This is a genomic window from Photobacterium satsumensis (assembly GCF_050336935.1).
In the GTDB taxonomy this organism is placed as follows: Bacteria; Pseudomonadota; Gammaproteobacteria; order Enterobacterales; family Vibrionaceae; genus Photobacterium; species Photobacterium satsumensis.
This window is the reverse complement of sequence record NZ_JAKJSK010000006.1, coordinates 2,593,631-2,644,907: the sequence shown is the minus strand read 5'-3', so window position 1 is coordinate 2,644,907 and position 51,277 is coordinate 2,593,631. Positions and strand designations below refer to the sequence as shown.

The following is a 51,277-nucleotide window of genomic DNA, read 5'->3' as shown; positions in this document are numbered from 1 at the left end:
GTGGTGGCTGGTTAGCCGGCCTAGGGGCGGAAAACCTTTCCATGTTCCAAACCTTTGCCCGTCACTCAACCGAGCCGCGTAAATGGTACACCTTGTGGGCTATCAACTTCGACGGCACCCCGCACACCATCGATTACCACCACGATGATTACTTCGTTCGAGAAGTACCGGCACAATTTGAATTTGTCGAAAAGGCCTTTGAGCAGTACCGTTGGACTGGTGATGACCGCTATATCAATGATCCAGACTTATGGCAATTCTATACCAAGGTACTAACCGACTACATCGCCCTGCATGATGACCAAGAGCCAAACGGTATTGCCGAGGGCTATGGTGGGATCTTCGAGGGGTCTGCAACCTACAATGAACGTGGTGAATTCCCGATCGAAGCCGGTGATGGTATCGGCTCGCAATACCAAGCGACCGTTGCTTACGCGGCCATGCTCAGCGCCCGGGGCGAAGACTCGCTGGCTGCTGAATGGGAAGAAAAAGCCACTGAACTCAAGCGTTTCTTCAATGAAGAGTGGAGCATAAAAGATCCTGCCAACCCACTGGATAATTACGTCAATATTATCCAAAAAGATGGCCTGCGCCTTAACGATTTCGGCAAAGAAAACAGTTGGTTCATGCCAATGAAGCTGATTACCGAGCCAGGGGAGCGTAACGATAACTACCTGAGCTTTATCTCTGAAAACCTCGGTGAGGGCATTGGTTCAACGCCGGAAGCGCCATACAACATTGAGGCTTATACCTATATTCCAGAAACCTACTTCCCGTATAACCAAAATGAAGAGGCCTGGAAATGGATGAATTACATCATCAACAAGAAAGATCTGCCTCATGAGCGCCCAACACAGGGAACTAACGGTGATTACCCTGAAATCTCCTTCACCTTTATTTCAAACACAATTGAAGGCCTGATGGGGATTGAGCCAAATGCGCCTGAGAACCGTGTCGTGACCGCCTCTCACCTACCACAAGATGTTGAATGGTTAGAAGTGGACTACTTACCTATGGGCGAGCATGAACTGGCTATCCGCCATGACGGGTTAACAGAGACAAGCTTAACTAATACCTCTGAAGAAACTCTCGTGTGGGAAGCTCGCTTCTACGGAGAGCATGACAGCATTACAGTCAACGGTACCGCTATGGAAGCCATGAAGAAAAAGGTTAACGGTGTCATCGTAAGCTATGTGCTGGTCGATGTACCAGCTAATGGAGAAGCAGTAGCAAGCGTGGCGACTCAGTAACTCTGAATCATCTTCGATAGTACCCTTTAGGTACTCAACAGTTCAAAACCAGCATACTTCTGTGTGCTGGTTTTATGACTTATGAGTGAGTGACCGAATACACTCAAATGACAATGCTAGCATCAGCATCCCAATCACCAACGAGAAACCAACACCGGCTATGTAGTCAAGTTGGTCAGGGTTAATATCCAAGAATGGCTCTTTAGTTTCTGTTTTAACATTAGCTTTAAATTCAAGTCTTACTTGAGCTACGTCTTCTGGGGTTAATATATTATTTTTCATAGTCTATTTGGGTTTACCCATGCAGGCGATACTTACGATTATAACAGCAGCATGAAAAGAGCGAGCATATCAGATACATTCAACCCTTCAATTATTGCATGCGATACTATGCTACACCCAAATCAAAAACAATGTTTTTTAAAAACAGTACCAGCGAAAGCCTAAAATATGGTCAGTGGTTTGAGACGGCTTTGCTTCTCCATCGGCCATTGTGGGCAATAACATACCGTCACGCGAAAAATCAGCTAAAAAACCAACACTTTATGTTTACATGGTATTATTTACATGTATAGTCAACGTCAATAGATTGACACTCAAAGCATGAAAAATGAATAATAAAGGCTTCACGCTAATTGAAATGGTCGTCGTCATTATCCTGCTAGGTATTCTTGCGATCACCGCAGCCCCCCGATTCTTAGGGCTTGCAACGGATGCAAGAATAGCCACATTAGATGGCTTTAGCGCTTCATTTGAGGTTGCAAATGAACTAATCCACAGCAAAACGATAATGAATGGTTTAGAGGATAGTAAAGAGACGGTAATACTTCCGGGGACTAACATTAGCGTTAATAATGGCTATATGCTACTAAAACAAGAGAGTATTGACGAGGCAATGGACCTCAGCGGCGTCAGTTTTACTTTTTACAGTGACGGTAAGGAAGCCTATTTCTATCTTGGTGAAGTAGCGAAGTATCCAGAACATATTCAAAAAGAGCAATGCTACGTTCATATCCAACGAACAATAGATCCAGCGACCTCCCAACTATTTCCGCCAGTCGTTATCAAAAATTATCAAGGCTGCTAATTCAGCTATACAAACGCCACCCAAATGGGTGGCGTTTGTTTTTTTAAAGCGACAGGAAATAGGAAAATCAGTTAAACGTCCTAATCACTTTACCCGTTCCTTTGTAGCTGTACTGACGGCTACTATATGGGATAAACGCAGATTCCCCAGCAATTAAGTTCATCACCAGCCCTTCGCTTTCAAGCGTTAACTTTCCTTGAAGACACATAATGATTTCGGCACTTCGAACAAATTCAGTCTGTGCGGTTTCAGTCAGGGTAATAACGTCAACTTTAAAATCGTCTACCGGCACGTTATAACCAATTTTGAGGCCTTTAACCTGCCCTTTCAGCCTTAAATACTGGGCTGGAATAGGTTCAAAACGGGTATTTTTCAGAAGCTCTTCAACATCCATGAACTTTGGTGTCAAGCCTGCTCGCAGCACGTTATCTGAGCTTGCCATCACTTCAATACCTGTACCTTCTAGGTAGGCATGCGGTGTTTCAGCATCAAGATACATGGCTTCGCCAGCTTCTAGTTCAATGACGTTTAGCATCAATGGCGCGAACAAACCCACATCGCTTGGGTACTCTTTGGCAAAGGCAGCAATCAATTCAAACACCGCTTTGGCATCGGTAGAAAGCCCCTTTGACTCAATATTTTCCATCAACTCAGCAATGGCTGCTTGCTTTTTCTCACCCGTTAATGAAATCACTTCACGGAAGAATGCCGCCAACTGAATCGGCGTCGGATTGGCTTTCAGTGATTGGACACCTTCCGCCAAGCTCTGACAGTTGGCTTGCTCGAATAGCTCGACCATCTCGTTAATGACGCGGAAACCGTTCATCGCCTTGTAATTGGTCAAGGCATACACCATTTCGGGTTTATGATTCGGATCTTTGTAGTTCCGCTCAGCCGCATCCAGTGGAATTCCGGCAAGGTTTTCGCGATGAAAACCTTCTTCGGCGGCTGATTTCTTTGGATGTACTTGAATAGACAGCGGCTTAGCTGCAGAGAGCACTTTCACCAAGTAAGGCAGCTCACCAAATCGATCAGATGTATAGCGACCCAATACTAATTCAGGTGATTGCTCTATCAAATCTGAAAGCAGCAGGCTCTCACCATTCGTCACGACACGTGAACAGCCGTTGGGGTGGGCCCCCATCCACAATTCCGCTTGGGGTTGATCGTCTGGGTTGCTGATGCCAAATAAGGCCGTCATCGCAGTTTTGCTACCCCACGCATAGTTTTGAATTACATTACCTAGCTTATACATATCATCGTTATCCGGATAAAAGCTGAATTAGAATCGCACTCGGAACGTTTTTGCCTGACAAGGACGCAGTTCGCCGAATTGACCGGCTTCGTAGCCTTGCTCTTCTAGTACCACTTCGTCCATACGGGTTTCTACCCACTCAGTGATAGGGCGGCTGAAGCGGATACCATCAGTAATGGTTTCTGTCTCAGATGGGTTGTAAACACGCACGATTAGCGCATTTTCATCTTCCGCTTTCTTCAGTACGCTCAACACTGCGCCTTGTGTGCCTTTCTCTAGTAGCGAGAAAGTCATTGGCTGGTTTTGCTCACCTACATTCAGCTTCATCGCATTGTATGGGATCTTGTTATAGCACTGGATAGGCGTCACATTGTCACGCGCCATTGCCATAACGTTAGCTTCAATATGATTGCCCACAAAGCCACTCAAAGTGAAGTTACATACGATCTTACCGCGTACCTGTGAATCTGGAGTTGGGATCTTGATACCAGATGGACGGCCTGGGCGAAGCAGAAGCTCTTCTTTACCCAGTACACCCACACCGCGAAGCAGCGTTAACGCAAAAGTATCTTTTTCTTCGTTGCCTTTAGAAGAAATAACTTCGAACTCACGTAGACCGTTGCTCATGATAGCCATACCTGCTTGATCACTCTCCAGCGCTGCAAAGTTCATCAGCTGGTAAACAGGTACTGGGGCTTCTTTCCAACCGTCTTTTTCCCAGTTCGCCATTTCTGGGTCGTTAACCGGACGGGTGATCAAGCCAAATTGGTTATCGGCAACCACAGTCTCAGACACGAACGGGGTTGGTACTAGCACACGCACACGGTGATCGTCAGCTTGGTTGTCCAGCTCCATGCGTACTTCAATACGGCGAGAGCCAGCTTTTAGTACCACTTGGCAATCAACATCCACGAAGCCATCTTGGTTAGTACACTCTTCACGAGCTTGCAGGTTGTCAGGCACATCCATACGTAGCTTGATGCTGGCAACTGACTGGAAACCTTCATGTTTGATGTTGGTTTCAACTTTGAACTCATCAGAATACAGCAACCACTCTTTACGAGATGGTGAGTAGTCGTACTCATCACCGTCATCAGAGCCGTCTTCTAGGCGAAGTACTTGATCGAAAGTCTGCTCTGTTTCCTTGTCGAAGATAGTTAGCGTACCGTTGTCATTGACGTTAATACGGTAGAACTCATTCTCCATCAGGTATTCTTTCTGCTCAGCAACTTTCACCTTGCCTTTGGCATTACCTTCGATGTGAAGCGTGGTGAAGCCCATTGCTGGTACGATGTGCTTGATTTGAATATCGTACTCTACGAACGGGTCGTAGTTTCCGTAGTGCACGATCTGGCGGTCAATCTTACCTGGGTCAATTACGCGCTGATCTTGGATGTAGTACTCAACTTCATGGCCGTGCTCATCGAAGATCTTGAACTCTTGCGCACGAATAGTGATGGTGATGTTTACCACTTCTTCACGATCGTAAGGCGATAGGTTGAACATCGCTAGCTTGTCACAACCTTCACGGGCAGGCATATGATCAACAATTTTACGCTTGTAGAAATTGATCAGATTAGTCGCCATATCATCAGCAAGGATGTAACGGTTGAGGATCTCGGCGTGAACTTTATCCGAGCAGCAACAGCCAATTGAGTCGTGGGCATGATTTTTCATGCTCTCTTTCCACATTTTCTCAATCAAGCCGTGGTGGTAATCGAAACCTAATGCCCAAGCAATTGATGCCAGTGGCTCTAGGATATTAACAATCTTGTTTTCTACTTCGGCGTGGATCAGCTTAATGTCCATACGAGTAGAAGAAATAGTGCGGTGAACACGCATGTATTTACCGTCGTTGAACTCACCTTTTATTGTATCAAGCTGGTCACGAACAGCTTCAATTCGCTCGAATGCTTCTTCAAAGCGGCTCATCTTAAATTCACGATCAGGGTAGATCTCGCGTAGCTTATCCATGACTTCGAAAATATCTTCCTGGATCGGCATCTGATCATGACCGTTAGGTAGAAGAATATCTTTTGTAACCGATGGCTTCTCGAGTACTGGGAAGTACTTATCTAGACGAGCTCGCAGGCCTTCTTCGTCTTGTGGCAGGTATTTACCAATCGCATAACCGAGCGGAAGTACTTGTGCAGTCACTTCACTGCCGTCGTTGCTCTGCCAAACAAATTCAGTTTTGTTGGTGCCGTGACGCTCAGAACAACCACGCCAGAACATTGCGCGGTCAATACCAAAGCCGTTGTAGATCATTGGCAGCTGTGAGCTCATTGAGAAAGAATCTGGCAGGTAACCTATTTTCATGGCTTCGCCAAAGTTCATGCAATCACGGATGCCGTACATCATGTTACGAACAATAGATTCACCCGCAACCTGCATGGTGTCAGTTTGTGAGTACCATGGACCGATAATTAATTTGCCCGCTTGTACTTGTTTACGTACACGCTCTTCGTTTTCAGGCATGATGGCGAAGTAGTCTTCCAGAACCGCGGTCTGGCCATCAAGTACATAGAATTTATATTCAGGATCTGACTCTAGGCGAGTCAGGATTTCTTCCATGTTGTTTACTAGCAGAATTCGCGATTCTTCAGTAGTGAAATACCATTCACGATCCCAATGCATGTGAGGAGTAATATGAACGCGAGAAGTAGCCATAATAATGTACCTGATAATTTTTCTTAAATGTCGGGTGCAGCTAGCCTGCACCCGATGATTTAGGGTGTTGTCGTTTCCGACATAGATAATGTGACGTGATTCTTTATTGTTTAGAAAAGCAGGATTAAGCGTCAGCGGTCACTTTAAATGTGCCCTTTTTTGTCGCATGGGCCCTCCAGCTCACTAGCATCACGGTTGAGATAGCAGCACCAATTAACGCAGCACCCAACCAGATACCAGCGGCCATGAAGCTACCGATACCCGCATCGTGAAGTAGGAACATTGAGAAGATACCTGCACCCGGGGTCGATAGACCGATACCCGCTGCACCAACGATGGCACCCGTTACCATTGAGCCCGCAAGGAATGAGCCGATAACACGGATTGGGTCTTCAATCGCCATTGGAATCGCACCTTCAGTGATACCCGCAAGGCCAAGTAGCCAAGTCGACTTACCGGTTTCGATTTCGAAGTCTTTGAATAGACGTGGTGCCATCATGGTAGAAGCCGTCACTGTAAAGGCTGATACCATCTTCACCGAACCGAAGATTGCGTATGGACCGTATACACCGTTAGCCATTGCACCTAGGCAGAATGCGTATGCCGCTTTGTTCACTGGGCCACCCAAGTCAAACGATACGAAGATACCGATGATTGCGCCAAGCAGCAGTGCGTTAGAGCCAGATAGGCCGTTTAGCCAATCGGTCAAACCTTGGTTTAGCATTGCCACCGGCTTACCGATAACAAACAACATCAAGCTACCAACAACCAGCGTACCGATGACAGGGTACAGGTAAAAAGTCAGGAAACCATTGAACGCTGGGCTTAGACGGATGTTCTCTTTCACCCAGCGCATAAAGTAACCGGCAATCAAACCACCGACCACACCACCGAGGAAACCAGAACCAATCATATTTGCAGCAAGACCTGCAGCAAAACCTGGCCCTAATGCTGGCTTATCAGCTAGGGAGTATGCGGTGTATGCCGCAAGAACAGGTACCATCAAGGTGCCTAGTAGACCACCACCCAATTTACGGTACATGTATAGCCATGAATTTTCTGTTGCGTACAGCTCTTGCAGGTCAAAAATTTGTGCAATCAAAACGGCGACCGCGAGAACAGTACCACCCGCAACAATAAGAGGAACAGCAAAAGAGATACCGCTTAGCAATGCTTGCTTAAGCTCAGTTTTGAAAGGAAGCTTCTTTGGTTTATCGCTAGTTGCTGCAACTCGCTGTTCACTTGTACCATTTTTCGCCGCTTCCATCGCATCGTTCAAGATACGCTCAGCGTGGCGAATAGGCTCGGCAACGGGCGTTTCTACACGAGGGATACCATTAAAGCGCTCGATTTCTTTAATCGCGACTTCTGCTGCAAAGACAACAGCATCAGCCTTGTTTAGCTGTTCAGCCGTCAAACGGCCTTCAATACCGTTAGCACCTTGCTTTTCAACATGGACATTGATGCCCATTTTCTTACCGGCCTTCTCAAGGTATTCCGCCGCCATATAAGTGTGGGCAATACCTGCAGGGCAAGCTGTAACACAAACAATCGTTGGGTTGTTCTCATTTGTATTAATGTTGTCTTGTTCTTCTTGCTCGCCAGCACCATCAAGCAAACTCATCAACTCTTCTGCACTTTGTGCATTGAGTACCGCTTCACGAACATCATCATCAACCAGCGTCGTGGTTAACTCCGTTAGCAAATGCATGTGGGTTGAACCGGCTTCAGCGTTTGGAATGGCAATCAGGAAGACAAGGTTTACATCTTCATCTTCGTCTTCATCAATGCCTTTCCACTTAAGATCTCGTTTTAGTGTCGCAACAGCAAAACCCGCTTCTTTAACCGCATCAGTCTTACCATGCGGGACTGCAAGTCCTTCACCTAAAGCTGTAGGGCCTTGTTCTTCACGGGCAAACACTGCATCAAGGTAAGCTTGCTTATCATGCAATTTGCCTTGTTGATCCAGCTTATCGGCCAGTGCGTAAATCGCTGCCTCACGACTATCAAATGTCGTTTGGATTGAAATCAGCGACTTATGGGTAAGGGTAGTCAGTTTCATCGTCGTCCTCTGTACCGTCATCCAGGTGGGCGTGTATCGCCCTTAGTTGTATTAATACAAATATAATACGTATTCTGACGATACGTTCTGTGATCACATTCACACAAACTTACAGATAGGTATTATTGTTGTATTAACTTTCAGTTAAGTTTGTATATGACAACTTTGAATGACGCGACAAATACAGGTAAAATACAGGCATTAGCTAACTATAAATGTATAGGGCAAGCTTGAAGCCCTAACTATAAGCGGTAATTAACAGATTTGCCTTCCAGAGGAGAACGATGTGGCACGCCTTCCTATGTATCGTCAGATCGCTGACGCAATAAAGGAGAAGATCCAATCCGGTGAATACAAGCCGGGTGAGGCCTTGCCGACTGAAGCACAACTACGAGAAGCCTTCTCCGTGAGCCGTGTAACGGTTCGCCAAGCCTTAAAACTACTCGTAGAGCAAAATGTGCTGGAAAGCATCCAAGGCAGTGGGACCTATGTAAAAGAGAACAAGGTCAACTACGACATGTACGAGTACTCAAGCTTCTATGAAAAGCTGAGCCACCTTGATGTCAAAACCCACAGTGAAATTCTCGCATTTGAAATTACCACGCCAGCTCCTGCCATCGCCGAGGCGCTGGAAATTGGTGAAAACGACAGGATTTTCTACGTCAAACGGGTACGATTTATTGACGATAGCCCTGTCACCTTAGAAGAAACCTGGATGCCGCTCTCGCTATTCCCTGATCTTACTTATGAAGTGATGCAAGGCTCGAAGTACGAGTTTATCGAAGGAACGAAAAAGATGGTGATTGACCGCAGTGAGCAGGAAATTATCCCGGTACTACCACCTCAAGAAGTAGTAAACCAACTTGGGATTCCTGCCGATCAACCTATTATCGAAAAGATCACCAAGGGATATTTAATCGACGGGACCGTATTCGAATACAGCCGTAACTACTTCAAGTCTTCTGATTACAAGTTCACTTTAGTCGCTAAGCGTAATCATCATTACTAAATCTCATTAAACAAAGTGGGCTAGCAAGCCCACTTCTTATGCTCCACAGACTGTTCGAGCAACACAGATACTCTGCTGATAATTCTCCTTATCACTTTGGCGTATAAAAACACCAAATACTTGCGATATTACGCCTATATTTAAGCTAGCACCTTGGCTTAGAGGGATCTTCAATGGCAACAGGTTTGTATCTTTTTCAAAACGATTTAAGACTACATGACAATTCTGCACTTGCTTTAGCGACACAAGAAACCGATCACCTCATCTGCGTGTACTGCTTACCGGTTGATAGTGCTAATCGCTACCCTTACCATATTAGTAAGCACGGCACCTACAGGAAGCAATTTCTCTTACAGTCACTCCATGATCTTGCAGAGCAACTCAGCCAACGCGGGCAGAGCTTGCATGTCATACTGGATCATCCGCTTAATGTTATCCCAGAATTAATCAGCCAATATAATGTCTCAATGATCTATACCAGCGAACAAGCCGGTGTTTACGAGCAACGGAATTGGCATACTCTCAAGGGAAGGTACCCGTATATCACGTTCAGGAGCATAGCGACACATACCCTCTTTGACAAAATTGAGTTACCTTTCAACGTGAATGAAGCGCTTCCAACCACCTTCAGCCAATTCCGTCAGCAAGTAGAAAGTCTAGACATTCGTTCACCGATAACCACCATCGCCAAACTGCCCTCACCGCCTGGCAGGCTCAAAGCGTTTGATGTCGTTAGTCCAATGATAAACCCAAAACTATTAGCTGACTTCGAGGGCGGTGAAACCGCAGCACTCAAGCACCTTGAGGGTTACTTTGCTTCGCGTGCGCCCTGTACCTACAAATTGACCCGTGATGAACTCGACGGATGGGAAAATTCGACCAAGTTTTCCCCCTGGCTTGCCTTAGGCTGCTTATCGGCGAATAAGTTAATCAAGCACTTGAGTCAATTTGAAAATAACATCGAGTGCAATGAATCCACGCAATGGATAAAGTCTGAACTCCTTTGGCGTGAATATTTCCAGTGGTATGCACATTTCCACGGTACAAGGCTCTATACATTTTCCGGAGTCAGCAAAAAAAGCCCTCATACCGCGTTCTATCCGGAGCGATTTCGCCGTTGGAGTGAAGGGAATACCCCCTATCCTATTGTGAATGCATTAATGAATCAGCTACGCCAAACCGGCTATATTTCCAACCGTGGAAGACAAATAGCCGCTAGCTGTTTAGTCAACGAACTAAGTCTAGACTGGCGCTATGGTGCGGCTTTTTTTGAGGAGCATCTGATTGACTACGATACCGCCTCAAATTGGGGAAACTGGCAATATATTGCAGGTGTAGGCGCTGCTGCCAACGAAAACCGCCACTTCTGTTTAACCAAGCAAACTGAACGCTATGACCCTGATGGCAAGTTTATCCGTAAGTGGGAGGGAAACAAGCATGATGGCAGCATAGATTCCGTTGATGCTGCTGATTGGCCCATTTATTAGTGCACAGTTACTACGAATTGAATACCCACATACCGCTGATCCGCAAGGATCAGCATCTCTGACGATTAAAACCTAATAATAGAATGGGTATTTATTTCCTTACTAAATAATATTTACATTAAAAACATATCCCAAAAGCACAATTTAACACGCATATAAAAACAGTATTTAAAATAAACCTTAGAAGCAATTATCACCCACTGCTAGAAATATTTACAAACAAGTAGAATATAAATGTTACATAGGACTCCCAATATAGGCATCTTCATGATTTCTTTTATAATACGCCCAACAAATCAGGCATAAGTTGGATCGCGATCACGTTTTGGGACTGAGATAGTGTATAGAATCTCGGCAAAACCACTCATCAAAAGGATCTTAACAATGAAGTGTTGCGAAAACCCTGCTACTTACCAAATCAAAAGAAATGCTCTGCAAAAGCTATTTTATAGTGCGGTTTATAAATGTAAAAACTGCAATAGCACTATTAAGCTATAATCTGCAGCGTTATTATACTTCGCTATCACTCCGGTTTAGATACATAAAAACAGCCCTATCAATAAAACACTGACAACGTTACTCAATAAAACAGATAAGTGAAGAGCTCAGGGTTTAGTTTTAAAAAATACATCATTTATTAAAATGACAAGATGCATTTTTCCGCTGCTTTTATTGTCGTACTTTCGTAGGACTATATCCAAAATGTTTTTTGAAAACTTTACAAAAATAACTCACGTCAGAGAAACTGACTTCATTAGCAATCTCGGTAAGGCTATAGACGGAATTTTGCAAGCGCCAATGGGCATGGGCCATCCTCATGGTAGCCCAGTACTCGCGAGGGCCCACCGCCAGTTCCGCTTTAAACAGCCTATCGAGCTGCCTCCGGCTTAAGCCTAATCTTTTCGCTAATTCCTCGATGTTCAACGGAGTAGACAGGTGCTGGCGCATTAAGGTAATCGTACGAGATACGTGACGATTATGTTGATGCGCTTTATTTACATCATAACCCAATGATTTCAAATAGTGGTCCCGGCTTCGGGTTTCATCAACCAGCATATCAGCCAACCCTTTCAATGCTCTCTCACGACCACACTGCCCAGCCAACAGCTCAATCGCTAATTCAATCACTGCTGTCCCTCCCGCGCAGCTGATCCTTTTACCATCAATACAGTAAAGTTGATCTGCTCTTGCCTTCAATGTCGGAAAATCTGTCTCGAACTCCTGAAGATGACGCCAGTGAACAGCAACATTACAACCATCGAACAACCCTAACTCCGCTAAGGTAAAACAAGCGTTATCGACAGTGACCAACGCAACCCCTCTTGCCACCGCTTTCTTGAAAAAGTTTTTATACAACGGGGCCAATGCTTTCATCTCGCTCGCACTTCTTCCCCCGAACACGACGACATAATCATATTGTGCTAAATCAACATGCTCAAAAGCCAGTTGAATAGAAAGGTGAACACCGCTGCTTGAAACCACACCTCCCTCTGACAAACCAGCTATATCCCACGCACAATACCTCTGCTCACTGAAATCCTCTTCATCAGCAGAAAAGCGCAATTTATCGAGAAAACTGCCAAAAGGCAGCATGTTAAAAGTGGGCAACGGAACCAACAAGAAACGCACATCTGGCGGTATGCTTAGCTGGTTACTGATACGTTTAGAGGTTTGAGATGACGGTAAATTGGAAGACATAAAGATAAAGGAAAAGCCCATGATGTCTAAATATTACCTTAAATAGTCCAAATAACACCAAGGTAATTGTGAGAGCCTCTCTTATACTGCCAACTAGCATCAATATTTGAAAAGGCACCTTCATGGCATTGGAAACTTGGCTGTTATATTTAGTGGCTGTCACTGGTCTCGCTTTCGCGCCCGGCCCTAATGGGTTGCTGGCGCTAAGCCACGGGGCATTGTACGGTCGAAGAAAAACCCTCCCAACCATTCTTGGCGGAGTCACTGGCTTTATTGGCGTTATCGCCATTTCTATGTTCGGCATCGGCTCGTTGATGATGGCGTCAGCACATGTGCTCTCACTCCTTAAGTGGATCGGGGGGGGTTACTTGGTTTATCTCGGGATTCAATTGTGGCGGGCCCCTGCAATCACTCTTGAAAAAACATCGGCTAATGATCTTGGCAATACCGCAAGATTCAGGCAGGGGCTCTTAGCGGCTATCGCTAACCCCAAAGTCATTTTATTTTTTGGCGCCTTTTTACCACAATTCATGACACCTGAAACTTCACTGCTGACGCAATTTTTGATTCTTGCAGCGACATTCGCTGTTGTTGAATTTAGTGTTGAGCTCTTTGTTGCCTGCATTGCTCATCAATTGCGCCCATGGTTACAAAGAAGCGGCCAACGTTTTAACAAAGGCTGCGCTACTGTCTTTGCCATATTAGGTGCAAGCCTTCCACTGAGCCAATAACTCTTCATTATTGACGGCACCCAATACTATTGATTGGGTGCCTACTCGCCTGACATTCTCAGCAGTTCGTATCAGATCCGATATACTTATAGCCATGCTATTTTTGTGACATAGGTAACACTTTATTCTTGTTTAAGTGTTCTGGTGTTCGTCATGTTGTTGGCGTTGGAGGTAGATGCGTGATGTTTTCGTTGATACAAAAACTCTTTCCACTCTCCCTGGTTATTCCTTTATTACTCAGTGGCTGTAGCTCTAGCCCTGACACCGTCAGGCGAAGCGGGGAATACAGTTTCTACGACTCAACCCAAAGCTTCATTGCGTTAACCGATACCCGGCGTAGCGGGGCGGTTGTCGATAAAGGCGTGTTCTACCCTAAAAATACATTCGCCTATACTTATCGCTACTGTTCTGAAAACCCAAAACAAGCTGCTATCGATATTGCTGAATATCAAGCGTTGGCCAAACGGGTTTGTGACATTAATGGTGGCCAACTTCTTAACCAAGGTAGCGGTGCATGGTGTGTTACCTCAGCCAACACCCCCAACGAGATGCCTCTATTCTCCGCTAAAATTACCAGTACCGCCCTTTGGGCCGATTTATGTTTGGATGGCCCGTTTGTCACCCTACGACTGAATGAAAATACCCAGGCCAACCAGAACCAATGGTATGAAAGCGCGCAAGTGCTTGGCTACGAGCCTTATTCTCCGCTGCGTCAATTAGCACCCGCTAGCGCGACCATGCATGCCATTAATCAGACGGCTTCACCAACAACAGCGCCATGGGGGGAAGAAAGCAAATACATCTATTCCAGTGTTGGGGCGACGGTATGCTTGTACGATCACCCACACCAAACCAATCTTGGCCATACCTATCGCGGAAAAGTTTTTAGTGTGAATAATGGGCTGGTTAAAGTATCGGTAAAAGACAAGTTCAAGGGGGATATTAGGACAGCTCCCGCATTAGAAAAAGTGAACTGGCACCGTTCCTCTTATATTACCGCTCCTGCCAACTCGTGGTTTGTTTGCTCATAAATATTGAAGGGAGAGGCTTCACTCTCCCACTTTTCTACACGACATATACCAATATAATCATCAAGGTTATTCAGCTTATCTGCAATTCATGAAATAACTCAAAGCAATAGTAAACGTAAAATATCACCACTGCGATCATAAAAAATTAACCTCTTTACAGACTTTCCCATCCTTCCCTCCTTTTGCGGTATATACTTCTATTGCTGAGCAGGAGGCTGAATATGTTTGAACGGGCACACTTTCTTACTTCAAATGAACACCCAGAGCTAGATTTAGAAAAGTGGCAGAAAACTGTCGATTTAATCTCGCAACTTTTCGGCTGTAGCTGCGGTGCCATCGTTCAGTTACGTGAAGATGAATTCTTTACTGTTCGTACTAGCCAAAACAAAGGTAATTTTCTTAAGCCCTGTAATGCCTGGCCTTATGAAATGAATAGTTTCTGCCGGCATGTCATTGAAAAAGGCGACTCCCTCTATGTCGCAGATCCTGCAAACCATCCCACATGGAGCCAAATCCCCTTTGTCAAAGAAGGGCCAATTCGTTCCTATTTTGGCATGCCGATATATTGGCCTGACAACACCGTGTTTGGCACTATCTGCGCCATTGACACCAAGCCAAGCGAATATAACGACACCCTATTTCAACTCCTCGAGCAACTTAAAGAACTCATTACCGCTGATCTCAAACTGATAGATGCCTATGAGCAAGTAAGAAAAATTGCCATAACTGATGAATTAACCGGGGTCTATAACCGACATGGCCTCTCAGTGTTTGCGCATAAAGTCATGCGTCAATCCAACACAGACAACGCCAAAGAAAACGCTGTGGGATTGCATGCAAAGACTGAATCCATTGCCATCGCCTATTTTGATTCAGATAACCTAAAACAGATCAACAACCAACTCGGTCATGACTGCGGCGATATCGCTATCCAAACGCTGGCAACGGAAATTAAAAAATTCACCCGCGCCAGCGATATTGTCGCGCGAGTCGGTGGCGATGAGTTTATTGTGCTGACACAAAACATCAACGAAGCAGATCTCAAAGCACGCTGCCAAAAAATTGAAGCCAACTATCAAACTACCCTAGCAAACCATGAAGCCTTTACAGACTACCCTAATCACTTCAGCGTCAGTTATGGTTGCATGAGCGTACAGGGCGCCGAGTACTTTGATCTTACCGAATTATATATTCAAGCCGATAAACGCATGTATGCCAATAAAATGAGTAAAAGAAATTGCTAGGTTTAATTGTATTTTATGTAAAGCATTTTACGCAGACTATCACAGCGACCTTTGTCTAAACGGTCACCTAAATAATCACCGTCCTCAGCAGATTTTTTCATAACCAATGCTTTCGCTCGGTCACTACTTGGTAACTTTTTATACTCATCGTAAGTATGAATCTTGAGTACTTTATATTTTGAATGCTGGCTAGAACTCGCCACATGATCATAACAATAAATCATTGCCCCCGCATTTGCCCCCACTTTGGCAGCATCAGAAACCGCATAAGCATTGCCTGTGATTAGCATTAAAGTACACGCAGCAGCAACAGCCTTCATTTTCTTCATTGTCTCTCCCGTAGAGTATTAATTTTCACCAAGCCTAATACATGGTTCGCAACCAGCGACTTAACGCCAAAATAGCAAACGCTAAACGGCAGTAATTACCATATGGCGACAGCGGAGATAAATTGGGAGGGCTTCTTCTGAATGCAGCGGAGCGTTCTGGGTATTAGAGGATTTACTTCGCCCTACGGGCCGTTGCTTTAAATCACCTTCGGTTAGCAACGTTGTCTCGCTTCGCTCGCTGAACCCTAGACTCCAGATGCAAAAAGGGCCAGCATTTCTGCTAGCCCTTCGAATGTGGCGGAGCGTTCTGGGTATGGTGGATTTGAACCCTAAGTCCCAGATACAAAAAAGCCGCTGATTTCTCAGCGGCTTTCTCAAAATGTGGCGGAGAGATAGGGATTTGAACCCTAGATACGCTACAAACGTATGCCGGTTTTCAAGACCGGTGCTTTCAACCACTCAGCCATCTCTCCGTAAGTGCGGCGTATAATAATGTAGGACTTTCTTGTTGTAAAGCGTCAGTTGTTCAACCGCTCAGAGTATGTACAGATCTACTTATTATTACTTAGTTTCTGATTATTTCGTTTCATAGTTCCCAAATAACCAGCTGACAAATCAAACAATAACCGTAGAGTTGCCTTACAAGGTAAACCATTCATACAAATTATCACTCCGTGAACCAAGCTCACAAAACCCTACTGGATCAAAGGATTAATTCCATTACCCTTAATTTAGTGCTCATATGCAACCAAGTCTATCTGGGCAAATGTAGCATTCTCCCAATATACAAAATTAACAATAAAACCGTTAAAGCCAGAAGAAACCACACATCTTTCTTTGATAAAGGAATTATCCATGAAGAAAAAGCTCAGTTATCTCGCCCTCGGGGCATGGGCAATCAGCTGTTCATCAGCCCTTGCCGCTCCACTCGCACTTGAGTTGGAACAACTCGCCAATAAAGCAAATCAAGCGTTGAACGATGTCTATGCTGCTTCTGAGAGTGCCGGTCTCACCGAGTTAGGTGACTGCTCTTACAGCTGTGGCGGACACCCTAATTGGGATATCACTGCCGGGTACTATTTCGTTGAGGTAAATGGCGTTAAAGTCTATGTCCGATACGGTGCGCCAGTTCGCTTTTCTACCAGTATCTACCGCAATGAAGGTGCTCAAACCGACTTCTTTAGCCAACTTGCTGGCATTGATATCGATAATTACCATACCGGTGTTATCTGGCAGGATAAATGGCCTGATTTTTTCGTCGATAAAAGCCTACCCTCGGATTTTACCCAACAAGCGCAAAATTCACATGCTGGTTGCTTCTTAGCGTACCAGCCCGTCAACAGCTATGCTCCCAAGGCCAGCTTTTATGCTGAAACGTCGGGTTGCCCCGACCCGGTAGATGCTGCGGTTGAATCAGGAAACGCGTTACTTATCCCTGATCGGAAATCTGTTTTACAAGCAATCCTGAACGTCATTGAAAGCAATCGCATGCAGTACCAAAACGCAAAAAATGCGATTTTTAATCTCACGGCAGAGGGCAATGCCAAAGAAGATGGGAGTAGCTTGACTGACCTTTCATGGGACCCAACCCATGACGCGAGTACGTTTGTCCCAACCTATGGCGTGAATGAAGCCATCCTGTACACCAATGATGTCTATGTATCAGGGAAAACGGTCTATGAAAAAGCCATCGGTGTGATCGGGGAAACCACTGATAGCCGCTACCTTGTTTTAGGCTCTAATCCAATGCGCACTTGGCAGCGTGGCTTTGAGACCAATGACCAAACACTCACCTTCCTTGAAAACAGTATTCAGTGGTTAACGGGCAAAACGCAAAGTGACATTCTCACCAACGGCTTGAACATCGTTATTGCACAGATGGAAAATGGCTATTATTTCCCCGATGAAAGTGCCACGCGAAACTGGCTGGATCACCGCTTCCCAAATAAGATCACTTACAACCCGGCTAGAAGCTGTAACGGTGATGCCTTAGCGAGCTGTATTACCCCGCAAACTGATTTACTGATCATCTCCCAATACCTTCGTAGTGGCGAGGACGCAGAGGCCATTGCAGAACAAGTGAGCGTTGCACAAGCGCAGGGTATTCCTGTTATGTACCTGCACCATGATGGCAACCAGACAGCGCTGGGCAAACAGTTATTCCAACACTTTAATGTCAGCTACGAATGGGATAATTATTGGAAAAAGTTAGGGCTTAAGAGTTATGACATCACATCTCGTCAGGGGTTATTGCCAACCGATGTCGAACAAGTCAAAACCATGGTCACGCATTTTCTGGATCAGAGCTTTAGTACCGACTTAAGCCAATGTAATTCAAGTTGTTCAAACATCGACAGCTTCAAGGTTGAATTTCAGCAGGCTGCCACTCATGTTCGAAATATGGCCAACAGCTTCGACAGCAACAAAGTCGATTTATTCAAACAAGAGGGATTGAAATACCAAAAACTGTTGGTTTTACTCGCCGACTATTTCCGCCAGTCCGTTTCGTTTCCAATGAATATGGCTTCGACAGATACCACGACCTTTATGGAGTCTTATTATGCCGATCACGTACAATATAATTACCGTGAAACGAACCCCGCACAGCCTGATTTAGGCAACTTTAGCCGAGGTAATTTCAGCCACATCACACCAAGCGAAAGGACAGTCACACTCACCAGTAAGGCACACTTCCAATCTGCTGGGGTTTACGCTTTGCCCGGGCAAACATTCGAGGTAACCAGGCTAGATAACAATGACGCGGCTAATACCACTGTCTTTATTAACTCCTTACGCTCATCGGCTTCCAAGCCATTTGCCACAAGTGGCTACAAACGTCCGAAATACCTGCAATCGGTTAAAATTGCTCTTCAGCCGGGCGAAACACTCAAGGTGACGTCCCCTTATGGTGGGCCGGTACAGATTGGCTTCAGTGGCGAATCTGGACTTCCCGTAACACTCGCTTTCAAGCAAATTGGCCGTCATCCTCATTGGCGTAGCAGCGATGACAACGACAGCTTTGCGCAGGCCATCGAGCAAGGTGACTTTGACTGGGCTGAAGTGGCTACCCCCTATTTTGAGGTACATTCAACCTTATCGAAAATGCACTCCACGTTATCCAATGCCAACTGGTCAACAGCCGAAGACTTAGCAAATGCAACCGATGCTTATATGCATGATTTTCCTCACCTTCTCGCTGGATTTAAAGGTGACGGTATTACTGAAATTCCAGAGGTTCATGATTTTGCTGCCCAGCAGGGTTGGACGATAGACAGCCATACGATTGTCAAGCATATGAATGCGGATCAACCCACCTGTGGTTATGGCTGCTCAGGCAACCCGTATGATGCTGGCTGGGCCTTTAGCCCAACAGGTCATGGCGATATCCATGAACTAGGACATGGCTTAGAAAAGGGGCGTTTCCGTTTTAGTGGCTGGGAAGGACATGCCAGTACTAACCCATATTCCTATTATTCGAAAACCCAATTTTTCAAGCAAACAGGTCAGGCACCAAGTTGTCAAAAACTGCCGTTTAAATCCATGTATGAAACACTCCAAACAGCGCAAAGTCAGCCTGATCCCTTTGCCTTTATGCAGCAAGCCAACTTAACCAAATGGAATCATGGCGTTGCGATTTATGTTCAGATGATGATGGCAGCTCAAGCCCAAGGCGTGCTGCAAGACGGCTGGCACCTGCTCGCGCGTCTGCACATATTGGAGCGTGAATTTAACCGAGCCAAAAAGAATGAATCGGAATGGTCACTTAATAGAAATAACCTAGGATTTGGCCAGTATTCTTATGATGAGATAAAGTCTATTAGCAATAACGACTGGCTCGCCGTGGCTATCTCCTATGTCACCCGCCTTGATTATGGTAACTACCTCAACATGTGGGGATTATCTGTCTCTGAGAAGGCACAACTTCAATTGGCTGCACACGACTTTACCGATGTTATTATTCAATACTATCAAGCTGACGGTAATGATTACTGCTATGGCCTGGATAAGCCAACGTTACCCGTCAATGGCACAATGCGCTGGTCGGGTATCGATCCCGGGGAAGGGACTGATGTTGCTTTCGGTAAGCCAGTCACGATCTCGAGTTATTATGATGAAAGTCGATTCCCGGCGAGCAACTTAGTGGACGGCAAGTCATCGACAATCGTCCATTCACAGCGCGGCAGTTCAGAGTGGATAGAAGTTGACCTAGAAAATAGCGCTCAAATCGATGCGCTTATCTTGACCAACCGAGCTGATTGCTGCCAGTCACGGACTGAAAATATCACGCTTGATCTACTCGATGACTCTAGAAACATCCTATGGTCTTCTGGCCCATTAGGCATTCAAGATGAGTGGTTATTCGATGCCCAGTCTGGGTTGCCTCGTTCGTTAACCCGCTATATACGGCTGGAGTCAAACAACCAATATATCAATATCAGTGGGCTCATGGCTTACAGCCAACAATAGTCGACAGAAACAAGCACTGATTTTTATATAAGCAACAGAAAAGCCGCCGTACTCTTATCGATTACGGCGGCTTTTTGCTACTTCATCACGCTAGTGCATCCCTGACTCTTCGGTACACGGTCACCACAAACAGCACCGCGGCCCCACTGAACAAGCCAATGGCGGCATTCACAAATGCTGGAAGCATCAAAGCGCCACCGGGAACAACTGAGGCTTGCTGAGTGAGATGATCGATCAATATGTGGGAATGAGGCATGCTGTGCACCACAATGCCACCGCCAACCAAGAACATAGCAATGGTGCCGACGACAGCAAGGAACTTCATCAAGTAGGGAGCCGCTGTTATCAAGCTCTCACCAAACCCTCGCTTCAATGTACCCGGATCACTGGTTCGGGCAAGGTACAAGCCTGCGTCATCCAGTTTTACGATACCCGCTACCAAACCATACACACCAATGGTCATCAACAAGGCAATGACACTGACCACCAGCACTTGAGTCAACATAGCGGCTTCTTGCACCGTTCCAAGCGCGATAACAATAATCTCAGCCGACAAGATAAAGTCGGTTCGAATCGCCCCCTGAATTTTCTGTTTCTCGAACTCGACAAGATCTTCAGCGGCATCCTTCAGCTCAAGTTCGTCGGTATCCTTGGGCCTAGCTGGATGAAACATCTTCTCTACGACTTTCTCGAATCCTTCAAAGCAAAGGAACAAACCGCCAATCAACAGCATCGGAGTGATTAACCAAGGGGCAAATGCGCTGATCAATAGGGCTGCCGGCACCAAAATCAGCTTATTGCGAAAAGAACCCTTGGCAACGGCCCAAACCACAGGGATTTCGCGCTCTGCACGAACACCAGACACCTGCTGGGCATTCAATGCCAAGTCATCCCCCAGAACCCCTGCGGTTTTTCGGGCAGCCACTTTGCTCATTACCGCAACATCGTCGAGTACTGTGGCAATATCATCCAACAGGGTTAACAAACTTGCTCCGGCCACTAAGCACCTCTTTCTCTTTTAATGTACTGAATGATATCCAAGCACCTTGAAGTTACTTGGCTATAACTGTAGTGAAGATTCATGGGTTCTAGCCACCGCAAAACAGCATTCAATAGACAGCATCTATTCAAGAATTTCATTGAAGATCTCGCGGCATCGAGGATCCCCCGCTAGAATGTAACAAGATATTACCATTAATCAGCCCCTTGGCGAGATAGATATTATTCAGCGGTAGCTAAACAAACCGTTACTTTGGGAATTCTTTTTCAGTCACATTTCATTATCACGGAAGCTAGCGTACCTATTGCGAGGTGACGAGCTCATGGCAATTGCCATTGTGTTGATAGTGATGGTTGTGGCATCCATTGCCTTTCATTTTCTTAGTCCATGGTGGCTAACCCCAGCGTCATCCAATTGGGGCGAAATAGATGGTGCCCTTAACCTGACCCTGGTGATCACTGGCGCGTTTTTCATTGTTATTAATTTGATGATCGCCTGGTTCGTGATCAAGTACCGCCACCGTAAAGGGCATAAGTCCACTTACCAACCAGATAACAAACGGCTTGAAGCCTGGTTAATTGGTTTAACGACGGTTGCGATTATCGGCCTGTTAGCGCCGGGGTTGGTGGTATACGGCAAGTTCGTTGCTGTACCCGATGATGCTAAAGAAGTCGAAGTGGTCGGCGAGCAGTGGAAATGGAGCTTTCGTTTTCCCGGTGAGGACAACCAGCTCGGTAGATCGAATGTCCGTTTTATTAGCCCGACCAACCCGTTAGGTCTGGACCCGGATGATCCGGCCTCTGATGACGATAAAATTATATTGAGCCCAGAGTTACATTTACCCCTCTACTCCCCCTATAAATTCTTGCTCAGATCCAAAGATGTCCTGCATGATTTCAACGTCCCGCAATTTCGCGCAAAGATGGATATGGTGCCCGGCACCGTCACCCATTTTTGGTTGACTCCAACCAGGCGGGGTACCTTCGATATCTTGTGCGCAGAGCTCTGCGGCGTTGGCCACTTCAATATGCGTGGCAGAGTCGTTGTTGAAGATGATGCCCAGTTTGGCCGCTGGCTTGCTAAACAGCCCACCTTTGCCCAAACCCAACAACCAGCATCAGAAACAGATCAGCCTATCACCGATCCTGTCGAGCATGGCAAAACACTCTCTGAAGTGAATGGTTGCATCGGGTGCCACAGTATCGATGGCAAACCCGGCGTGGGCCCAACTTGGCTCGGGCTATATGGTAAAACCGAAATTATGTCTGATGACACGGAAGTGCTCGTTGACGATGAATACCTCAAAGTCGCTATCCTCAACGCTAACGCTGAAATAGTAAAAGGCTATCCAGCCATCATGCCGGTTTATCAATTTAGCGATCAGGAAGTAGACGCCATTATCGCGTATATAAAAGCTGTTTCCGCCGGAGCCAATAACGAGGGAGCCGAATAATGTTCGAAACCAGCCCCTATGCTGTTAAGAAACCCCCGCAATCCTTCTGGACCAAATATGTCTGGAGCCAAGACCACAAGGTCATCGCCATCCAATATACACTCACAGCTATTGCGATGGGGATGATTGCCTTGGTGCTTTCTTGGATAATGCGGCTTCAACTTGGCTTTCCCGGTAAGTTCGACTTCATTGACGTCAACCTCTACTACCAGTCAATGACCTTGCACGGCATGATCATGGTAGTGTACCTGCTTACCGCCTTGTTCCTTGGCGGGTTTGGTAACTACCTTATCCCCTTGATGGTCGGGGCACGGGACATGGTCTTTCCCTACCTCAATATGCTCAGTTACTGGTTCTACCTACTGGCCTCATTGATCTTAATCGCGAGCTTTTTCGTGACCGGAGGACCGACCGGAGCTGGCTGGACCCTTTATCCCCCACAAGCCATCATGCCCGGCACCCCGGGAACTGACTGGGGCATCGTGCTGATGCTGCTATCACTGGCAGTGTTCATCGTCGCCGCGACCATGGGCGGGTTGAACTATGTCACCACGGTACTGCAGGCCCGCACAGAGGGCATGACCCTGCTCAGGATGCCGCTAACGGTGTGGGGGATCTTCACCGCTTCAGCTATGGCTCTGCTGGCCTTCCCTGCTTTATTGGTCAGCGCGATTATGATGCTGTTCGATAAACTGCTCGGTTCAAGTTTCTTCATGCCTGCGATTTATTCCATGGGGCAGCAAGCTGGCTATGATGGGGGTAGCCCGATCCTGTTCCAGCACTTGTTCTGGTTCTTTGGTCATCCCGAAGTGTATATCGTTGCCTTGCCCGCATTCGGGATTGTCTCGGATTTGATCAGCATCCATGCCCGCAAGAACATCTTCGGCTACAAGATGATGGTCTGGGCCATCTTGGGCATCGCTGCATTGAGCTTTATTGTTTGGGCCCACCACATGTATGTCAGTGGCATGAACCCCTACTTTGGTTTCTTCTTTGCCACCACCACCTTAGTGATTGCGGTGCCGACGGCAATCAAGGTCTACAACTGGCTATTTACCCTCTGGCGCGGCGATATCCACCTCACCCTACCAATGCTTTTCGCTATCGCCTTTATGAGCAGCTTCATCATAGGCGGGCTAACCGGTTTGTTCCTTGGCAATGTGATCGTCGACATCCCGCTTTCCGATACCTACTTTGTGGTTGCGCACTTCCACATGGTTATGGGGGTCTCACCTATCTTGGTTATTTTCGGCGGGATATATCATTGGTATCCGAAAGTCACAGGCAAAATGATGAACCAAACCATGGGCCATATCCATTTTTGGATCACCTTCCTTGGCACCTACGCGATTTATTTCCCTATGCATTACCTCGGGATCCTCGGTATGCCCAGACGCTATTACAACTGGGATGACTACAGCTTTATTCCCGAGTCAGCACAGTCCATGAATGCCTTCATCACCATTGCGGCCTTGGTGGTCGGGGCAGCCCAGATCATCTTCCTGATCAACCTGTTCTGGAGCTGGAAATTTGGCAAAGTCGCCGACAGCAACCCATGGCAAGCCACTTCGCTGGAGTGGTTCACCCCCGATACACCACCTAAGCACGGTAACTGGGGCGAAGCACTCCCTGTGGTTTATCGCTGGGCCTATGATTTCAGCGTACCCGGCCATGACAAAGACTTCATTCCGCAAACACAGCCTCCCGCATCGGTACAAGAGCCTGCGCCAGATTCACCAGGAGGGAGTGGCAGTGAATCGACAGCAAAGGCCAATAAGGAGCGCTCATGAACAAATCATTTCAAACGCTCACCCAAGATCCTGATGCTCGCTATGCCAGCCAACGCCAAGCACCAACATCCACAGCGGTATGGCTACTTATTGCGGTGATCACTATGTTTTTTTTCCTGTTTACCGTTGCATACCGGATCAGGATGGCATTGCCCGACTGGCAGGCGATCAACGAGCCCTGGCAACTTGCGGTCAGTACGGTGATGCTGGTGATGAGCTGTGTCACCATGCACCTGTGCTATCGTAAATCAGCACTGCTGCCGTCATTGCGTGCCAGCCATACCCTGCTCCTTTGGTCTGTCGCTTTTACCCTCGGGTTTGTCTTTAGCCAACTGTGGGCATGGCAAGCACTACTGGCTGCCAACGTGGGTGTCGGAGCGAATCCGGCAGCAAGCTTTTTCTATTTATTAACCGGGCTACACGGTCTTCACGTGCTCGGCGGACTCATTGCCCTGAGCTGGGTGGTGTTCCATGCGAGTAGCGGTCACCACAACCAGCTCTATCCCGCACTGCGGCTTTGTACCCGCTACTGGCATTTTTTGCTATTCGTCTGGCTGTTTTTACTCGGCCTTCTCCGATTGACGTAATGGGAGGTTATTCCTATGCCTCGCTCTATTTATACCGATGACCATCCGACCCACCACGCGTGGGCATCGATAGTTAATGACTACTCTGCCGACAAAGCGGTATTCAGTGTTTCATCCAACAAAACCATGATGTGGATATTCTTGCTCAGCGATATCTTCGTCTTTGGTTGTTTTCTGGTCGGCTACATGGCAGTCAGAATGACCACTACCGAGCCTTGGCCAATTCCCAGTGATGTTTTTGCCCTGACCATCGCGGGACAATCTATCCCTCTGGTGCTGATTGCAATCATGACATTTATCCTCATAACCAGCAGCGGCACCATGGCTATGGCGGTTAACTGCGGCTATCAACAAAAGCGCGGGGCTACCGCATTGTTAATGCTAATCACGGCTTTATTTGGCCTTAGCTTTGTCGGCATGCAGGCATTTGAGTGGACCAAGCTGATAGAAGATGGCTTTAGGCCTTGGGGGAATGAAGCCGGTGCTGCCCAGTTTGGAGCCTGCTTTTTCATGATCACCGGCTTCCATGGCTTACACGTTACCGTTGGCGTGATCTATCTACTCATTGTGGCATGGAAGGTTTGGCGGGGGGATTATGAACGCCGAGGGGGCAATCAATCACAGGGAAATTACGAGATCGTCGAAATTGCTGGCTTGTACTGGCACTTCGTCGACCTTGTTTGGGTCTTCATCTTTGCGTTTTTCTATCTCTGGTAGCTATCTCCTGTAGGAAGGCACGCATATGACTAGTTCAACGAAAAGTAAAACACAGCAAAAACACCCCATCAGCCTTTATTTAGGGATCTGGTTACTCCTGTTTGTCCTGAGTGCCTTGTCTTATATGGTGGATTACTTCCAGTTAGAAGGGCTATTACGCTGGAGTTTAATCTTGCTCTTTATGGCTTTAAAAGCGGGCCTAATCGCCAGTATTTTCATGCATATGCTGTGGGAGCGAATGGCATTGGTCTGCACCATCTTCCTCCCCCCGCTCGTACTCTTGGTACTTATTGCCTTAATGGCCAGCGAAGCGGGCTATATCTTTTCTCTCAGGGAAATATTCTTTAGTTAATTGTCGGTCGACACTTCATTTGCTTCGTTGCGGTAAAACTCAGGCAATGACGGTGGGACGGGTTGCCAAGCCTGTCCCTCCCACATCTTTTTATAACTGTAGTCAAATAGCTCTGTCATAAACTCTCCGCTGTAAGGTGAAAGCTCTTCCTGAGCCTGAAAGTCTTCATCAATATAGGCTAAGTTGAAATGTATACCCTGCTGGCGGGCGTTGTGGTAGATATGCTCAACATCGCCGATCCCCTGATTGAGCATTAGGGTACTGATCGCCCTTTCGCTAATGCGGCTCAACCGATAAGAGACCGGTTGAAACTCCGACTTCAGATTGCCGTTTCGAATTACGTAGAGGTTCTGTTCAACGTTCACGTCACGCAGATCAACCCACGGCGGGGCAAAGAAGACCTGGCGTACCACCCCACCGTCGACATGTAGCTCATCGAATTGTTGACCATTATGATTAAATTCAATTTTTCTTGCCGGAAAAGCGCCCGGGACGGAACTGCTGGCAATGATCAACTCTTGGATCAATGCGGTTGCTTGCGGAGTACCATACTCCGCTATCCTGCCTATATTCCATAAGGCAAGACGCTGATTGTCGATATTGGCCGTACCTATAATCAACTGCCGGCCATGTTTGCTCTGCTTAGCAATTTCAGCAACTAATTCATCGGTTACGACTTGCTGGACTTTTTGCTCAAACGGAGAAATATCAAGCAAAGACTGGTAACGAAAAAGAGTGAAAATATTTCTAAAATGAAAGAGATCGCTAAACTCGGTCTCCGTATACAGCTCAGTGAGCACATCGTCATAGTCACTGCCGAGAAACGCAAACACCGAAACAATTGCGCCAGTCGAAATACCGGTTACCACATCAAACTGCGGCCTATCGCCTTGTTCAGTCCACGCCGTTAAAATACCAGCAGAAAAGGCACCATTAAACCCGCCTCCAGATAAAGCCAAGTAGTTAAGGCTTTGCCTATCTTGGTGCTCCTCAATCCAGCTTTCAGTATTAGTTTGGATCATGGAATTTAACCCTTCTGGATTAAATTCATCCCACATTCGAATTTCTTCAAAAGACAAGGGCATCATGGTGTAGGTTACGGGGTCAGCACTACGCTCAGTGCTACTGCATGCCGATAGAAATACAACCAAAAGTAAACTTTTCCAGCTTCGCACCCTATACCCCCACAATCCCCATAACATAACATAACAGTGCATTGCCTAATAATGACGACTGTATTGTATGGGTAATAGCTGTCGGTTGGCTGAATATAGTGATGAGTATAGAAATCCTGTAAAGTCTCTGAAGAGAAAAACCCGCCAAAGTCATTACTTTGGCGAAGCTGTATTAACCAATCTAAATAGATTTAGAACCAAGCAACGACCTGATCCATCTCACGCCGTGTCTTGGCAAACGGAGGCTCATCTTCTCGGTAACCCAACGCGACCATCACCGCGGGTTGATAGACATTAGGATCAATACCAAAGTGCTCTTCCAAAACACCGACGGTTTTGTCCATCTCAAAGCCTTCAATAGGGCAAGAATCGATACCCAGCAATGCGGCAGATGTCATCACATTGCCTAGCGCAATATAAGCCTGACGCGCTGACCATTCAGTTATCTGCTGTTTACCTTCAATGTGGAAATCATGCTCTTGGAATTTCTGAAATGCACCGTTGATAAAACCAATCACTTCTTCGGGCAACTTCTTCACTTCACGCATGTGTTGCTGCTGGTACTCCGAATTGTGCTTCATGGTGGCATCCGTATGAGCAAGGAAGATCACAAAGTGGCTCGCTGTGCCCAACTGGCCTGCGGTGCCATTGAATGCGCCATTGGCACCCCAGCTAAATTCACGGAACAGTTCGCGTTTCTCAGGTGACTGCACGACGAGGAGCTGCCATGGCTCAAAGCCAAATGAGCTAGGTGACAAACGTGCCGCTTCCAAAATGGTATTGAATTCGTCATCGCTGATCTTTCGAGTAGGATCAAACACTTTTGTTGCATGACGAGAATTGAATGCTTCTAGGATCTGCGCCTGAACACCATTGGTTTGTTTGATATCTTTCATGTACTAGCCCTATTTCACTTCGTTATGGACAATATTTCTCACGCCAAACTATGCAGTAGCTACCAAGGTAGCCTGATGTTTGATGAAATGCAGTTTGATACTTTTATCGAAAGAGAAAAAGGGCACTTCAAACCAATAACTATGGACCGCTTAATCCATAATACTCCAGCCAATCCTCCCCTGTAATGCCCTGTAATACTCAATAATCACAGTGTGTTTAATAGTTAAGTTAACTATCAATTGCCCAATCATTTACTGGCAATTGGTTTTAAAGCCGGTTTAACTAATAGGGATATATCATGTGTACTCGTATTTTTAACAACCAGAATAATGACTATCTAACAACAGCAAGAAACATGGACTGGGCAACACAATTACCGACATCGCTCTACACATTCACAAATGGCCTAGATAAATCCGGCGAAAGCAACCTTAACCCAAATACACTCACATGGACTTCACTCTATGACAGCGTTGTTACTATTGTTGCTGGAGAAGAAAAGGTTGTTGGAGCTGAAAAGGTTGTCGGAGCAGAAAATGAAGCAGGCCATTTTGGCGCCTCAGACGGCATGAACTCTGTCGGGTTAGTCGCTAATGTATTGTACGACAGCAATGCACAGTATGAACGGCAAGAAACCCAAGGCCAGCCTTATAAAAGACTCGATGTGTTACGGTGGGTACAATATGTCTTGGATACCTGCTGCTCAGTAAAAAAAGTGGTCGAGAAATTCAACGAAAGCAGTGACATTGAGCTTGTGGGCTCTAAGGTTCCAGCCTCAGATAAACAAGCCTCACTGCATTTATCTGTGTCAGATATCATTGGCGACTCAGCCATTATTGAAGTTGTCGACGGTAAATTTCAGGTCCATCTGAGTCCGTCATTTCAAGTGATGACCAATGAGCCTAGCTACAGCGAGCAACTTCGAATCAATCAATATTGGCGCTGGCAATGGAGTGAAAATAACCCTTTCCCGAGCCATACAATCCCCGGGGGACCATTTCCTACCGACCGTTTTGAACGTGCTTACTTCAACATGCACCACTTAAAAATGCCCACCACGATGGCAGAATCTTTAGCACAATCTAAATCCGTGATTATGAACGCCTCAGTGCCAATTGGCTTTGATTTCGGTACAGACAGCCACCCTAATATCGCACCCACACTCTGGTCAACGTTATCCAGCCACAATGAGCTGAAATATTACTTCTGCAATGCACGCACAACAGGCGCTTGTTGGGTTGATTTAGCCAACTTGAATCACAATCACACAGTCGCCAAAATCGACTTAGTTAATTTCGCCAACGGTAAATTTAGCAATCATTCTTATGATGGTTTAATTAATGAAAAACTCGAAGCCACCACAGACCCGTTTGCCCGAGTCAACCAACACGCATCTAACTCACATTTCCGGAGTGAGTTTGATCTGGCCTAAACCTCTCGACTTATATTGAAAATCCTCATTACTGGATGAGATTTCTATACCTATCATAGGAAAGCCGGCACTTGTGGGTATGGAGTAAAAAGTATGTCGGCTTTCTTTATCGTACATTGGGTAATTTACCCTTAAGGTAAGGTATGCATCATCCGATCCCAGCGGTTCTGGAAAGCAACTAACCAACGTGGGGGCGCTTTACCCGTGCCGGCCGGTTCCAGTTTATCGTGGGCCAGTGTTACGTTGGCCAGCATGATTTCTTGCTCGGGTTCAACATCCACCATCAGTACATGACGGCCAGAGTTGAGCACCTGCTTAAAGCGCCGGAACTGATAATGGAGCTCTTGGAAACCAAATAACCCCCCTTCCCAAGTAATAAAGCCCAACATAACGATAGCCAGCATAATAAACGGTAACCAGCCGACGCTATCAACTACCCCAGAGGCATAAGCAAAGAAAAGAACAACAGCTGCAACCACAACCCCAATGACAGCTCCAATTTCAGTGGAGTGGATAACGTCATTGCGCATAAACGATTTGACGGGATGGAGATGTTGATGGCTGGCAACCTCGGCATCATTGTCGGTGAGCACATGGATTTGAGACGGGCCGAGTCCACTCAACTCTAGCTCGTATTCCACCAGCTCTAGGTCGTCTAAGTCATCGCTAATGTAAAAGACCCGAACCATGATGGCCTCCTGACATTTAGATTCGACGGGTTTGTTATTAAATTTTAATACATCTTTCACAGCCGTGACGGTATTAAGGGAGAATTGATAAAAAGAATGACAAATTACAGAGCGAGTTGTAGAACGCCTACATTAAAAAAGTTATAAACAAAGCAATTAATTACAAGAACTATAAAACAGAATCATGATAGAAAAACAAATCCTACCCACTTTTACCTCTTTGAGAGGTTCTACCTATCGCTGCATTAGGAACAAACAATCAAGCAGCATGAACAAATAAGCTCACAAATCTTGAAAAATAGTAAATAATATTTTCCAGGTCAGAAAACAGACAAACAGATAAAGTAAGCATTCAAAGATCTGGACAAGGTTTTGGTTATATCGATAAACTCGTCTTATTCAAACATGTTGTCATTTATATAAACATTTCTGACACGATTATTAAATGGAAATAGACTCAACATATTGCTCAATTGTTCGGGCGAATGGAGGGTGCATAAAATAAAGGATTGAAAACTATGAGTAACACACAATAAATATATGGCGTATAGCCGGAGAAAGAGAATGAACCAAAAACCAAGCCTAATCCTGACATCTACAACACTCACGCGGAAGCATAACCGTAACCAAAGGGCGGTAAACCCGAGAATGACAAGATCCCAGGCGGCCAAAATGAGGGCGGCGATAGCACAGAACCAGACCCAGACCCAGACCCAGACCCAGACCCAGCAGAGTTAAGCTAGATGGCAGCAAAAGAGTTTAACTGAGGTATAGAACATTCATGATACCCAGTAGCTTTCACTGCCAAAGATAGAATCGATTATTATAAATATAAACAGCTTGTCGTTATTTCAAATCATACAAGCTAGTAATGCAGATATTGGATTACACGCTTGATATTTCTTAACTTCATAAAAATGCTTTACTAAAAACTAACACCGTATACGAGTAAAATATCACAATCTAACCCTATTAATTACCATGATTTGCCGCGTTATGCTTCTTGTCGGCGGTTATTACTATGGCTTAAGTCCAATATTACTCACTTTAGCCTTTGTTTTTGGCCGATTTGCATTCATTAAAGGCAAGGCAAAATCACGCGAACAATGCGCACTCTGTTAGTCATTTGGATCATTATTACCCCCGTCTCCCTACAAATTTAGGTTAAACCATGCCAAGAAACTGTATTTATAACGACATAGTGGCTCGCGACCATCAATATCTTAACATCGAGCTAAAAAACAAAAATCGATATAGACAACTGATGAATATGAATCAGATGTCAATTAATAACGTAGTTAGACCGAACATAATTGTTGGTAGTGAATTTCAGCGTATTGATATCAGTCAGAAGCAGTTTCTCATTGTTCAGTTTGACCATCAATATGATGAGGTCGCCTTTCACTTAACTTGTACCCTCCTGGATGATGTTGCTCTTAATGAAAAACCGTCGATCCGTATGCATGTTTGGAAAAGTAGTAAATACCGGCATCAGGGCATGTTTGGTGCAATGACCGACCAGGTCTTGCTGGAGTACCTGTTGGATAGGTACAACCTTATCGCAAGCGATAACCACAACACGCTTCTAGGCCGACAATACTGGACGGATACCGCGAGTTATATCTTAGAGCGTGGATTATACGTTTACCGCTATAACCGGCTGACTCGCTCAATTAAAGAAATTGTGAATCATGAAGAGTTAGTCACCAATAATTGTGACCTATGGGGCGAAGGCCAAGCCTACTCCGATATCTTGTTAGTGTTAACCGATGATGAAATTTTTAGTGGATAGAACATGTTTATTAAACTAGAAAACGAAACCCTTGTTATTTCACACGGTGATAAGAATTTCACCATCCTTCATGAATCTGGGTTAGGCGCGACTATCCGAGCCGTATCAATGAAGGTGATTGCCATCGATGGTAGGTACCAAGCGATATTCAATTTGGATGAGAAAGGCGACAACTTTGTCCATATTGAATGCATTACTCTTGACGAGTTGGATCAAGTGGCTGATTTTTTGAACATTTAATCAGCTCAAGAAAAGTAATGCATATCGTTTCCAATCTGACTTTAAAAGCGAGTTTCTTCATTAAACAAACAGCCCGATTAACTCACCGGGCTGTTTTCAATAATAGCTGGACTCTATAGCGCAGAGAGGAAGCTATCGATCTTATCTTTATGAGCGGCTTCAACCTCAGGGGTTGGGATCTTCATATCTTTGTGTGTGAAATACACCAACAGTGCCATCTGTGCTGTTAGTCGGTTTTCAGCCTCATCAAAGATCAATGAGTTATCCGCCTCCATCACGCCACGGGTACACTCTCGCTGGTCATTGGCTGGCAAGCAATGCATGAACATTGAGTTAGGCCCAGCCTTAGCCATCATGTCTTCTGTCACCACATACTCAGGGATGAAGGTTGAAAGACGAATCTCTTTCTCTTCTTCCTGACCGAACCAGTAGAAGCTATCTGCGACAATAATGTCGCAACCAGCCACTTCATCGGTGTTGTCAGTAATAACCAACTTGCCACCCGAGGTTTCACAGTTGTCCAAAGCAATATCAACCCACTTCTGAGGTGCCTTGAAGCGCTCAGGGCAAATATGCTTGAAGGTCATACCAAACTTGGTGCAAGCGAACATCAAAGAAGACGCCACATTGGTCGCATCGCCCACGAACGCTACCGTCAAATCACTCAGTGCTTTGCCTTCAGGAAGGTGCTCCTTCATGGTAAACAAATCAGCCATGATCTGGGTTGGATGTAGCCAATCACACAGTCCATTAATAACAGGAACACTGGCATTTTTTGCAAGCCCTGCGACAGTATCGTGCTCATCAACGCGCGCCATAATGACATCTACCATGCGAGATAGCACACGGCCAGTGTCTTCTAGTGACTCTTTAGCCCCTAAGTGGATATCCTTTGGTGATAGGAATAATGCATGACCGCCCAGAATTGTCGCTGCAGTTTCAAAAGACACACGCGTTCGAGTTGAAGGTTGCTCAAAAATCATCGCAACGGATTTGCCTTTAAATAGCTGAGGAACGGCGTTATCTCGGCGTGCTTGCTTCAGCATCGCCATCAGCTCTAGAATCTCTTCAAGCTCTTGTTTGGTAAAATCCTGTGTTTTAAGAAAATGGCGCAGGTTAGGTTTAGTCAGTTCAGTTGCACTAGAAGATGGAAGTCTCATTTTCGTATCCTTTTACCAGAGTTAATTTATTCATCCAGCAATAACACCGTGGTGTATTGCTTGGTTGAATTCAGTATCCAGAAAAAAGAAAAACGATTCTGAAATTAGAATCACTAATCGGTATAGTTATTTCCACTTGAATAACTATATTGACGCATGTCACATCGACTAAATATAAATCATATTGCTTTTCGATATCCAATTTTAATACGTCATTCAGACAAAAAAACCCGCCATAGCAAAGGCTACAGCAGGTTTTAACCAAGACTAGCATTCAATTTACATAATCAGTTTAGTATCACTACTCGAGGTAATTGTTTAGGTAAATACGTTCCTAAATAAGCTTCAGTGATCACAATAGCTTCTCGTGCCATTTCTGGTGCAATATCACCATTTTCTCGATAATTCATCGAGTAAACCTTATCTGCAACCTGTAAGGCAATTGCAAAAATATTGACATCACTAGGCAATTCAGGAAGAGCGAAATATTGCCGGTAGATGTTTTCTACTTTTTTTCCCAATAAAAGATCATTTTGCGCATCAGCCTGTCTGACTGAGGAATAAGTATGCTGCCCTAATAAAGTGTGCTGCGCCAAAGGAGCCAAACGATAATAATCGACAAAGCTCTGTTCTATCATTCTGTTAATATCAGACCAATGATGAACGTTTTCAGCCACTATCGCGTCGTCTAATACCCTTTCAAAATCATCGAAAACCTGGGTCATTAACTCACAAATCAAAGACTCGATATTCGGGTAATGATGGTAAACCGTTGATGCCGCAATAGCCGCTTCTTTGGCAACATCATAAATTGAAATTGAATTCACCTCCCTCTGTGATGCTAGACGAATTGCCGCTGAATGGATCCTTTCAAGTCTCTTCTCTGTCGACTCTTTTCGCATTGAATAACCTATCCGTGTATATGTGTACCAGAATGGCCTGCCATGATATCTGAGGCCTTATGGAGTGAACCAATATGCCCAATCCCTGACGTTTGAGACGCAAAGTCACAACATGCCTCAACTTTTGGCGCCATAGAACCTGCAGCAAAGGTATATTGCTGTAGCTGCTCAACCGTTACATCATAAAGTGGCTGCTCTGTTGGCTTGCCCCAATCCACGCAAACATAATCACCATCGGTCAAAATAAGAAAATGCTTTGCACTCAATTGCTTGGCCAGCACAGCCGCAGAAAAGTCTTTGTCTATAACAGCCTCAACGCCACTAATTTCACCCTCATTCTCAATCACCGGGCAGCCACCACCACCGCAACATATTACTGTATGACCCGCATCGAGTAATGTGCGTATACTATCAATTTCAATAATTCCCTGTGGGAATGGTGAGGGGACAACGCGGCGCCAGTAGTCTCCATCAGGCTTAATTTTCCAGCCATATTGCTCAGCCTTGGCTTGCGCCGTGTGTTTATCGTAAACCGGCCCTATGAATTTATTTGGATCACTAAAGGCAGGATCGTTTTTATCTACTGATATTTGTGTCACAACGGTACTCACATGGCCATTTCGGATATATTTCTTCATGCTCTGAGCCATCATATATCCAATCATGCCCTGGGTTTCTGCGCCCAATACATCAAGCGGATAAGGTGGCGCATCGGTATAAGCTAAATTTTGCAGCGCAAGTAAACCGACTTGTGGTCCATTACCATGAACAACAACAACCCGATAATTTTCACTTAGTTGAGCTAACGCTTTCGATGCAATATCTATATTACTGGCTTGGTTCTCATAACTCATTAATTCGCCACGTTGCAGAAGTGCATTTCCACCAACAGCGACCACGATTATTGGTTTTTCACTTGTCATACTGCTTGCCCACCTTATCTATCAACAAGAAACTGCTAGTTAATTTAGCGTCAATGATAAATATCATTATTTGATTAGAATCAATTTTATCCAGCAAGTGGTATTGACAGCTTTTAATTATGGTCGCAGTCACGACTTTGACCTTCATATATTAATGATGTCCGATAAGTGATTCTAATAACGAATATCTACGCACCTTCAGCATAAGATTTATTCCGTGAAATATAAATCAGACATCAAGCATAAATAACGTGTAACAATCACGGAGATATCATTATGGAAACACAAACCTCAGGCGGAAAGATGGGGGTCGGCAGTCTTGCCCTCTTTAGCCTATGTGCTGTTATTGTCGTCGATACCTTAACAGCCTCTGCCTCTATTGGTGTGAGTGCTATTGGTTGGTGGTTAGTCACCCTTATTGTATTTGTCATCCCCTATGGATTAATCACTTCTGAACTGGGCACCACCTATCCGGGCGATGGTGGTATTTACGACTGGGTAAAAAAAGCGTTTGGCTACAAATGGGCGGTTAGAACCACATGGTTTTACTGGATAAACGTAGGGCTATGGATGCCTGCGGTCTACATCATGTTCGCCGGAATGTTTGCCGAGCTCTTTTTCCCAGGCCTTTCTCTTATGTGGCAAATCGCTATCTGTATTGCGTTAACTTGGCTCACCATCTGGATCTGCAATGTTTCGGTGGATGTTGGCGTATGGGTCACTAACATCGGGGCAATCCTTAAAGTCACTGTTATTTCCGTACTTGGCTTCGGTGGCTTCTTCTACGCTGCCAAGCATGGTGTCGCAAACGAATTCTCCCTTTCGGCAATGATGCCCAGCCTCGACACTGGGGTCGCTTTCCTGCCTGCTCTGGTATTTAACCTGATGGGCTTTGAACTGGTCGCAACCATGACCAAGGAAATGAAAGATGTACGTGACATGCCAAAATCCATCTTCCTTGCTGCTGCGATCACAGCCTTCCTGTATGTTTTTGGCACTGTGGGCATTTTAATGGCTCTACCGGTACAGGATATTGGCTTGGTTGCTGGTATTGTTGACACACTGCGCAAGCTCTTTGGTACTGGCGCATTCGGAACAGGGATGGTTTACCTGATTGGCACTATGGCATTGTTAACCTTTATCGGCAACATGGTGACCTGGACTATGGGTGCTAGCCGAGCGGCAGCAGAAGCGGCGAACGAGGGTGAACTGCCTGAAGCTGTCGCCAAAATGTCTGAAAAGCACGATACCCCAGTGGGCGCTAACAACATCACCGGTATTCTTTCGACTGTGGTTATTCTGGCGTATGCCGTGTTTGCCCAAACCAGTGATGACCTTTTCTGGTCGGTCTTTGCTTTCTCAAGTTGCATTTTCCTTCTTCCTTATCTGTTTATGTTCCCTTCATACCTGAAGCTGCGTATCAGTGATCCAGACACAGAACGCCCTTTCCGTGTACCGGGTGGACTAGGCGTACAGTGGGCATTAAGTATCATCTGTTTTGTTGTCATCGCCCAGGCCGTGATCCTCTTTATCTTCCCTGAGCTGATCGATATGACCGTCAACTGGACATACAGCGCACCAGTCCTTATCGGGGTCATTCTGACCGTGGGAATCGGCGAATACTTATTGAAACTCGCCGTCGTTAAAAAGAATGCACAACAAACAGAACAACCAAACCAGCAACCTTCTCATAGCCATTAAGATAGGATGTTTAGCCATGAGCAAACGAATTGATTCAACACCAAGACAAGATGGTTTCAGAATGCCCGGCGAACACGAGCCCCAAGCCGCTGTGTGGATGGCCTGGCCAGAGCGTACTGATAATTGGCGCTTTGGCGGAAAACCCGCACAAACAACGTTCGTCAACGTCGCCGAAGCCATTTCTCAATCAACCCCGGTGAATATGGTGGTCAGTGCCCAGCAATTTGAAAACGCACGTCAGATGCTGCCGGATAACATTCGATTAGTCGAAATGAGCACCGATGATTCGTGGATGAGGGACATTGGCCCTTCCTATGTCATCAATAGCGAGGGGCATAGGCGCGGCGTAGATTGGCATTTCAACGCGTGGGGAGGATTGGTTGATGGACTTTACTTCCCATGGAATAAAGACGACGCAGTCGCACAAAAGGTTTGCGAGTTTCACGGTGATGCCAGCTACCGTGCCCCCATTGTTCTCGAAGGGGGTTCCATTCATGTTGATGGCGAAGGAACCCTCTATACCACAGAAGAGTGCCTGCTCCACCCTAGCCGAAATCCAGATTTATCCAAAGAGGAGATAGAGCAAGTGCTTTATGATTACCTCTCTGTGGAGAAGGTTATCTGGATCCCAAATGGTCTCTACAATGACGAGACCAACGGCCATGTCGACAACCTTATTCACGTTGTTCGTCCCGGTGAAGTAGTACTGACTTGGTGTGAGGATAAAGCTGACCCACAATATGAAATCTCTCGCCATGCTTTAGACATACTTGAGACACAAACTGACGCGAAGGGTCGTAAGATAAAAGTACACAAATTACCTATGCCGGGGCCTTTATTCATATCAGAAGATGAAGCTAATGGTGTCGATGTCTCTGATGGGATGGAGCGTACTCCGGGTGAACGTCTGGCTGGCTCTTATGCTAACTATCTGGTGACCAATGACCAGATCGTGTACCCGTTACTGGATGATAAGCTCGATTCAGAAGTAGAAGATTTACTCAACGACCTTTATCCGGGATACAAGATCACTGGAGTTGATGCGCGAGAAATTCTACTAGGCGGAGGGAACATTCACTGTATTACCCAGCAAGTTCCTTCTATCTAATTGAAAAATTGAAATCGTTACTTATTTAACCAATTAAAAGCGAGCCTTTAAACCAAGGTTCGCTTTTCTTCCCTTTCAAACTGACTTTTCACTGACACTTCCCTGACACAACACGTGCATAAAAATCGTACATTTCGCACCTTGATTTTGTCCCTTACCATTGCAGTTTAAAAGATGAAAAAAATCACTTTGCTTCTGGCTCTATTTGCATCTGTAACCTTAACCGGCTGCCAACTGACCCACATTGAAGGGGAAGTTGACGGCGTGAACATCAAGGCATCAACTAAAGATGATCACCACAGCCACGGAAACGGTAGCTTCTGCCCACCAGGCCAAGCAAAAAAAGGTAACTGCTAACAAGCAGTACACTGAATGAAGCCGCTTTTTAAAGCGGCTCCCAACTTCAGCGCCTCCCTGAACTCTCGCGAGCCTTTATACAGAAATCCGTTAGGTTATACTGAATAAACACCTGAACAGTTTCATGGAGGAACCTATGGATATATCCGATCAAATTTATTGGATATTATTGCTCGCAGGAGCGACCTGCTTCATTGCTATACGTTTCATCGAAAAGTTCATGAACCGCAATAAAGACAAAAACAAAGAGTAGTCGCCGACAGCCTCTATAGTTTTGCTCTATCAAAAGGCTTAATTGATATAGCGGTAGACATCCAACCCGTGCGTGTCGATATCGGTCTCTGTGTTACTGACAATGTCTGCCAGTAACTTGCCCGACCCGCATGCCATGGTCCAGCCTAGGGTACCGTGACCGGAGTTGGTGAACAGGTTCTTGATCGGTGTTTTACCTATCACCGGGGTACCATCTGGCGTCATCGGTCGCAGACCAGTCCAGTACTCGGCGTTCTCTATCTCGCCACCTTGTGGGAACAAATCCTGAATCACCATGGCAATGGTTGCCTTGCGTTTTTCAGCCAAACCCAAGTCAAACCCAGCAAGCTCAGCGGTACCCGCAACTCTAATTCGGTCATTAAATCGCGTCATAGCCACCTTGTACGTTTCGTCCATCACGGTAGAAATGGGCGCGGCATCACCATTTTTGACCGGCATCGTCAGGGAGTAGCCCTTCACCGGATAAACAGGTACAACAATACCAGCTTGAGATAAAATCTGGGGCGAATAGCTGCCCATCGCCACCACAAAGGCATCGGCCTTGATCTCACCATGGCAGGTATGTACAGAGGAAATGCGATTATTGTCCACCTCTAATCGGGACACGTCGGTATCAAACAGAAATTTAACCCCCGCTTGCTCGGCGAAAGTGGTGAGCTGTTGGCAAAACAGGTAACAGTCCCCTGTTTCATCATCCGGTAGGCGCAATCCTCCCACCAGCTTTTCTTGCACCGATGCCAACGCGGGCTCTGCAGCAATACAGCCGGCGACATCGAGTTCCTGATAACGAGTGCCGCTTTCAGCCAATAGCTCTATATCTTTTGCTACCGCTTCTAACTGCTTATCAGTACGGAACACCTGCAACGTGCCCTGTTGCCGCCCTTCATAGTTCAAATCAAGGTCGTTACGCAGTTGCTTCAGGCACTCCCGACTGTAGTTGGCGATACGCAGCATACGGGACTTATTTACCTGATAACGGGCGGTATTGCAGTTTGCCAACATCTTGCTGGCCCAGAGGTATAACTCTGGCGAGACCGAGGGCTTGATTTTCAACGGTGCGTGTTCCTGCAACAGCCACTTCATGGCTTTGACCGGAATGCCCGGAGCAGCCCAAGGCGATGAATAGCCGTAAGAGATCTGCCCTGCATTGGCAAAACTGGTCTCCTCGGCACTGCGCGGTTGGCGATCGATTACAGTGACATCATGGCCGGCTTGGCGTAAATACCATGCCGACGTCAAACCAACCACACCACTCCCCAATACAATAACTTCCATCTGAACCCTCAAATCAAAGCAAATCAATCAAATCAAATCATCCAGACAACCTGGATTAACAACGCATTATTGTGCGAGCAAGAATCCATCATTTACATTCTGCTAACAATCGATATTATTTAAGGGCTGCATTTAGAAATACTAAACACAAACTGTGTTCAGTCCCGTAAAGCCATTTCGAGGTTTAACCCGTTCGAGGATTATTGTGAGAGCAAGTACATTTGCCGGCCTGGCAACCTTCGCCGTTGTCGCCAAGCATCAAAGCCTGACCAAAGCGGCACAAGAGCTGCACCTCACTACTGGCGCGTTAAGCCAGCAGATCAAACAGTTAGAGCTGCGGCTTGATCTCACCTTGTTTCTCCGTCATTCACGGGGACTAACATTAACAGACGATGGCAGGCAATTATTTGAAGTGGTTGATCTGAGTCTCCATCAAATCAGGCAAACATTAGCAGAGCTAAAGACACCGGAAACCAGTTCGGAGATCAGGCTCAAACTGACGCCGTCTTTTGCCTTCAAGTGGTTGGTGCCAAAACTCCATGACTTCAACAGCCAGTACCCCGAGCTTAAGGTACAAACCTTCGCCGATGGTGCGCTGGTTGATCATCGGTGTGATGACGTGGATTTGGTCATTGATTACTGCCAGTTCGGCGGTGATACCAGCGGCGGTAATACCAACGACGGTGAACTGTTGCTTGAAGAGCACCTTGTCCCAGTCATGAGCCCGATGTATTACAGCAACTTCAATTGGCAATCAGAAAACATATGGCAAGACGTCACTTTGCTACACGATGCGATGCCATGGCAGGGAGCTCAGAAAGATCAGGAATGGCAGGGCTGGTTTGATTCAATGGGGCTAAAGCTTTCCCATTCGCCGCAAGGGCATTACTTCAACCGCACCGATATGGCAATGGCTGCAGCAGAAGCTGGGCTAGGCGTCGCCCTTGCCCGGCAAGCATTATTAGGTAATGAAATTGAACAAAACCGGCTAGTTGCCCCTTACCCACCTATCAAGGCTCAGGCAGGCTATTTCCTTTACCGTCAGCACAGTACAACCGCTGTTGAGTGCTTTTGTCAGTGGTTGAGTCAAACCATCTCAAAACGACACAACCAATAAGAAACTGCAGAAACAAAAAAGCCACCGTCTGTAGCTCGAATTTTAGAGCTGCAGGCGGTGACTTAGTTAAGGTAAAAGCGACTAGGTAACTAGCGTTTTTATACTGAGAATGCTGAGAAGAGCACGCCCAGAGTACCGATGATAAATACAGCCATTACCGCTTTGCTCGCCATCGGGCCATTGTTTTCTGCCGCTTTACCAAACAGGCCAAATACCAGCGGGTGAACCAGGAATGGGGTCGCAAAGATAAAGGTGATCATGCTAGCCGCTTCCGCACCAAACATACCGCCCTGAGTGGCTGCAAACAAACCAAAGTGAGACAGGCCAGATGCCGCTGCCATAGACGCGTTTTCGATTGGCATGCCAGCAAAGTGCAGGATGGTAAAGCTGCCGAATACTGCGGTGATCTGCCAGCCGAATGAGAACTGCATCAAGCCTTTGATTTCCATCTCGTTGTTGCCATCTGCCTTACGCAGGTTCTTAGTTGCTAGGTAAACACAGCCCAGACCAACAAGAACAAGAGGTAGCACCCATCGCACCAGAAGAACGCCGCTTTCTGCACTTGCTGCCAGAATGGTAAATACGAAGATATGGCCAAGGAAAGGCACGTTAATCATGATTGGGGCGCGACCTGCAGCGGTTGCACCGAGATCACCAGCCGTACATGCGCCGGTCAAGCCGGAGTGTGACAGGCCGCCAGCCATACCTGGTGCTAAGTTACGAACATGGTTTGCTTTTGCCAGGAAGATAAGGATTGCCAGGCCACCAAACATCCAGAACATCTGGCCCGCAAAACCGTATACAATCACGCTTTGTAGACCAGGGATGCTGAACGCTTCCATCATGTGCGAACCACCGACAAGGAAGCTACCGGTTAGTACTACAGGAATACCAGCAAATAGTAGCGCGTTCATTGTTGGGCCCAGTTTCCACTTAGGCATAGCCATACCTAGGCCTGAAGACAGTACCATCGCAAAGAAAATCTGTGGCAGGCCGATAAAGCCCGATACCCATTGCGAAATACGGAGCGAAAGGATCAACACCGCAATAATGGCGATAACTTCAATCACACCGCGCATCAGGTAATTACGCTTGTTGGCAATTTTCGCTTTGCTATCGATCAGGATCAGAGAGATCGTCATGCCTACGTAGGCTAGCGCCATGTATGACTCACCAAGCGGGTGAGAGCCACTGCGACCAGAAATCAGCGCAGAGACCATTTCGATACTCATAAGCAGTACAAAAGCACGGATCACATAGACCAATTGAGTACTCGTGGTACCAACAAACACTTCATGTTTACCCGGTTCAACCAAGCTTTCAACACTGCCCAATTGCTTCAGCAACAAGCGACGGATTTCCTGGCCACCAACAAAGAATGACGCAATCAGCGCAATCACTGTGGTCTGCCCCAGCAACACAATAACCGGGAAATCACTCAAACCAGGTTGAGCAAGCCCACTTTCCACAAATAGCGTACCCATTAGCAGACCGAAGACGACGATCATCAATACTGCTGAGTACTTAGTGCCCGCAACAACGGTACGAGCGAGTAAAACCATGATAACCACAGCTACCATGGAGAAAAACAAGTGATTGAAAGCCACTAGATAGGATAAGTTTTCCATCAAAACTCCAAATAAAACCGCCCATAAATAAGCGATAATTAAACTTATTTACCAGTAAGCATCCTTGCTTGCTCATTGAACATTGCACTTAAAAAAGTCGCTCAAAAAAAAAGGCACCGAACTTACGTCCGGAGCCTCGCTATATTGTGTAATAACTAGAGCGTTTATCACTATGTCAAAAATGTTACAGTGCAATTCAATCGTTACGATTTCACTAAAAATGGTTAGGTTTTATTTATATGAAACTACACCCTGTTCGATATTATTCTTAATCATTAAAAATCTCTTTATTTTTAATGATTAAGAGAAAATTACCATCCCCCAACGGTCTATAGTAAGTAATTTCAGAATTTAGTGTGTCCCCGTCACTAACGGAAACAAACTGTGACGTGCTAATCAATTTAACATTTGGACATACTTATATACCCAAGAGACTTCAAGTTGTAGGATTCAGCGAGTTTACTTCGGTATATCCGCGCTATCGAGATCAAATAAGTTTTCTTGCTCGACTTCCTGTTCAAGCCAGCGAGAGAACGCCTGAAACTTTGGCCGCTTCTGCATCCCATCAGGACACACCAAGTCATAGCCAAGCCCGTTGTTTATCGAATCAAATGGAGCAACAAGCTCACCCGATTTCAAATAAGGCAGAACAAAACGAAGGCGACCCATTGCCACACCGAGTGATTGCTTTGCCGCCATGATGTCATGCTCATAGAGGTTAAAGGTGCAGGTTTTGCGATAGCAATTGATATCAGCCTCCATCATTGCCAACCAGCGAGACCAAATTTGGGAGCGCTCACCATGGATAAATGTCACGTCTTCTAGGCCATCGATATTCCCAGCGTACAGGTTGAACTGCTCCGCATAATCAGGAGAGCATACCGGTACTCGGCGCTCATCAAACAGCCTAGTGCTGTGGCAATCTGGATAGCGCCCACTACTATAGAAAATAGCGGCATCCAGCGGCTCATATTGAAAGTCAGGCCGATACCCTTTCACCTTCAGCCGCAGATTCAATTGCGGGTACAGCGCACGGAATTTTCCAAGTCTTGGCATCAGCCAACTGCTAGCAAACGCAGGAGAGGTACCGATATACAGCTCACCGCTTAAATCATTGCTGATGATATCTTCAAGCTCATTGAAAATACTTTCAAACGACTGATTCAAAGTGAGAAGCAGCCTCTCCCCCTCCGGCGTCAACTCCATCCGACGGGTCAACCTGACAAACAGCGGGAAGCCCAGCTGCTTTTCCAGGTTTTTGATCCTGTGGCTAACTGCCCCCTGGGTTAAATTCAGATCCTGAGCAGCCTTGGTAAAGCTCAGGTATTTAGCAACCACACTGAATGAGTGCATGTTAGCCAATAGCTGTTGTTTTCGTTCCACTTTAATCCCCCGCCTCTCGTTTAGCAGCCAGCTCTTATCTATTAATTATTTTAATGCATTGTACTGCACTTTTCGTTTGTCCGTCGCCCAGAAATTACCGACTATTATACCCCATAAATTCACGGTTCATCTCTGGCAAATGGATTGCCGGATGCGTTCACGCTGCCTGAAAAAGTTTCTTTATTTCACAAAATAACAAGGTAAATCATGAATATACTTGGATATCTACAAAAGGTCGGTAAGGCCCTGATGGTACCAGTAGCAACCCTACCTGCTGCTGCTATCCTGATGGGGGTTGGTTATTGGATGGACCCTGTAGGCTGGGGGTCTGAAAGTGTCGTTGCAGCCTTACTTATTAAATCAGGCGCAGCTATCATCGATAACATGGCCGTCCTTTTTGCAATCGGTGTTGCCTTTGGTCTTAGTCGCGATAAAAGCGGTGCCGCTGCATTGTCCGGTTATGTCTGCTTTATGGTCCTGACTACTTTGCTGTCACCTGCAGTGGTTGCCCAGCTTCAAGGGATCCCGGCCGATGCCGTACCTGCGGCTTTCGATAAGATCGCCAATCAGTTTGTCGGTATTCTTGTCGGTATCGTTTCGGCTGAAATCTACAACCGTTTCCATGAAGTCGAATTACCAAAAGCACTGGCTTTCTTCAGCGGCAAACGCCTGGTTCCGATCCTCACCTCTATTGCCGGTATCTTGCTTGCCAGCATCTTGCTGTTCGTTTGGCCGGTTATTTATGATGCGCTAATTGCTTTCGGTACCCAACTTCAATCTATGGGAGCACTGGGCGCCGGCTTGTTTGGTTTCTTCAACCGCCTGATGCTAACCATCGGTATGCACCATGCTCTGTACCCGGTATTCTGGTTTGATGTGGTCGGCATTAATGACATCCCGAACTTCCTTGGCGGCGCGCAATCTATCGCTAACGGTACTGCAGTAGTCGGCCAAACAGGTATGTACCAAGCCGGTTTCTTCCCAATCATGATGTTCGGCCTGCCGGGTGCAGCATTGGCTATCTACCAGTGTGCAGACAAGCAGAATAAAGACAAAGTCTTCTCCATCATGCTGGCGGCTGCCATGGCCTCTTTCTTCACCGGGATCACGGAGCCGCTTGAATTCAGCTTCATGTTCGTTGCCCCAGTGCTATACCTAATCCATGCCGTGCTAACCGGTATCTCAATGTACATCGCGGCCAGTATGGAATGGATGGCAGGGTTCGGTTTCTCAGCAGGTTTCGTTGACCTTGTACTTTCTAGCCAAAACCCACTTGCAACCAAATGGTACATGCTGGTTGTACAGGGCCTAGTGTTCTTCGCGCTGTACTACAGTGTATTCCGCGTGACCATCACTAAATTCAACCTAATGACACCAGGACGTGGCGAAGACGAGCAGTCAAACGTGAATAAAGATGATATGGGTGAGTTGGCGAATGCCTATATTGCCGCTATCGGTGGTAAGGACAATATCCTAGAGGTTGATAACTGTATTACCCGCCTACGCTTGACAGTGAAAGACTCTTCCATCGCAGACAAAGAGACGATGAAGTCACTGGGTGCTGCCGGTGTCGTGACCATCGGTTCCGGTGGATTGCAGGTCATCGTCGGCATGGGCAAGGTCGATAAAGTCGCCCAGGAGATGAAAAAGCTGTTGAGCTAGTTACTTGGAGAACAAATAGCTCGGTGAGCTAATAGCTAAAAGACTAACCGTCTAAACGGTTCCCCCGAGAGCGAAACACTCGACGCATCACTTCCCCCGATGCACACCAAAGTGTTTCGCTCTCACCCTTTCTGCTGTATTCCAGCACTATTACCAAGCATTTATCCTGAGTAATACGTAAATCAAGTACTTATCCAGATTGATATAAAAAGGCCCTAGGTTTCTCAACCTAGGGCCTTTTCAATATATCTCAAACAGTTTTAGCCGTTCGCCCGATCAAAGCTCGATAGTCACTAACTCGCCGTCAACAGTCAGCATTAGCGTGTTGCCTTCAAGCTTGTGAGACACTTCAACTTGCTCGCCGTTGTTCTTATTAGGCACAAGCAGCGATAGGATGTTGTGCTCTTTTGCCGCTTTGAATTCAACTTCAACGTGGCGGTGTACTTCTAGATCTTGGTACTCGTATGGGTCAACCTCGCCGAAGCCTTCAACATTCTTAACAGAAAGGATGTTGTCTGCAGACTCGTTGATGAAGCTCACGTCTAGGTGCGCTTTCTCACCACGGATAGTGAACGATTTGTCAGCGACTTCGTTAGCGAAAGTGGTGTGCATCAACCAAGTCATGTCTTTCTCTTCAGATAGAGATGCCTTGTCCTGCATCACGAATACTTTACCCTGCACAAACCAGATCTTACGCTTGTAAGACTCGATTTCAGGTACGAAGTACTTGTAAGACGCTGTCGCATCACCTTCAACCATCTTCACATCAGATTCTGTATCGTAGTCTGAGATAGTACCGCCAGCTTCAATACAGAAGCGGTCTTGGTGACCTTCGTAGCCAGTGTTTTTGTTCTCGCCGTACTGGCCCTTGCCACCGAATAGAGGCAAGTTCTTAGAGAACGTTTGACGACGCCACTTAGTGTGCATATCTACACCGAAACCACCGTAGTAGCCAGTGATCGACGCTAGCGTTTCACCGAATGCGTGCAGGGTGAATGCGTTCTGATCACCATGAGAGTGGCTGATAGAGCCAAACGGTGAACACTTGAAGACCATGTGAATGTGATTATCACGTTCAGTCATCTTGTTGTGGAACGCCGCCCAACCCGTGATTGGGAATACTTTAAGCAGTGGATCGTTTGACGGTGCTTTCTCTTCTGGTGCATCCCATAGGATGTTGAAGCGAAGATCGTCGTAACCGAAATCCCACCAACCGAAGTTATAGAATTTAGTGTGCGCTTCAGTATCGCGGCCTTTCAGCTGGTTGTAATACCATACGTACTCAGGCTTCTGATTAACACCCGCGTAGTGCTTGATGTTGTAAGCCAGTTTAAGACCTGGAAAGTCACCGATTGATGACTGGTCACAGAAGCTCGCACGCATAGAGTGAACCGGCATACAGTACAGTGGGAAGTCACCGGTGTTTTCGTAGAATGTCTTGTTGAACATATCTACGCCACAGTAGGCTTTTAGTAGGTCGAAGGCTTCGCCTAGGAATGCTGTCTGGGTGTTCCAGTAATCAGGACCTTCAGCCCAACCACCGTCTTCACCACCCCATGGCGGGTAATGTACTGCGTAGTACTCTAGCGCGTAAGCGATGTACTCGCCCGCTTTCGGGTGGTCATGGTAAAGCGCAATACAGGTTGGGATGATCGCCGAAGAGATAGAACGAACACCGTGGCTGTTTAGTGGGTTATTCAGAAGATCTACCGTTACTTTCAGGTGGTGCATGATCTCGTCTAGACGTTCAATTAGTGCGTCTTGAACCTGCTGGCGCTCTTCGTCTGTAAAGTGAGCGTGCAGCCAGTCATAACCCCAAGCCATTGCTGCAATTACACGGAATGCAGCTTCATCATTGTAGCCACGAGACGTTACGCCATCTGGATCGTAAGTAGACAGTTTTAGCGTCCACGCTTTTGCTTTCGCGATTAGCTCTTCGTCTTCTTTCACGATACCCGCGATAGCTAGGTTACGCGTTGCGTTAAGTGCCATCTGGCAATCAACATACATTTGACGCCAGTAAGGGCGCCATAGTGATGCTTTGCCTACTGTCTCTTCTGGGTAAGGCTGAGGCTCTTCATACGGTGCCGTCTCTAGGAACTTAACCGTAGAGTTGTTGAAAAAGTCATCGAACATGCAGTGTGATTCATCTGCCTGAACGTTGGCTTTAAATTCTGCTAGATCTGTAGCTTGAACCAGAAGACGAGGACGCTCTTCGCTCAAGTTGTCTAGGAATGATAGATCGAAGTCACGCTTTTGTACTTCGATAGGGAGTAGGTCTACAAGGTTACCTGCTGAAGTATCATTCTCCAGCTTCATCTTCCTGATCGCATCAAGAGACTTTTGGTTGCTCATGCTAACTCTCTTATTCAATAAAATGTAAGGGGAATCGTAAAATCAATTAATGCTATTGTAATACAATAAGGGGAATAATCACCACCCTTACATGATTTATTACGTATTTCGTGATGCAGCAATATGCAACAAAACACAACAATTAACCGGAAACTTCCAATCCTCCATAGCAGGGAGATTGGAAATGAAAGGGGATAGGAAAGGATTAAGATGAATGGGTGGAGAAACTCTGACGTGTCACCGGCCCCCAATACGGGTCTTGGTAGATATCTTCGACATATTGTTCATGGGTAAATGCACCAATCGCCCGGCGCCAGAAAGCAATCGCATGAACTGCCCCATCAATTTGCTTACTCTCCCATTCACCCGGCATCATAGTAAACAGCTGATGGGCAAACTGCTGTCCCATTTTGTTCTGACGAAAAACCGGCACCACGTAGAAGTCGCACACTTCATAGTGACCCGGTGAGGTTTCCGCGATAGCCGCTAAGCCGGCAGGGGCATTATCGATATAGAGCAAAAAGCCTTTTACATTACCGCCAATCAGGGTGTCCATCGCAAACACACCATTCTCATCGGGCACCTTTTTGGTATAGACCGAAAATTCGGCTTCATAGGGTTGGGATAAGTTGAGGTAAGTCGGCATGTTGCCTTGATCGACGTTGACGATTTTCACTAAATTTCCTTAGGATATTGTCTGACTTTTAGAATATTTTCCGATAGTGCTGACAAGGCCAGCATAAAGTTCAGCGTAGACGAACTCTCCTACTTCCACAGCAATTCATATAGGCATTGAATTTCCTCAACCACTAGTCCTTTGAGCTTCCTCTGAAAAATAAATACAAAGGCAAAGACAAGTCACTCCATCGGCTATCCTTATCAGCATCAAAGGTTACAACCTATGCTACACCGCCAGCCAAGCTAAGCCTTTCACTGGGTGCTACCAGCATTGCTCGGCTATTACATGCAGGCAATGAGGACGAGTCCATGAACAATGATGATGTGCTACTGTCAAAAAATGCCACCCTCAAGGCTCGCGATATGGCTGGGTATGCAGGCGACCCACCCCATGCCAACTGGCCTAATAATGCCAAGCTAGCGGTACAGTTTGTGCTGAATTTCGAGGAAGGCGGAGAGAACTGTATTCTCCATGGTGATACCCATTCCGAGACTTTTCTCTCTGAGATCGCAGGTGCAGACGCCTACCCTGACCGTAATATGATAATGGAATCGCTGTACGAGTATGGCTCTCGCAGCGGTGTCTGGCGAATTTTTACCGAATTCGATAAACGCCAGTTGCCTTTGACCATCTTTGCCATCACCACCGCGCTGGAACGCAACCCGGCTGTTACCCAAGCGATCATTGAGAATGGCTACGATGTGGTGTGCCACGGCCTAAAATGGATCCAGTACCAGCACATGCCGATTGACGAAGAACGCGAACACATAACACAGGCACTTACCCGTATCGAGGGCCTACTGGGAAAACCGGTTGTCGGTTGGTATACCGGCCGTGTATCAAAACATACCCGCCAATTACTGGCCGAGCACCCATCCATTTTGTTCGATTCCGACTACTACGGTGATGACCTGCCGTTCTGGACTACGCTTGATACCCCATCCGGCATCAAGCCGCACTTGGTGGTGCCTTATACTTTGGATGTCAATGATATGCGCTTTTCCTCTCCCTTCGGCTTTAGTCACGGCGAAGAGTTTTTCCAGTATCTAAAGGACACGTTTGATTGCTTGTACGAGGAGGGGGAAACATCACCCAAAATGATGTCGATAGGTATGCACTGCCGGATTTTAGGTAAACCGGGCCGCATTCAGGCGCTCAAGAAGTTTCTCGACTATATCAGCGGGTTTGACGATATCTGGGTAACGACCCGCACCGATATCGCCAAACACTGGATGACCTATCACCCTGCTGATGGAACCTAAAGCTAGGTATAGCTACTGGCTCAACCATAATTCAAGTTGTTGAGTGACCTGCGGATCACTCAACAAATCATTGTGCTTCATCTCATAAAACACTTTCTGGGATGACTCGGCAAACATAAGGTGGCGCTCGTTAACCGAGTGACACCCTAAAGCACTGTTAAGTGGCACCAGGCCGTCACCAATTAATCGCTCGGCTAACACGCTTCTTTGACTTGCGGTTGTGGCCGCAATCGCAAAGCAATCGATGCCCTGCGGTAGTGGCACACCACACCGCTCATCGGGTCTATTATGGAAGCGATCAGCGCCTTGCCAATCTTCATCAATAACATTGCCATAGCGAAGATCTGTGATCCCCGCACTGCGAAGGTTACTGAGTAAGTTAAAAGGGGCGGTATACGGTGTTTTACTGAGAATAACGCCAAACTTATTGCCTATTCGCTCTAAAGGGGCACCTTGATGAGGCGTTCCCAGAAACACCATCTTTTTCACTTTATCGGGCCATTGCATCATCTGCTTCTGGCCATAGTGAACAGCACTTCTTGCGACGAGTCCGCCCATACTATGAGCGACAATCGACAGCTCCTCTATCGGCGTTGGCCATTTTTTGACAAATAGCTCGATCAACTCAGATAACTGCCTGCCATTCTGCGATGTATGTAACCCCGTATTATAGCGAAGGTAAACTGGGGTATAGTCCAGTGAGGAGGATAAGTGTTGACCATGATCGACCTCGACACCATCGTGCATCCCCTGCCATAGCCGATCATTCATGCATAAACCATGGATCATCAGCAGCACTTTGTTTTTCGCTTGTGGAATCTCGAAGGTTGGAGAATCCACATCTAATGGCAAATTCTCGTCTAACAGCAAAGGCGCTTGCTGATAATAAAAGGTCATCGGGATAGCGAATTGGTTGTTCTTTTCCACCAGCTGATCACCCATCACCCCGTTTAAGGCTGACAGAACTGAAATGCGAGCCACCGTTTCAGCCTTACCTTCGTCAAGAGACTCAAGAAAAGGCTGTTGTTTTTCCAAAATTTTATCTACC

General features: G+C 46.3%; 39 protein-coding genes, 1 tRNA gene and 1 pseudogene (1 of these 41 only partly in view). 22 read left to right on the top strand and 19 right to left on the bottom strand.

All coding sequences use genetic code 11. The features are described from left to right. Together L4D79_RS11755 and L4D79_RS11750 are read left to right on the top strand one after the other, a co-directional pair. Positions 1-1,250 (top strand): annotated as a pseudogene (locus L4D79_RS11755) (hypothetical protein); the annotation flags it as partial. A 610-nt stretch (positions 1,251-1,860) separates the two neighbouring features. Further along, positions 1,861-2,337: a type II secretion system protein gene (locus L4D79_RS11750; RefSeq protein ID WP_428651662.1), complete on the top strand. Its 477-nt coding sequence runs from the start codon at positions 1,861-1,863 to the stop codon at positions 2,335-2,337. A 67-nt stretch (positions 2,338-2,404) separates the two neighbouring features. Here L4D79_RS11750 and manA read toward each other — a convergent pair whose 3' ends face one another. From manA to mngA, 3 genes are all read right to left on the bottom strand, one after another. Beyond that, positions 2,405-3,592 (bottom strand): mannose-6-phosphate isomerase, class I, encoded by a 1,188-nt coding sequence (gene manA, locus L4D79_RS11745; RefSeq protein WP_428651660.1) that lies wholly within the window; start codon positions 3,590-3,592, stop codon positions 2,405-2,407. 27 nt (positions 3,593-3,619) lie between these two features. Continuing rightward, positions 3,620-6,262 (bottom strand): mannosylglycerate hydrolase, encoded by a 2,643-nt coding sequence (mngB, locus tag L4D79_RS11740; protein WP_428651657.1) that lies wholly within the window; start codon positions 6,260-6,262, stop codon positions 3,620-3,622. Positions 6,263-6,386: 124 nt separating this feature from the next. After that, a complete protein-coding gene (gene mngA, locus L4D79_RS11735) occupies positions 6,387-8,324 on the bottom strand; it encodes a PTS 2-O-a-mannosyl-D-glycerate transporter subunit IIABC (RefSeq protein ID WP_428651655.1) in 1,938 nt (645 codons plus the stop codon). Between the two features lie 286 nt (positions 8,325-8,610). Here mngA and L4D79_RS11730 point away from each other — a divergent pair, with 286 nt between their 5' ends. Together L4D79_RS11730 and L4D79_RS11725 are read left to right on the top strand one after the other, a co-directional pair. Further along, the gene (locus L4D79_RS11730) at positions 8,611-9,333 is read left to right on the top strand and encodes a GntR family transcriptional regulator (protein WP_428651652.1); all 723 of its coding nucleotides are present in this window, start codon (positions 8,611-8,613) and stop codon (positions 9,331-9,333) included. A gap of 173 nt (positions 9,334-9,506) precedes the next feature. Continuing rightward, entirely contained in the window at positions 9,507-10,820 is a 1,314-nt protein-coding gene (locus L4D79_RS11725; RefSeq protein WP_428651649.1) for a DASH family cryptochrome, read from the top strand. 669 nt (positions 10,821-11,489) lie between these two features. Here the strand turns inward: L4D79_RS11725 and L4D79_RS11720 are convergent. Continuing rightward, the gene (locus L4D79_RS11720) at positions 11,490-12,539 is read right to left on the bottom strand and encodes a GlxA family transcriptional regulator (protein WP_428651646.1); all 1,050 of its coding nucleotides are present in this window, start codon (positions 12,537-12,539) and stop codon (positions 11,490-11,492) included. A 101-nt stretch (positions 12,540-12,640) separates the two neighbouring features. Here L4D79_RS11720 and L4D79_RS11715 point away from each other — a divergent pair, with 101 nt between their 5' ends. From L4D79_RS11715 to L4D79_RS11705, 3 genes are all read left to right on the top strand, one after another. Next, positions 12,641-13,249, top strand: a complete 609-nt coding sequence (locus L4D79_RS11715) for a LysE family translocator (RefSeq protein WP_428651644.1) — start codon at positions 12,641-12,643, stop codon at positions 13,247-13,249. A 182-nt stretch (positions 13,250-13,431) separates the two neighbouring features. Continuing rightward, positions 13,432-14,280 (top strand): hypothetical protein, encoded by an 849-nt coding sequence (locus L4D79_RS11710; RefSeq protein WP_428651641.1) that lies wholly within the window; start codon positions 13,432-13,434, stop codon positions 14,278-14,280. Between the two features lie 221 nt (positions 14,281-14,501). Next, a complete protein-coding gene (locus tag L4D79_RS11705) occupies positions 14,502-15,524 on the top strand; it encodes a sensor domain-containing diguanylate cyclase (RefSeq protein ID WP_428651638.1) in 1,023 nt (340 codons plus the stop codon). A 2-nt stretch (positions 15,525-15,526) separates the two neighbouring features. On the opposite strand, the gene L4D79_RS11700 is transcribed toward L4D79_RS11705, so the two are convergent. Beyond that, complete coding sequence (locus L4D79_RS11700; RefSeq protein ID WP_428651635.1) at positions 15,527-15,853, bottom strand: hypothetical protein; 327 nt, start codon at positions 15,851-15,853, stop codon at positions 15,527-15,529. Between the two features lie 382 nt (positions 15,854-16,235). Continuing rightward, positions 16,236-16,326: transfer RNA gene (locus L4D79_RS11695), tRNA-Ser, on the bottom strand. A gap of 382 nt (positions 16,327-16,708) precedes the next feature. On the opposite strand from L4D79_RS11695, the gene L4D79_RS11690 reads away from it, so the two are divergent. Further along, entirely contained in the window at positions 16,709-20,320 is a 3,612-nt protein-coding gene (locus tag L4D79_RS11690; RefSeq protein WP_428651632.1) for an ImpA family metalloprotease, read from the top strand. Between the two features lie 85 nt (positions 20,321-20,405). On the opposite strand, the gene L4D79_RS11685 is transcribed toward L4D79_RS11690, so the two are convergent. Continuing rightward, complete coding sequence (locus tag L4D79_RS11685; protein ID WP_428651629.1) at positions 20,406-21,320, bottom strand: DUF808 domain-containing protein; 915 nt, start codon at positions 21,318-21,320, stop codon at positions 20,406-20,408. 322 nt (positions 21,321-21,642) lie between these two features. Here L4D79_RS11685 and L4D79_RS11680 point away from each other — a divergent pair, with 322 nt between their 5' ends. The 5 genes from L4D79_RS11680 to L4D79_RS11660 are packed head-to-tail and all read left to right on the top strand — an operon-like array spanning position 21,643 to position 26,219. Beyond that, positions 21,643-22,773, top strand: coding sequence for a cytochrome c oxidase subunit II (locus L4D79_RS11680; protein ID WP_428651626.1), 1,131 nt, complete (start codon positions 21,643-21,645; stop codon positions 22,771-22,773). Continuing rightward, a complete protein-coding gene (gene ctaD / locus L4D79_RS11675; RefSeq protein WP_428651623.1) occupies positions 22,773-24,563 on the top strand; it encodes a cytochrome c oxidase subunit I in 1,791 nt (596 codons plus the stop codon). The genes L4D79_RS11680 and ctaD overlap by 1 nt, the downstream gene beginning before the upstream one ends. After that, positions 24,560-25,150 carry a cytochrome c oxidase subunit 3 gene (locus L4D79_RS11670; protein WP_428651620.1) on the top strand — a complete coding sequence of 197 codons (591 nt, stop codon included), beginning with the start codon at positions 24,560-24,562 and terminating at the stop codon, positions 25,148-25,150. Before ctaD ends, L4D79_RS11670 begins: the two co-directional genes overlap by 4 nt. Before the next feature lie 15 nt (positions 25,151-25,165). Next, positions 25,166-25,867 (top strand): heme-copper oxidase subunit III family protein, encoded by a 702-nt coding sequence (locus L4D79_RS11665; protein WP_428651617.1) that lies wholly within the window; start codon positions 25,166-25,168, stop codon positions 25,865-25,867. Between the two features lie 25 nt (positions 25,868-25,892). Further along, positions 25,893-26,219, top strand: coding sequence for a cytochrome C oxidase subunit IV family protein (locus L4D79_RS11660; RefSeq protein WP_428651614.1), 327 nt, complete (start codon positions 25,893-25,895; stop codon positions 26,217-26,219). Here the strand turns inward: L4D79_RS11660 and L4D79_RS11655 are convergent. Next, positions 26,216-27,394 carry a patatin-like phospholipase family protein gene (locus L4D79_RS11655; protein ID WP_428651611.1) on the bottom strand — a complete coding sequence of 393 codons (1,179 nt, stop codon included), beginning with the start codon at positions 27,392-27,394 and terminating at the stop codon, positions 26,216-26,218. The genes L4D79_RS11660 and L4D79_RS11655 overlap by 4 nt on opposite strands. A 191-nt stretch (positions 27,395-27,585) precedes the next feature. Continuing rightward, positions 27,586-28,290 (bottom strand): NAD(P)H-dependent oxidoreductase, encoded by a 705-nt coding sequence (locus L4D79_RS11650; protein WP_428651608.1) that lies wholly within the window; start codon positions 28,288-28,290, stop codon positions 27,586-27,588. Positions 28,291-28,589: 299 nt separating this feature from the next. Between L4D79_RS11650 and L4D79_RS11645 the strand changes: the two genes are divergently transcribed. Then, positions 28,590-29,723, top strand: a complete 1,134-nt coding sequence (locus L4D79_RS11645; protein WP_428651605.1) for a linear amide C-N hydrolase — start codon at positions 28,590-28,592, stop codon at positions 29,721-29,723. 131 nt (positions 29,724-29,854) lie between these two features. Here the strand turns inward: L4D79_RS11645 and L4D79_RS11640 are convergent, their stop codons facing one another. Beyond that, positions 29,855-30,412, bottom strand: coding sequence for an NAD/FAD-utilizing enzyme (locus L4D79_RS11640; protein ID WP_428651602.1), 558 nt, complete (start codon positions 30,410-30,412; stop codon positions 29,855-29,857). 1,264 nt (positions 30,413-31,676) lie between these two features. Here L4D79_RS11640 and L4D79_RS11635 point away from each other — a divergent pair. Beyond that, entirely contained in the window at positions 31,677-32,204 is a 528-nt protein-coding gene (locus L4D79_RS11635; RefSeq protein WP_428651599.1) for a hypothetical protein, read from the top strand. A gap of 3 nt (positions 32,205-32,207) precedes the next feature. Next, positions 32,208-32,444, top strand: coding sequence for a hypothetical protein (locus tag L4D79_RS11630; protein WP_428651596.1), 237 nt, complete (start codon positions 32,208-32,210; stop codon positions 32,442-32,444). 113 nt (positions 32,445-32,557) lie between these two features. On the opposite strand, the gene ptcA is transcribed toward L4D79_RS11630, so the two are convergent. The 3 genes from ptcA to arcC all read right to left on the bottom strand — a co-directional run bounded on the left by ptcA (position 32,558) and on the right by arcC (position 35,429). Further along, positions 32,558-33,604: a putrescine carbamoyltransferase gene (ptcA, locus tag L4D79_RS11625; protein ID WP_428651593.1), complete on the bottom strand. Its 1,047-nt coding sequence runs from the start codon at positions 33,602-33,604 to the stop codon at positions 32,558-32,560. A gap of 287 nt (positions 33,605-33,891) precedes the next feature. Further along, complete coding sequence (locus L4D79_RS11620; RefSeq protein ID WP_428651591.1) at positions 33,892-34,506, bottom strand: TetR/AcrR family transcriptional regulator; 615 nt, start codon at positions 34,504-34,506, stop codon at positions 33,892-33,894. Positions 34,507-34,514: 8 nt separating this feature from the next. After that, positions 34,515-35,429: a carbamate kinase gene (gene arcC, locus L4D79_RS11615; RefSeq protein WP_428651589.1), complete on the bottom strand. Its 915-nt coding sequence runs from the start codon at positions 35,427-35,429 to the stop codon at positions 34,515-34,517. Positions 35,430-35,705: 276 nt separating this feature from the next. On the opposite strand from arcC, the gene L4D79_RS11610 reads away from it, so the two are divergent. From L4D79_RS11610 to L4D79_RS11600, 3 genes are all read left to right on the top strand, one after another. Then, positions 35,706-37,130 carry an APC family permease gene (locus L4D79_RS11610; protein WP_428651586.1) on the top strand — a complete coding sequence of 475 codons (1,425 nt, stop codon included), beginning with the start codon at positions 35,706-35,708 and terminating at the stop codon, positions 37,128-37,130. Between the two features lie 16 nt (positions 37,131-37,146). After that, complete coding sequence (gene aguA, locus L4D79_RS11605; RefSeq protein WP_428651583.1) at positions 37,147-38,238, top strand: agmatine deiminase; 1,092 nt, start codon at positions 37,147-37,149, stop codon at positions 38,236-38,238. A gap of 174 nt (positions 38,239-38,412) precedes the next feature. Continuing rightward, a complete protein-coding gene (locus tag L4D79_RS11600; RefSeq protein WP_428651580.1) occupies positions 38,413-38,595 on the top strand; it encodes a hypothetical protein in 183 nt (60 codons plus the stop codon). A gap of 291 nt (positions 38,596-38,886) precedes the next feature. Here the strand turns inward: L4D79_RS11600 and L4D79_RS11595 are convergent, their stop codons facing one another. Then, positions 38,887-40,143, bottom strand: coding sequence for a D-amino acid dehydrogenase (locus L4D79_RS11595; protein WP_428651577.1), 1,257 nt, complete (start codon positions 40,141-40,143; stop codon positions 38,887-38,889). 202 nt (positions 40,144-40,345) lie between these two features. Between L4D79_RS11595 and L4D79_RS11590 the strand changes: the two genes are divergently transcribed. Beyond that, positions 40,346-41,260: a LysR substrate-binding domain-containing protein gene (locus L4D79_RS11590; protein ID WP_428651766.1), complete on the top strand. Its 915-nt coding sequence runs from the start codon at positions 40,346-40,348 to the stop codon at positions 41,258-41,260. A 98-nt stretch (positions 41,261-41,358) separates the two neighbouring features. Here the strand turns inward: L4D79_RS11590 and L4D79_RS11585 are convergent, their stop codons facing one another. Both L4D79_RS11585 and L4D79_RS11580 read right to left on the bottom strand, forming a co-directional pair. Next, positions 41,359-42,888 (bottom strand): hypothetical protein, encoded by a 1,530-nt coding sequence (locus L4D79_RS11585; protein ID WP_428651575.1) that lies wholly within the window; start codon positions 42,886-42,888, stop codon positions 41,359-41,361. 459 nt (positions 42,889-43,347) lie between these two features. Beyond that, positions 43,348-44,241 carry a LysR substrate-binding domain-containing protein gene (locus tag L4D79_RS11580; protein WP_428651765.1) on the bottom strand — a complete coding sequence of 298 codons (894 nt, stop codon included), beginning with the start codon at positions 44,239-44,241 and terminating at the stop codon, positions 43,348-43,350. Between the two features lie 237 nt (positions 44,242-44,478). Between L4D79_RS11580 and nagE the strand changes: the two genes are divergently transcribed. Then, a complete protein-coding gene (gene nagE / locus L4D79_RS11575; RefSeq protein ID WP_428651572.1) occupies positions 44,479-45,933 on the top strand; it encodes an N-acetylglucosamine-specific PTS transporter subunit IIBC in 1,455 nt (484 codons plus the stop codon). A 276-nt stretch (positions 45,934-46,209) separates the two neighbouring features. On the opposite strand, the gene L4D79_RS11570 is transcribed toward nagE, so the two are convergent. Both L4D79_RS11570 and L4D79_RS11565 read right to left on the bottom strand, forming a co-directional pair. Continuing rightward, positions 46,210-48,288 (bottom strand): DUF4962 domain-containing protein, encoded by a 2,079-nt coding sequence (locus L4D79_RS11570; RefSeq protein ID WP_428651569.1) that lies wholly within the window; start codon positions 48,286-48,288, stop codon positions 46,210-46,212. A 205-nt stretch (positions 48,289-48,493) separates the two neighbouring features. Continuing rightward, positions 48,494-48,964: a GNAT family N-acetyltransferase gene (locus L4D79_RS11565; RefSeq protein ID WP_428651567.1), complete on the bottom strand. Its 471-nt coding sequence runs from the start codon at positions 48,962-48,964 to the stop codon at positions 48,494-48,496. Between the two features lie 311 nt (positions 48,965-49,275). Between L4D79_RS11565 and puuE the strand changes: the two genes are divergently transcribed. Beyond that, positions 49,276-50,229 (top strand): allantoinase PuuE, encoded by a 954-nt coding sequence (puuE, locus tag L4D79_RS11560; protein ID WP_428651564.1) that lies wholly within the window; start codon positions 49,276-49,278, stop codon positions 50,227-50,229. A gap of 12 nt (positions 50,230-50,241) precedes the next feature. On the opposite strand, the gene L4D79_RS11555 is transcribed toward puuE, so the two are convergent. Next, positions 50,242-51,277 carry the 3' portion of a PGAP1-like alpha/beta domain-containing protein gene (locus tag L4D79_RS11555; RefSeq protein WP_428651561.1) on the bottom strand. It continues 236 nt past the right edge of the window, so only the last 1,036 of its 1,272 coding nucleotides appear in the window; the start codon falls outside the window, past its right edge — the gene reads right to left on this strand; the stop codon is at positions 50,242-50,244.

What these genes read in the sequence shown, in the direction of transcription:
- L4D79_RS11710 (WP_428651641.1), top strand. Translation starts at nt 13,432, where the DNA reads ATGTTTTCGTTGATACAAAAACTCTTTCCACTCTCCCTGGTTATTCCT.
- L4D79_RS11645 (WP_428651605.1), top strand. Translation starts at nt 28,590, where the DNA reads ATGTGTACTCGTATTTTTAACAACCAGAATAATGACTATCTAACAACA.
- L4D79_RS11570 (WP_428651569.1), bottom strand. Translation starts at nt 48,288, where the DNA reads ATGAGCAACCAAAAGTCTCTTGATGCGATCAGGAAGATGAAGCTGGAG.
- L4D79_RS11660 (WP_428651614.1), top strand. Translation starts at nt 25,893, where the DNA reads ATGACTAGTTCAACGAAAAGTAAAACACAGCAAAAACACCCCATCAGC.
- L4D79_RS11670 (WP_428651620.1), top strand. Translation starts at nt 24,560, where the DNA reads ATGAACAAATCATTTCAAACGCTCACCCAAGATCCTGATGCTCGCTAT.
- L4D79_RS11610 (WP_428651586.1), top strand. Translation starts at nt 35,706, where the DNA reads ATGGAAACACAAACCTCAGGCGGAAAGATGGGGGTCGGCAGTCTTGCC.
- L4D79_RS11635 (WP_428651599.1), top strand. Translation starts at nt 31,677, where the DNA reads ATGAATATGAATCAGATGTCAATTAATAACGTAGTTAGACCGAACATA.
- L4D79_RS11630 (WP_428651596.1), top strand. Translation starts at nt 32,208, where the DNA reads ATGTTTATTAAACTAGAAAACGAAACCCTTGTTATTTCACACGGTGAT.
- ctaD (WP_428651623.1), top strand. Translation starts at nt 22,773, where the DNA reads ATGTTCGAAACCAGCCCCTATGCTGTTAAGAAACCCCCGCAATCCTTC.
- L4D79_RS11705 (WP_428651638.1), top strand. Translation starts at nt 14,502, where the DNA reads ATGTTTGAACGGGCACACTTTCTTACTTCAAATGAACACCCAGAGCTA.
- L4D79_RS11600 (WP_428651580.1), top strand. Translation starts at nt 38,413, where the DNA reads ATGAAAAAAATCACTTTGCTTCTGGCTCTATTTGCATCTGTAACCTTA.
- manA (WP_428651660.1), bottom strand. Translation starts at nt 3,592, where the DNA reads ATGTATAAGCTAGGTAATGTAATTCAAAACTATGCGTGGGGTAGCAAA.
- arcC (WP_428651589.1), bottom strand. Translation starts at nt 35,429, where the DNA reads ATGACAAGTGAAAAACCAATAATCGTGGTCGCTGTTGGTGGAAATGCA.
- puuE (WP_428651564.1), top strand. Translation starts at nt 49,276, where the DNA reads ATGAACAATGATGATGTGCTACTGTCAAAAAATGCCACCCTCAAGGCT.
- L4D79_RS11580 (WP_428651765.1), bottom strand. Translation starts at nt 44,241, where the DNA reads ATGCACTCATTCAGTGTGGTTGCTAAATACCTGAGCTTTACCAAGGCT.
- mngB (WP_428651657.1), bottom strand. Translation starts at nt 6,262, where the DNA reads ATGGCTACTTCTCGCGTTCATATTACTCCTCACATGCATTGGGATCGT.
- L4D79_RS11680 (WP_428651626.1), top strand. Translation starts at nt 21,643, where the DNA reads ATGGCAATTGCCATTGTGTTGATAGTGATGGTTGTGGCATCCATTGCC.
- L4D79_RS11700 (WP_428651635.1), bottom strand. Translation starts at nt 15,853, where the DNA reads ATGAAGAAAATGAAGGCTGTTGCTGCTGCGTGTACTTTAATGCTAATC.
- L4D79_RS11720 (WP_428651646.1), bottom strand. Translation starts at nt 12,539, where the DNA reads ATGGGCTTTTCCTTTATCTTTATGTCTTCCAATTTACCGTCATCTCAA.
- L4D79_RS11725 (WP_428651649.1), top strand. Translation starts at nt 9,507, where the DNA reads ATGGCAACAGGTTTGTATCTTTTTCAAAACGATTTAAGACTACATGAC.
- L4D79_RS11585 (WP_428651575.1), bottom strand. Translation starts at nt 42,888, where the DNA reads ATGGAAAACTTATCCTATCTAGTGGCTTTCAATCACTTGTTTTTCTCC.
- L4D79_RS11595 (WP_428651577.1), bottom strand. Translation starts at nt 40,143, where the DNA reads ATGGAAGTTATTGTATTGGGGAGTGGTGTGGTTGGTTTGACGTCGGCA.
- L4D79_RS11715 (WP_428651644.1), top strand. Translation starts at nt 12,641, where the DNA reads ATGGCATTGGAAACTTGGCTGTTATATTTAGTGGCTGTCACTGGTCTC.
- aguA (WP_428651583.1), top strand. Translation starts at nt 37,147, where the DNA reads ATGAGCAAACGAATTGATTCAACACCAAGACAAGATGGTTTCAGAATG.
- ptcA (WP_428651593.1), bottom strand. Translation starts at nt 33,604, where the DNA reads ATGAGACTTCCATCTTCTAGTGCAACTGAACTGACTAAACCTAACCTG.
- L4D79_RS11665 (WP_428651617.1), top strand. Translation starts at nt 25,166, where the DNA reads ATGCCTCGCTCTATTTATACCGATGACCATCCGACCCACCACGCGTGG.
- L4D79_RS11750 (WP_428651662.1), top strand. Translation starts at nt 1,861, where the DNA reads ATGAATAATAAAGGCTTCACGCTAATTGAAATGGTCGTCGTCATTATC.
- nagE (WP_428651572.1), top strand. Translation starts at nt 44,479, where the DNA reads ATGAATATACTTGGATATCTACAAAAGGTCGGTAAGGCCCTGATGGTA.
- L4D79_RS11690 (WP_428651632.1), top strand. Translation starts at nt 16,709, where the DNA reads ATGAAGAAAAAGCTCAGTTATCTCGCCCTCGGGGCATGGGCAATCAGC.
- L4D79_RS11640 (WP_428651602.1), bottom strand. Translation starts at nt 30,412, where the DNA reads ATGGTTCGGGTCTTTTACATTAGCGATGACTTAGACGACCTAGAGCTG.
- mngA (WP_428651655.1), bottom strand. Translation starts at nt 8,324, where the DNA reads ATGAAACTGACTACCCTTACCCATAAGTCGCTGATTTCAATCCAAACG.
- L4D79_RS11620 (WP_428651591.1), bottom strand. Translation starts at nt 34,506, where the DNA reads ATGCGAAAAGAGTCGACAGAGAAGAGACTTGAAAGGATCCATTCAGCG.
- L4D79_RS11650 (WP_428651608.1), bottom strand. Translation starts at nt 28,290, where the DNA reads ATGAAAGATATCAAACAAACCAATGGTGTTCAGGCGCAGATCCTAGAA.